Raw genomic sequence first — 56,769 nt, 5'->3', positions numbered from 1 at the left:
AGCGCGACGTCGCCGCGCTCGCCTACGTGTGCGACTACACGATCCTGGAGCCGGCACTGCGCGCGCTCGACGCGCCGTGGGCGGCACCGGGCCTGGTGACGGCGAGCCTCGACCACGCCATGTGGTTCCACCGGCCCGTCCCGATGGACGGCTGGCTGCTCTATGCCCAGGAGGCAGTCTCCGTGGCCGACGGGCGCGGCCTGGCGACCGGCAGGTTCTTCACCGAGGACGGCGTCCTGGTCGCCTCGGTCGCGCAGGAGGGCATGATCCGCGAGGGAGCGAAACGATGACGACACTGTCTCCGAGCGGGTACGTCGACGCCTTCGCGCGCGACCACCTGCCTCCGGCCGAGCAGTGGCCGACGCTTGAGTTCACCACCGAGGCCCTGCAGTATCCCGCCAGGCTCAACGCCGGCGCCGAGCTCATCGACGTACCCGTGCAGCGCCACGGACCGGACCGGCGGGCCCTGATGACGCCCGACGGCGCCGTGTGGACCTACGGGGAGCTGTTGGACCGGGCCAACCAGATCGCCCACGTCCTGGTCGAGGACCTCGGGCTGGTCAGCGGCAACCGGGTGCTGCTCCGCTCCCCCAACAACCCCTGGACCGTCGCGGCGTGGCTCGGGGTGCTCAAGGCGGGCGGGATCGTGGTGACCACGATGGCCGCGCTGCGCAGCAACGAGCTCGTCCCGATCCACGCCAGGACCCGGCCCGGGATCGCGCTGGTGGACCATCGCTTCGTCGACGACGTGCTCAAGGCGGCACGCCTGTCGGAGGAGGCGATGACCATCGTTGCCTACGGCGGCGACACGGCCGACGACCTGACCCGGCGCGCGGCCGGCAAGCCGACCGATTTCACGGCCGTCGACACCGCAGCGGACGACGTCGCCCTCTTCGGACCGACATCGGGCAGCACCGGCGTCCCGAAGATCACCATGCACTTCCACCGCGACCTGCTCGCCATCGACGACACCTTCGGACGCGGCGTCCTCGCGCTCGAGCCCACCGACGTCGTGTCCTGCAGCGCACCGCTGGCCTTCACCTTCGGCCTGGGGATGCTGGTCGTGTTCGCGCTGCGGGCGGGCGCCTGCACCCTCCTCACCGAGGCTGCGACGGCGGCCCAGCTCGCCGACCTGGTGCAGGAGCACGGCGTCACCGTGCTGGCGACCGCGCCGACGGCGTACAAGCAGATCCTGAAGGCGGGGAAGGCCGCCCAGCTCGCCTCGCTGCGCCGCGCGGTCAGTGCCGGAGAGCATCTCCCGGTGGAGACCTGGACCGAGCTCGAGCAGTCTCTCGGACTCCGCGTCATCGACGGCATCGGTGCGACCGAGATGCTGCACATCTTCATCTCCGCGGCCGGCGACCAGATCCGACCGGGGGCGACGGGTCGGCCCGTGCCCGGCTATCGCGCGACGATCCTCGACGTCCACGGCAACGAGGTCGCGCCCGGTGTGGAGGGCAGGCTGGCCGTGATCGGCCCGGTCGGCTGCCGCTACCTCGACGACGAGCGCCAGCTTGCCTACGTCGTCAACGGCTGGAACGTCACCGGTGACACCTTCGTCAAGGACGAGGACGGCTACTTCTGGTATCGCACGCGCACCGACAACATCATCGTCTCCTCCGGCTACAACATCGGCGGACCGGAGATCGAGGCCGTCCTGAACACCCACCCCGACGTGGTGGAGGCGGCCGTCGTCGGCGAGCCGGACCCTGACCGGGGAGCGATCGTCTGCGCGTTCGTCGTGCTCCGCGACGGCGTGGCCGACGACGGGGAGACGGCCACGGCGCTTCAGGACCACGTCAAGGCGCGGCTGGCGCCGTACAAGTACCCCCGCGACGTGCGGTTCGTGAGCGCGCTGCCCCGCAACACCAGCGGGAAGCTGCAGCACTTCAAGCTGCGCGAGACGTTCACGAACAGGACTGACGCATGAGGATCGCGATCGCCGGCGGCGGACCTGGCGGGCTTTACTTCGCCGTCCTGATGAAGTCCCTGGACCCGGCCCACGAGGTGACGGTGTGGGAGCGCAACGCCCCCGACGACACCTTCGGCTTCGGCGTCGTCTTCTCCGACGAGACGCTCGGGAGCATCGAGGGCGCCGACCGGATCGTCCACGAGCGGATGGAGAGCCTCTTCGCCCGCTGGACCGACATCGACGTCGACGTCGACGGGCATCGGTTCACGGTGGGCGGTCAGGGGTTCGCCGCCATGACGCGGCGCGAGCTGCTGCAGATCCTCCAGGAGCGGGCCGCCGAGCTCGGCGTCACCGTCCACTACCGGACCGAGGCACCGGACCCGGACGAGCTGGGGGCGTCGTACGACCTGGTGCTCGCCGCCGACGGCCTCAACTCCACGATCCGGAGCAGGTACGCCGAGGCCTTCGGCCCGACCCTGGACCGGCGCAGGAACAAGTACATCTGGCTCGGCACCGACCTCGTCTTCGAGGCGTTCCAGTTCATCGTCAAGAACACGACGTGGGGGACGATGCAGATCCACGGCTACCCCTACTCCGACAAGGGCTCGACCTTCATCGTCGAGATGCACGAGGACGTCTGGCGCCGTGCCGGCTTCGACAGGACCGAGCTGGAGGTGTTCCCGCCCGGCGCCTCGGACCAGTACGCCGTGGACCGCATCCGCGAGATCTTCGCCGAGGACCTCGGTGGCCACGAGGTCCTGACCAACAACTCCCGGTGGCTCAGCTTCCAGACGGTCCGCAACGAGCGCTGGCACGACGGCAACGTCGTCCTCCTCGGGGACGCCGCGCACACTGCCCACTTCTCGATCGGCTCCGGCACCAAGCTGGCCATGGAGGACGCGCTCGCGCTGGCGGCCTGCCTGCACGAGCACGACGCGGTCGAGGACGCGCTGCTGGCCTACGAGACCGAGCGCAAGCCCGTCGTCGAGTCGACCCAGCGTGCCGCCCAGGCGTCGTTGGAGTGGTTCGAGAACATCGGCATGTACGCCGACCAGGACCCGGCGCAGTTCGTGTTCAACCTGCTGACCCGGTCACGCCGGATCACCTTCGAGAACCTCAAGGACCGCGACCCCGAGTTCGCGGCCCACATGGAGGCGGAGTTCGCCCGTCACCAGGGCTCGGCCGCTGTCGCGCCCGCCATGTTCCAGCCGGTCAGCATCGGTGCGCTCGAGCTGAAGAACCGCGTGATGCTCTCGCCGATGGACATGTACGTCGCCGCCGAGGGTGTGCCCGGGAACTTCCACCTGGTCCACCTCGGCTCGAAGGCGCTCGGCGGTGCCGGCCTGGTGATGACCGAGATGACCTGTGTCTCACCCGAGGGCCGGATCACCTTGGGCTGCCCGGGGCTGTGGACCGATGTCCAGCGGGACGCGTGGCGCGAGGTCACCGACTTCGTGCACACCCAGTCCACGGCACGCATCGGCGTACAGCTGGGCCACTCCGGCCGCAAGGGCTCCACGAAGCTGATGTGGGAGGGCATGGACGAGCCACTGACGGAGGGCAACTGGGAGGTCATCGGGCCCTCGGCGTTGCCCTACGGCCCCGGGTGCCATCTCCCCCGCGAAGCCACCCGTGCGGACCTGGACAAGGTCGTCGCCGACTTCACGGCCGCCGCGCGGCGCGCTGTGGAGGCCGGGTTCGACCTCATCGAGGTGCACGCGGCCCATGGCTATTTGCTCAGCTCCTTCCTCTCCCCGATCGCCAACCACCGCACCGACGAGTACGGCGGGACCCTCGAGAACAGGCTGCGCTTCCCGCTGGAGGTGTTCGAGGCCGTCCGCTCCGTCGTACCGCCCTCGGTCCCCGTCACCGTCCGGATCTCGGCGACCGACTGGATGCCCGACGGCAACACCGAGGACGACGCCGTGGAGATCGCGCGCGCATTCATCGAGCACGGTGCCGCCGCGATCGACGTGTCGTCGGGTCAGGTCTCGAAGCAGGAGCGGCCCGCCTTCGGCCGGTCGTACCAGACGCCGTTCGCCGACCGGATCCGTCACGAGGTCGCCGAACCCGCCGGGGTCAAGGTGATCGCCGTCGGCGCCATCTCCAGCTACGACGACGTCAACTCCATCCTCCTGGCCGGCCGGGCCGACATCTGCGCGCTCGGGCGCACGCACCTGTTCGACCCGAGCTGGACGCTGCACGCCGCCGCTGAGCAGGACTACGTGGGAGACGGAGCAGCCTGGCCGGAGCCCTGGGCCGCGGGTCGCCGCAAGCCACCCGCGGCCCGCACCGACAAGGTCCCGCCGCGGCTCCAGCTGCTGCGGGACGGTGCCTCCGAGCAGATCCACCTGCGCTGGAAGCCACGGCCGTCGTGAGTCGGCACGCCACGGGTAGCCAGAACGCCTGAGGGCCGGCTGCGTGTCGGGCACAATGTCGACGATGGGGTCGTCAGGAGAGGGCAGGCGTGCGCCCGTAGCGCAGCGCTCGCGCACAGTCGTGGTGAGCTTCCTGGGCGCGATCGTGCGCCCGATGGGGGCGTGGATGCCGATCGGCGGCACGGTCGAGCTGTTGTCGCAGATCGGCCTGGATTCGGCGAGTGTGCGCACTGCTGTCTCACGACTCAAGGCGAACGGCTGGATCGAGTCCGAGGCCCGTGACGGCGTCCGTGGCTACGCGCTGACCGAGCAGGCGTCGGCCACGCTGGCGGCGGGTGATGAGGTGATCTGGCACGCGCGCCAGCCCGCCGACCTCTCCGAGGGCTGGTGTGTCGTCAACTTCAGCGTGCCCGAATCGATCCGCTCCAAGCGCTACCAGCTGCGCTCGCACCTGGCCCACCTCGGGTTCGGGAACGTCGGGACCGCGATGTGGATCGCGCCGGCTCGCATGCAGCCGGCCGCCGAGAACGCCATCGCCGAGCTGGGGCTCGGCGAGTACGCGACGATCTTCGTCGGCGACTACGCCGGCCCCCAGGACCTGACCGCGCTGCTGTACGCGAGCTGGGACCTGACCGCGATCGACCAGAGCTACCGCGACTTCGCGGCCAAGCACGAGGCGCAGGCCGCTCAGGTCGAGAAGCAGCCGCCCGAGCCGAGGGAGGCGTTCGCGATGTACATGAGCCTCGTCGATCACTGGCGCAAGCTGCCCTTCCGCGACCCGGGCCTGCCCACCGAGCTGCTCGCCAAGGACTGGAGCGGGCCCGCCGCGGCAGCCCTGTTCGGGCGACTGGTCTCGATCCTGGAGAAGCCTGCGCTGGCGCACGCGAGGACGTACTGGGAGCTCTGAGCACCTCACCCGTCCCGGAGGCAGTACGGCGGCGCCCCTCCGTCTCCGGCACAGAGTTGCACCACCCGTCGTGCGCTGTATCGGCTCAACGGCGGTCGACGTAGATGACCTCGACGGCGTTGTTCCCGTAGCCCAATCGGTTCCACGGCGGTACGTCGGGTTGGACGTTCCCGGCGGCGTCGGTCGCTCGGGCGCGCAGGGTGTGCCGTCCGACGGCGATCGAGTCCCAGGTGAAGCTCCAGTCCTGCCACTGGTATTCGCCTCGGGCGGGTTCGAGCTGCGCTGGTTGCCAGTCGCCTTCGCCGGTGAGGCTGACCTCGACGCGAGCGATGGGGCCGGTGCCGGACCACGCCTTGCCGTGGACCGTGTAGGAGTCGACGTCGAGGACCGTGCCCGGCGCGGGGTCGGTGATGCGGGCACGTACGCGCATCAACCTGACGGGTTCGTGGGCTCGGTCCGGCCACTGGTAGATGTAGTGGCCGGTCTGGAACTCGCCGCTGTAGGGCTCGGTGAGCACGTCGAGTCGCTTCAGCCACTTCACCGACGCCACGGCGTACCAGTGCGGCACGATCAGGCGGAACGGTGAGCCGTGGTCGCGCCCGAGGGGCTGCCCGTTCATCTCGTAGGCGATGAGGATTCCCGACGACGGGTCGAGGGCCTCCCCGATCGGGAGGGAGCGGGTGAACGTGAGGTTGTCCTGATCGGTCTCGGGGAGGATCGCCTGGAGGTGGTAGGCGCCGTGATCGGCGCCCTGGGCGAGGACCTCGACCCCGGTGGCCGCAGGCTCGACCTTGGCCAGCACCTCGTGCAGGAGCGCACCGGTCCACCGGGCCGTGGAGACCGCGAAGTCGCCCCACGGCTCTCCCGTCGGCAGCGGCCTCATCTCGAGGCGGCCGTTGCCGGCGCACTCCAGCGTGACCGCGTGCTCGTGGGCGGGCATGGCGCGTAGGTCGTCGAGGGTCAGCGTCATCGGCGTGCCGACCGCACCGCCGATCTCCAGGGTGCCGTCGTGGTCGGGTACCGCGAAGTTGCTGCGCACGTAGTGCAGCTCGGTGGGAGTGACCTCGCCGACAAGTGCCGCCGGCGGTGCCTCGGCGTTGTACGGCGCGGGGTTGATCATCACCAGCTCGGCGCGTGCCGCCTCGAGCTCGTCGGTATCGGTCATGCTGTTCAGCCTCCTTGGGGCCGGGTCACCGGGCGTGGTGTTCAGAAGTCGGAGTCGTCGAAGGTGGGTTCGCGGCCGTCGTTGAAGGCACCGATGCCCTCGACACGGTCGGGATGGACCGCGGAGCGCCAGTGGGCGTCCATCATGATCGCGATCGCCTGCTCTAGCGGCTCGCCCTCGCCCAGCTGAACCGCACGCTTGACGGACTGGACAGCTGTCGGGGAGTTGCTGGCGATCTTGTCGGCGATCCGCAGGGCGGCCGTCATCAGCTCCTCGGGATCGTGGAGCTCGTTGACCATGCCGAGCCGGTAGGCCTCCTGGGCGGGAAGGGGGTCGCCGGTCATGAGCATCTGCAATGCCTTTCCGCGGGGCAGCAGGCGGGGCAGCAGTGCCGGTGAGCCGCCTCCGGCCGCCAGGCCGAGCATCGCCTCAGGTTGGCCGAAGGTCGCGTTCGACGAGGCGATGATGAAGTCGGTGCTCTGGGCCAGCTCGCAGCCGCCGCCGTACGCGAGCCCGTTGACGGCGGCGAAGATCGGCTTGCGCAGCTGACGCACCGTATACAGGGTGCGGTCGAAGGCTTGGCGCTGCCGCAACCAGTCCTCCTTGGTCATGGCCTTGCGCTGGCGCAGGTCGCTCCCCACCGAGAAGGCCCGGTCGCCGGCGCCCGTCAGGACGACGACCCGGACGCCGGTCCGCACCGCGATCTCCTCGACGACATCGGTCAGCAGGGCGCCCATCTCGGTGGTGATGGCGTTGTCAGCGTGCGGCCGGTTCAGCGTGATCCGGGCGACCCGGCCCTCGGAGAGGTAGTCCAGCAGGACGGGCGGCTCGGTGTCCGCGACGTCAGGTGCCGGCGGGGCGAAGTCGAGGGCCGCCCAGCGGTCGGTGCTTGATGAGCTCATCGCGCTTCTCTCTGGTAGCGGTTGGTCAGGTGTCGAGCTCGGCGAGCCAGCGCAGCGCGCTGAGGCTCGGGGCGAAGCAGTACTCCCCGCCGCGGGTGATGACGAACGGCGGCATGTCCTGGAGCCGGCGGCGGATGGGCCGCTGCGCGATGGTGAAGCTCCCCGGGTCCTGGCGAGCTCCGACAAGCGGATCGGACTCGAGAGGCGCCCCGATGAAGATGCCGTCGTTGAGCCATTGCGTCTTGACGAACTCGAACTGTCGTTTGAGGTGAGCGCCAGCGAAGACGAAGATGATCCCGCGGTCGGCCCCGTCGTCCTCGGTGACGTCGTCGGGCAGGATCGGTCCGTAGCTAGTGCCGCGTCGGATCATCCGGTGCAGGCGGACGTCCACGCTTCCGTCCTCGTCCAGCGCGTCCCGGGGGTTGGCCCTGCGCGCGTGCGAGCCGACCGGGCACTTGAAGCCACGGGGGTCGTCGGCGAACGTGAAGTCGTTGTTGCGCCGTGGGTCTGCGCCGAGCTCGGGATCGTCGGTCTCCGGAGCCAGCGCGAGCGGCGCGCCGCTCTGCCAGCGACCGACCATCTTCGCGCCGAGGAGGTCCTCATCTGCCCGGTCAGCTGCCTTGGCGCGAAGATAGCTGCGATAGGCAGCGACCTTCGTGTGCAGCTTGCGGAACACCACGTAGGTGCCGTTGCGGCCCAGGACGTCGGGCGTCGGCATCGGCGGCAGCTCTCCGGTCTCGTCCGGGTAGCCGAGGATGATCTCGCCCGCCTTGAGCGGTTGTTGGCGAGGGTTCATCGACGGTCGGCCCGTGCCCTCCACGGACGGCTGACCGATGCCGTCCTTGAACCCGAACGATGTGCGCCCGGTGGCGAGCTGGTAGCAGTCCTGGCGCCAGATCAAGTCGATCCCGGGGAGCTGGGCGTGGGCTTGGCGGGCCTTCTCTGCGGCCTCTCGGAGCTGGGCTGCGTCGGATGAGAGGACCACCACAGCGACGTGCACGTCGCTGCTGCCCAGGGGCTCCTCCCAATGCTCGGGGCTGCTCTCGCCGGTATCGCCGAGGATCGCGGCTCGGGCAGCCATCCCCTCGCGGAACTCGGGCACGAAGCTGTCCAAGGACTCCTGCGGCACCCCGAGAGCCTTCAGCCCGTGGTAGGTGAACGCCACCGTGATCGAGGTGTTGTCCGGGGTGTCGGCAGACCCGGCGGGATTGGCGAGCCGGTGCAGTCGTCGCACGAGGTCGCGGCCATCAGCACGGTCCCGGATGCGCAACAGCAGGTAGACGCCGACGTAGGGCGAGGGTCGCTCGTAGAGGGCACCGGCCTGGATGTCGTCGAGGTCGAGGGTTATCCCGTTCGTGGTCACCGTGCTCACGCGCCCTTCCACGCTCAGTGGTGCTCGGGAGGTTCGGGCGGGTTCGGGTTCGGTAGCGCCAGGTAGGGGAACGTGGTGGTCCCGGGCCGGGTGGCGGCATCGACTCCGTCGCGGATGGTGGGGCCGTGCCCGGCGTTGACCAGCTGGGTGAAGATCGTGTCCATGACGTCGTCGTTCAAGGTCCGCCCCCCGCAGGTGGCGTGGGGCTCACCGCGTCGGGCCGCCAGCTCGATCTCCAGGTACGAGCCCTGCTCGACGTACGGCTTGGTGACGTCGACGACCAGGTAGTCGGCGAGCACCAGGTCGGTGAGCGGGTGGCCACCGTTCTCGCTGGTCGGCCAATCCTGCTTGCCGTCGAGGCCGTCCCAGAAGGCGAGGTTGGCGTCCAGCCGCGCTCGGAAGGCGCCGGCGTAGGACTCTCCTGGGCGGAAGGCGTCCTCCATGTTGTAGAGATCGCGGATCTCCAGGTCGCGGTTGACCTGGTCGAAGTCCTTGGGAGCGAGCATCATGTTCTTCACCTCGGGGCGTCCGACCCGTTCGATCCGAACGTTGAACTCGCCTCGGGTCAGGGTCTCGGCCACGACGCCGACCAAGGTCCAGTCGGCCAGGAACCGGGCGTCGATCTCCACGACGATGCCGAGCACGTTCTTGCCGTCCAGGAAGATCGAACCTTCGTCGGTGAAGGCGAGCTTCCGAGTCGCGATCGTCGCCAGCGCCGCACGGGCATCCATGATGAACGGGTCCCATCGCACGCCCGCGAAGACCCGGATGCCTGCACCTGCACCGCCCTGCTCGTCGTTGACGCGGAAGGAGACCCGCTCACCCGCCGGCGTCAGGCAGGTCCCGTGCTGCTCGTGGCCCGGCTGGCCTGTGACCGGGTCTGCTACGTGCTCCGGAGGATCGAAGACGCAGTCCAGGACCAGCTCCTCCTCACCTGGCACGAACCACCGACCGGACGCCTCTGCCGTCGACGAGCTGAGGGGCCTCAGCCGGAAGCGGTACAGCAGTCCGGCCGAGAAGAGGTCCGACGGCTTGGCCATCGGCAGGGTGTTCAGGACGAGGACCAGGCGGCCCGCCGCCTCCGGACTCGGGAACGCGTAGACGTCGGTGATGTCCGCGATCGGGTCGGACAGGGCGCGTGGCCCGGAGATGTGGTCAGACATGACGGCCTCTGGTCCGGGCCACGGCTAGTCCGCGGCCTCGTCCAGCAGGGGCTGCAGCGCTGGGTGTTCGAGGGCTTCAGCGGCCTGTGGGTGGTCGAGCACCTGCTGGAATGCGTCGGCCACACGCTGCGCCTTCCGGATCTCCTTGACCGTCCCGCCGTAGTTCCGGGCGTACGCCGCGGCCGTCTGCTCTGCGCCCAGGACGAACGCCTTCACCGCGGCGACGTCAGGCAGCCCTTCGTACCCCTCGACGTGCTGGAAGATCAGGTCGAACAGCGCGATGGTCGGACCGGAGGTGAAGAAGTCCTCCATGTAGGCGTCCCACGGGCCATCGAAGCTGGTGATGAACGCCAGCCGGGTGTCCTCGTCGAACAGCACGAACCGGGCCTCGTGGATCGTCTTGATCGCCATCCCGTAGTCACCAGGCCGGTACCCAGGCGTGTTCTGCAGATCGAGGAGCGCTGCCCGCAGCGACTGCCCCTGGTCGGGCTTGACCCGGAAGAACAGACTGAACTCGCTCGTCGGCCCGACCATCAGACCCGGCTGCGTGGCTGCTCCATCGTCTTGCGTGGTCATGGGTACCTCTGCGCTCTCTGGCACGACCGGATCACTCCGGGCGTCCCAAGTTTCGGGCCGGAACGCTCCGCCACCGCGACGCTAGGACCGCGTCCGGTCCGTCGTGCTCACCCGATACAGGTGAGCAAGTGGCCGTCGGGTCCTCGCACGCTCGACTCGCCAGGACGCCATCACCGCTGACCTGGGAGGGAGTGGGCCCCATGCGCACAGCGCCGCCAGCACCCACCGGACGGCTGCTGCACGCCCGACGCCAGCTCCGGGCAGAGCTCGCACAGGTGGTGTGCGCGCTTGTGGGCTTAGGGCTGGGAGTGCTCATGCCGCGACTGGCGAGCGGGCCGGGCATGCAGGGAAGCCGGCTGGTCGAGCCGCTGATGACCCTGGGCATCGGTGTGATCGGCGTGGTCAGCTTGATCTACTCGCTGCTCTTCGGGGTGGTGCAGTGGTCCGCCTCCAGCTTCAGCCCTCGTCTGCGGCTGTTCCGCGGCGATCCCTTGGTGTGGCGCACCTTCGCACTCGCCATCGGTGTCTTCGTCTACTGTGCGGCCGCGGCGTTGACCAGCGCCGACCAGACACACGTGTCGGTGCTCGTGCCCGGCGTGGCGATCGCCGGTGTGCTGGCGACGGTCGCGTTGATCCGCCAGCTCCAGGTCCGAGCCTTCCTCTCCCTCCAGCTCGCCTACGTGCTCGAGGCCGTCACCACCGCCGGTCGTGCGGTCATCGAGGACGTGTACCCGGTCCGCTCCGCCGGCCGGACCAACGTCGTTGGCCGACCTCTGGCACCGCCGGCACTCGTGCGCACCGTCACCTGGAGCGGCCGGTCCGAGGTCGTCCAACAGCTCGACCTGCTCGACCTCATCGACTCCGCCGCCGAAGCCGGTGCCCTCGTCGCCTTCCGCGTCGGAGTCGGCGAGACCGTGCACGAGGGAACGCCCATCGCCGACATCCACGGTGGCGACGTACCCGGAGACGTGGTCCGACGAGCAGTCGTCCTGGGGGCCGAACGATCCTTCGACCAGGACCCCATGCTCGCCATTCGACTCTTGGCCGACATCGCCCTCCGTGCCCTCTCCCCGGCGATCAACGACCCGGCCACAGCGATCGACGCCATCGAAGCCACCGATGGCCTGCTGCGTGCCCTGGCACGACGTGACATCGACGTTCGCGACGTCACCGACTCAGGTGGAGCGATCCGGATCCGGCTGAAGCTGCCCACCTGGGACGACTACCTCCGCGGCGCACTGGCGGACCTGGTGCCGCCAGCCGCACCGTTCGAGATGGTGCTCGTGCGGTTGCGCCGACTTCTCGAGAATCTCGCCGAGATGGTCCCCCCGTCGGCCCAGGACGAGCTAGCGCGGCTACAGGCGCGGGTCAACGCCAGATTGGCTCAGCCCCTCTAGGAGAAGCGAGGGGTGGTCTCGGCTGTGCCGCTACAGCGACAGCTCCGCACGGAAGTCGGTCAGCACGATGCGACCGGCCGCCTGGATCAGCGCCAGGTGCGAGAACGCCTGCGGGAAGTTGCCGAGGTGGCGTGCCCGGTCCACCTCGAACTCCTCGGCGTACAGGCCCAGGGGCGAGGTGACGCGCAGGAGGCGCTCCATGAGGTTGTTGGCCCGTTCCATCTCGCCGATGACGGCGAGCGCCGAGACCAGCCAGAAGGAGCAGATCAGGAACGTCCCCTCCTTGCCTGCCAGACCGTCGTCGGTCTCGTCGGTGCGGTAGCGCAGGACGAAGCCGTTCTCGGTGAGGTCCTGCTCGATCGCGATGACGGTGTTGCGCAGCCGCTCGTCGGTGGGCGGGAGGAACCCGAACAGTGCCGCGAGCAGGGTGGAGGCGTCGAGCGCATCGGTCGCGTAGTGCTGTCGCAGCACGCCTCGGTCACTCACGCCGTTGCTGAGGATGTCCTCGCGGATGGTGTCGGCGGTGGTGCCCCAGAGCTCGGCGAGCTTGGCGTCGTCACGGATCTTCGCCAGCTTCGCGGCACGATCGAGCGCCACCCAGCCCATCAGCTTCGACGACACGTAGTGCTGAGGCTCGCCGCGGGCCTCCCAGATGCCCTGATCGGGGTTCTGCCAGGAGTCGATCGCGCCCTGGGCCTGGGACTGCACCAACGGCCACAGCCGCCGCGGCAGCCGCCGGCTCCGCGCGGTGTGCAGCAGGATCGCGTCCAGTACGGCGCCGTACACGTCGTTCTGCCGCTGGTCGAAGGCCCCGTTGCCGATCCGGACCGGCCGAGCGCCCTCGTACCCGGACAGCTCCTCGCGGGTCGACTCGGTCAGATCGCGGCGGCCGTCGATGCCGTACATGATCTGCAGGGACCCGTCCGCGTTGGGCTCGAGGTCGGCGACGAACTGCATGAACTCGTTGGCCTCCCAGTCGAGGTTGAGATAGTGCAGCGCTTGGAGCGTGAAGGTGGTGTCGCGGATCCAGGTGTAGCGGTAGTCCCAGTTCCGCTCGCCCCCGGGCGTCTCGGGAAGCGACGTCGTCAGCGCCGCGACCGTTGCGCCCGTCGGCATGTACGTCAGCCCCTTGATGGTCAGCGCGGAGCGCTCCAGGTGCGGTCGCAGCGGGTGGTCGGGGATCCGGGCCCGGTTGAGCCAGGAGCGCCAGAACCGCTCGGTCGCCAGGATCCGTCCGACCGCGTCCTCGTCGTCGACGGGGATCTGCAGGTCCTCTGCCCATGACAGCGCGCAGTACGCCGTCTCGCCGGCGGAGAGCACGTGCCGGGCCCGAGCCGCCGATCCTTCGATGCCGACGAGCATGTCGGTCGCGAGCCGGAACGTCTGACCGGCGCCGGTCGCGTCGGCCGCGTGCTCGTCGACCTGGTTCCAGGTGGCAGGCGTCCGGCCGTAGTCGAACGCGGGGTCGCAGACGAGCTCGACCTCCACCGATCCCTCGAGGCACTGGACGGTGCGCACCAGCATGTGGTCCGCATCCTCGTCGGCAGGCGGACGGGTGTGCGGCGTCACCACGTCCGCGCCCCGCCGCGGCCCCATGGTCAGTGCGTCGTGCACCAACAGCCATCCTGCGCTCGTGTGCCACGTCGTCGTCAGGATGTTGGTACCCGGGAGATAGGTCCGTGCCGCGGGCACGTTCGCGCCGTACGGACCGAACCGGAACGAGCCCGCGCCGCGGTCGAGAAGGTTGCCGAACACACTGGGCGAGTCGAACGCCGGCAGGCACAGCCAGTCGACGGAGCCGTCCGGCGCGATGAGCGCGCCGGTGTGGCAGTTCGAGAGGAACGCGTAGTCGGCGATGGGCGGGAAGGGAGAGGTCGATGAGCTCACGTGGAGACTCCTTCGTTGCGGTGCGGATACTCGGCCTGGTTCTGGAGCCGGTCGACGGGATCCATCCCGATCACCACCTGTGTGCTGCCACTCCGAAGCGCGGCTACCACGGGCTCTGGCCGAGCCCAGCGCCTCGACTGTTCCGCGGCCGAGCGGCCGACGTCATCGCCCGTTACGGGTGAGCGGCACAGAACCGCGACGTAGAGTTGAAGAAGCCACAGTTCCTCTCGTGCACGGGAGTTCCGATGAAGCTAGGCAACGTCCCCACCCGTCTCGCCACCGGCGCCTTCATCCTGCATACGGGCTGGGAGAAGTGGCACGGTGACGAGCAGCAGGCAAACGGGGTGCACGGCATGGCATCAGGTGCGTTTCCGGTGTTCAAGACCATGAAGCCCACCGACTTCCTCAAGGTGCTCTCCCTGGGCGAGATGGCCACGGGCGCAGCACTGCTCGTGCCGATCGTGCCGCCCGCCGTTGCAGGTGCGGCCCTGACGGGCTTCTCGGGCGCGCTCATCGCCATGTACCTGCGCACCGACGGCCTGCACAAGCCGGGCAGCGTGTGGCCGACCCCTCAGGGCACTCCGGTCGCGAAGGACGTCTGGATGCTCGGCATCGGGCTGGGACTCATCGTCGAGGGGATGCGCCGCCGCACCCAGGCCTGAGACCTTCACGTACGCCGAGCCTGTCGAACCGCCTGCCCTCGCGACGAGACCTGTCAGCTCTGCCCGTCGTCTGCGCCCTCCTCCACGTGGACGTACTTCCCACCGCGAAGAGCTGAGGCGAGGGCCGCTATCAAGCACGCGGCGATGGCGAAGCCGAAGGCGACGCCCAGGCCGTCGGCGAACGGTCCGGAGATCAGCGCCGGGAAGAAGCTGCGGCCGGTGAGGTAGTGCTGGTGCGCGGCCGAGAGGTGCGAGAGCGTCGAGGACCCGAGCAGGGTCTGCACCGGGTTGTATCCCAGCAGGGAGGCGAACAGCACGCTCACCGCCGGCAGGCTGGCGATCTCGTGCGCCTGCGCGGCCGGGACGCCCTGCGCCGTCAGGCCCGCCGCCATCGTGTGCGGGAGGGAGGAGCTCAGCCCGGTGATCATCAGGGAGAAGAAGATGCCGATGGAGAGCACCATCGCCGAGTTCTGGAAGGTGGCCGTCATGCCGGCGCCGACCCCACGCTGGCGAGCGGGCAGGCTGTTCATGATGCCGGCGCGGTTCGGCGAGGCGAACAGGCCCATGCCCAGGCCGTTGAGCAGCAGGGCCGCGGCGAACTGCCAGTAGGCGAAGTTCACCGGCAGCAGCAGGAGCCACACGAAGCTCATCGCAGCCACGAGCATCCCGCCCGTGGCGAACAGTCGCGCGCCGAACCGGTCGGAGAGGTAGCCCGAGATCGGGCCCGCCACGAGGAAGCCGACCGTCAGCGGCAGCATGTAGATACCGGCCCACAACGGCGTGCGCTCGAAGCTGTAGCCGTGCTGCGGCAGCCAGATGCCCTGCAGCCAGATGATCAGCACGAACATCAGGCCGCCTCGCCCCAGGGACGCGAGCAGGCTGGCGAGGTTGCCGAAGGTGAAGGCGCGGATCTTGAAGAGCCCGACGTCGAACATCGGATCAGCGACGCGCGTCTCGACGACGCAGAACACGGCCAGCATGATCGCGCCACCGATCAGCGCCGCGAGCACCCACGGGTTCGCCCAGCCCATCGTGTCTCCGCCGTACGGCTGGATGCCGTAGGTGATGCCGACCAGTACGGCGATCAGCCCGACCGCGAAGGTGATGTTGCCCCACCAGTCCATCCGCGCGTCCTGCCGTACGCCGGTGTCGTGCAGCTTGACGTAGGCCCACACAGTCGCGAACAGACCGATCGGCACCGAGACGATGAAGACCAGGCGCCACTCGATCGGTGACAGGAGGCCGCCGACGACGAGACCAATGAACGATCCCGCGATGCCGGCGACCTGGTTGAGACCGAGCCCGAGGCCACGCTGGTTGCTCGGGAACGCATCGGTGATGATCGCCGCGGAGTTCGCCATCAGCATCGCTCCCCCGACGCCCTGGAAGATGCGCATCGCGATCAGCCACAAGATTCCCGCCGTGCCGTGCATCCAGGTGATGGCGAGCATGATCGAGAAGAACGTGAAGATGGCGAATCCGGCGTTGTACATCCTGACCCGGCCGAACATGTCCCCCAGCCGACCCAGACCCACCACCAGCACGGCCGTGACGACCATGTAGCCCATGATCAGCCAGAGCAGCAGGCTCGTGTTCCCGGGTGAGAGCGGATCGACGCCCACCCCGCGGAAGATGTCCGGCAGCGCGATCAGCAGGATCGACTGGTTGATGGTCGCCAGCAGTACGCCGAGCGTGGTGTTGGACAGGGCGACCCACTTGTAGCCCGGGCTGCGCGCGGCACGTTCCGCTCGTGCTGCTCGCTCCTGCGCACGCTCGATCCGCTGAACCGTGTCCGCCACCTGCGCCTCCTCGTCCCGCTATTCGCTTACCTATGCTAACTATCTTTATATCCTGCTCCGCGGGAACCATTCCGTGTGAGCCTTGTCGGATGAGCCTCCTACGAGATGCCTGGCGAACGATCCGGCCCGCCGCCGACGATCCCCACGGGCCGCTTCCCGGGCTGCTGGTGCTGCTGACGGTCGTCACCGGTCTGGTCGACGCGTTCAGTTACCTGGCTCTCGGCCGGGTGTTCGTGGCGAACATGACCGGCAACGTCGTCTTCCTCTCCTTCGACCTCGGCGGCGCCCCCGGCTTCGTCTGGTGGGCCTCCCTGCTCGCCATCGCCACCTTCTTGGCGGGCGCGTACGCCGGTGGCTTCATCGCGCGGTCCCTCGGCAGCCACCGCGGCCGGCACCTGCTCACGGCCGCCGTCTGGCAGGGTGCGCTGGTGGTCGTCGCCTTCGTGCTCGCGCTGCTCCTCCACGCGCCCTACCGCGATGGCGGCCTCGCCGTCCTCGTCGTGCTGCTCGGCCTCGGCATGGGCCTGCAGAACGCCACCGCCCGATCGCTCTCGGTCCCCGACCTGACCACCACGGTGCTGACCCTGACCCTGACCGGCATCACCTCCGACAGCGCCCAGAAGGGGCAGGGCAAGCTCGGCCGGAGGTTCGTCTCGATCGCGGCGATGTTCGTGGGTGGCCTGGTCGGCGCCGTGCTGGTCGTCAAGGGCCATGACGCCTGGACGCTGCTCATCGCCACCGTCGTGTTGCTGCTCGTGATCCTCGGTGCCGCGCGCACCACCGCCTCCGGCGACTCCTGGACCAAGCAGCGCTGAGCGCCCAGCCTTGCGACCGGAGGACAACCTCTCCTACGACGTCGCCGGCGCGCGGTTCGGTGTAGCTGCTACAGGCCGACGCTGCCCTGCGAGATTCCGCCGTCGACCACGACCGTCGTACTGGTCATGTAGGCGGCCCTCCCCGACGCGAGGAAGGCGACGACCTCCGCGATCTCGTCGGCGTGCGCCATCCTGCCAAGCGGAATGGCGGCATCGAGCCGCTTCAGCTTCTCCGGGTCTGCTTCCGTGGATGCGTTGATGGGCGTGCTCACGGCGCCCGGGGCGACATTGACCATCCGGATCCCGTGCTCGCCCAGCTCGACACCTGCCGTCCGGGCGAGCATCCTGATGCCGCCCTTGGAGACGCAGTAGGCGATGTTGCCCGGCATCGGCCAGTCCTCGTGGACCGAGGAGATGTTGATGATCAGGCCACCGTCGCCCTGGGCGATGAACTGCTTGGCGGCCGCCTGACTGCCGAAGAACGCGCTCTTCACGTTGATCGCCAGGACCTTCTCGAAGTCGGACTCACTCGTGTCCAACAGGCTCGTGCGTGTCTCGATCCCGGCATTGTTGACCAGCACGTCCAAGCGCCCGAACGTGTCGACCGCCTTCTGCACCATCGCATGCAGGTCGGCGGACCGTGAGACGTCCGCCTGAACGCCGACGGCATGGCCACCTGCCTGCTCGGCCCGATCCACGAGCGAGGCCGTCTCTTCCGGGTGCGCGACGTAGTCGATGACGATGTTCGCGCCCTCCGCGGCGGCAGCGAGGGCGATCGCCTCCCCGATCCCGCTGTTCCCTCCGGTGACGATGATCGTCTTGTCCTTGAGAAGCATGGGTCCCTTCCCGCGCCGACCTCGGCGAGCCGGCGCTGCACGCACGTGAACAACTCGGCTGGAGTACCCACCCGGCCGCGGCGCAAGCCCGGGGCGAGGAGGCCGTACGGCGGGGCGGGGTCTGCCCGCGCGCCGCAACGGTGCAACACGCGGCCTCGGTCGTCAGCTGTGCTGCTCGACGTACTGCTCCGGGTCCTTGTCCACCGGCTTGATCCCGGCCCAGTGGCGGGCCTCGTAGGCGATGAACTTCACCGCGATGTCGTGGCGGGTCTGCAGGTCGGCGTGCAACCGGAAGTCGGCGAGGTCCTCGCGCTCCTCCTCGCCCATGTGCTCGTCGTTGGCCTTGCGCGCGGCGCGGACGCCCGCCCACCAACCGTCGCTGCCGACCGGGTTGGCGTCGGCCGTGCGGATCCCGTCCCGGATCTCGTTGTGGTCCTTGATCGCGTCCTCGGTCTCCGGCTCGGGCCCGTCATGCGTGCCCGGAGCGCCGTGCCCCAGCCGCAGAACCTCGGGGTAGAAGTAGAGCTCCTCGGCCTCGGCATGCACCTCGAGGAATGCTGCCAACCGGCGCCACAGCGCCCCGAGGATCTCGGAACCCTCCCCCGCGATCTCATCGAGCACCGCGAACTGGCGGCGCTGCTCCTCGTGCTGGAAAAGGATCAGCTCGGTGATGTCCAACGCTTCCTCCTGGCTGGTCGGGTGCCGCGCCCTCGCGGTTCGCGTCGACGGGGCGGTGGAGACAACTTACTTCTCGGGAGCACGCCGTCGCGGCTAGGACGAATCGCGGGCCCCGAGCCGCCCGCCGCCGTACAGTGCCGCTGCCACGAGGACGGGCTGGAAGAAGAGCCGGACCAGACGCTTCTGGTCGGTGTCGAGACCGAAAGCGTCGCGATGCTCGCTGTACTGCGCGAGGTTGCCGGGAAACACGCCGACGTAGAAAGCGCCGAGGACCGTACCGATCAGACGCCGTCGGCGCGGCAGAGCGACGAAGGCGGCGCCCAAGGCCACCTCGACAACACCGGATGCCAGCACCGTCGTGTCCTCGTCCACGGGGAACCAGCTCGGCACCTGGGCACGGAACTCCTCGCGTGCCACGGTCAGGTGGCTGATGCCGGCACCGACCATGGCGGTCCCGAGGACGACCCTGACGAGATCTCTACCAACGCTCACCTCTGCCACGCTACTAGCCGAGCGGCGGCCCTCATCTCTGATCTTCCCTGCGAAACGGCCACGGGCCGGGTACGGTGCCACCGAGTGCGAATGAATCGCGCGATAAAGAGGGAAGGGAATCCCCATGAAGCAGTTCGCCTGTGGCGACGTCGTGCCCGACTGTGATGTCGCCTTCGCCGGTGCCACCGACGATGACATCCTCGCGGCAGTGGCCGTCCACGCCACCCGCGACCACGGCCTCGTCACCGTGCCGTCGGAGCTTGTCGATCAGGTGCGTGCCTCGATCCGCGAGGTGGCGTGAGCCCGGAGGCGCTCGACCGCCTTCTCGCTGGCGGGGTCGTCTCGCACTTGCAGCCGGTGGTTGACCTCGCCCGGGGCAACATCGCCGGCTATGAGGCACTCGCTCGGTTTCCGGGCGGACCCGGTCCCTTCGAGGTCTTCGCTGCGGCCCGGACCTACGGTCGCGGCGTGGAGCTCGAAGCAGCGACGCTCGGCGCCGCGCTAGCCGCTCGCCGAGAGATGCCACCCAACACCTTCCTCAGCGTCAACATCGGTCCTGACGTGATCGACGCCCCGGCGGTCCAGGCGGTGTGGGACAGCCATCGTTCCCTGGCCGGGGTCGTCATCGAGCTGACCGAACAGGTACGCATCGAGTCCTACGCCGCCCTCGACCCCGTCTTGAGCGACTTGCGCTCGCGGGGCGCGATGATCGCCGTCGACGATGCTGGCGCCGGGTACGCCGGACTGCAGCACCTGCTGGCGTTGCGGCCGCACTTCATCAAACTGGACCGTGAGCTGGTCGCCGGCCTGGATCGCGACGAAGCCAAGCGGGCGCTGGTTGAGGTCCTGGGGAGCTTCGCCGGCCGCGTCGATGCCTGGGTGATCGCTGAGGGCGTTGAGACGGCTGCCGAGCTCGACGTGCTGGTCGACCTGCGCGTCCCGCTCGCTCAGGGCTACCTCCTGGGCCGGCCTGCACCCGGCATCCAGTCGCTTGACCCGGACCTCGCCCTCAGCATCGCGGGGCGGGCTACCACGCGATCCGGAAGCACCCTGCGGACCCTGCTCGAACTAGCCCCAGCAATCGGCCGCGACACTGTGCACGGCCTGCGTGGACGACTCGGCATCGGCGAGATCGCGGTCGTCGTCGACGGCCACGGCCGGCCGGAGAGGACGGTCGACGCGGAGGGTCGGACACATGCGGTGCGAGAGTCTGGTCTCCGCATCAATCTGGACACCTCGATCGTCGATGCGGCTCAACGAGCGATCGTCCGGGCTCCGGCGACCCGGTTCCAGCCGCTCATCTGCACCGATACCGCTGGCCGCTACGTCGGCATCGTGCGAGTCGAGCGGCTCATCGACGCCCTCTCCCGCGCGCACTGACTGGCGTGGCACCGGCCTGCCACGGGGCGGCTTCCTGCGACAGGCTTTGGACCCTCTCAGCGCCGCCCAAGCAGGCTGCACGTCAGCGGTTCTGACTCCGCTCAGGGGAGGTCGAAGGCGGATTCGGCCGCGCTGAGAGCTTCGTCCACCGCTGTCCCGTCCTTGCGGAGCAAGGTGAGCTGCTTCCCGTCGTGCGAGGCAGACCGGACGGCTTGGACGACTTCGGCAGCAACGGCCGGATCGATGTCAGTCACAGCGGTGAGGTCGACGATCAGGTGACCGCCTGCCATCGGACCGAAGGCTTCGAGCGCGTCACGGAGGGCGAGCCCGTCGTCGTTGCGGCATACGCCTTCGAGCCGGATCCGGTGCGTGCTCGCCTCGTAGTGCAGCGTCGTCATCTCAGGATCACCTCCAGACCGCTCGGCGCCTAGCTCACCCCAGCGGGCGCCGGCGGGTGCCCCGACTTGGGGACCAACCCACGATAACGCGGCTCGGACGTCAGCAAAACGCATGCCGCGGCGATGCAGACCACCAACTACTGCGATCAGGTCAGGGCGGGGAGCACGTCGCGGCCGTAGAACTCGATCATCTCCAGGTAGTGGGGGCCCATGTTGGCGACGTACAGCTCGTCGTAGCCGGCCTCGGCGTACTGCTGGATCTGGCTCAGGTGCTTCCCGACGTCGGTGCCTGCAACCACCGAGTCTCTCGTCGAGTCCATGGTGACCAGCGCGGTCGCCTGCTCGAAGTGCTCGGGGGTCGGGAGGATCTGGGCGAGCTCGCCGGGGAGCCCGGCGTTCGGCCACAGGCGATGGGCGTGTTCCCACCCTTCTTCCTCGGTGGACGCGAAAGCGACCTTGGCGCCGGCCTGGGCGGGTTTACCGCCCGACGCTTCCTTGAAGCCGGCGACCAGCTCGGAGTCTGGCGCGGTGCCGATGTAGCCGTCGCCGATCCGGGCGGCGAGGTCGACCGCCTTCGGTCCGAAGCCGGAGACGAAGATCTCCGGTGGGGTGTCAGGGACGTTGTAGATCCGGGCGTGGTCGACCGAGTAGTGAGTGCCCCGCGTCGTCACAACCTCACCGGTCCATAGCTCGCGGATCAGCCCCACAGCCTCCTCCAGCATCTCCAGGCGTACGTCGAGGGAGGGCCACGCGCCTCCGAGGATGGTCTCGTTGAGAGCCTCACCCGTGCCGACACCGAGGGTGAACCGGCCACCCAGCAGCTCGGCGCAGGTGCCGGCGGCTTGGGCGATGATCGCGGGATGGATGCGCGTGGTCGGGCAGGTCACAGCCGTCGTGACCGGCAGCTCGCACACCTGGCTGATGGCGCCGATGACGCTCCACACCAGAGGACTGTTGCCCTGCTCGTTGTTCCACGGGTGGAAGTGGTCGCTGATCCACAGACCACTGAACCCGGCCTTCTCCGCCGCCGCTGCCTGAGCGACGAGTTCAGCCGGTGAGTACTCCTCGGTGGAGAGGAAGTAGCCGATACGCATGGGTTCTCCTTCGGCGACAGCTTGACGTTCTTGGGACTAGTGGCTGGACTTGCCGCCCGTGCGGTCTGTCTGCTCCTCCGTACGCAAGGGAGACGTGCGGGTGCCAGCGCTCGTTTTCGGAGGTACCCGCCTTCCAAGCGCCTCGAACTCGCAACGCGGCCGTGAGCATCCACAGGGAACGTGCATCGGTCCACGCGGAAGCGTCGTGTGCTCAGGCCACCTACGGCCTCAGAGATCACCTGGAGGCGTGCGGCCGAGGCCCAGCCCCTCGAGCCATTGCGCGACATTGCTCCGCTGCGTTCCGCGCGACAGCGCCGCGTCGAGCACGGTGCCCTTGCCGTAGTCGGGGGTGAAGTCGAGGTGGGCGCCACTTCCGAGGAGGAGCTCGGCACAGCGCCGTTGGCCGGCTCCGCAGGCATGCCAGAAGGCTTGGTCGACCAAGCGTCGGTCGGGCCCCGCAGCCAGGAGCTCAGCCAACCTGTCGGTCATGCCGAGGCCAGCCGCGTGCCACAGCTGGTCGACACGAGCACCGGCGCCGACCAGGAGGCGGGCGACGTTCCAACAGCCGTAACCGATGGCGTTGTCCAGCGGCGTGCCGATGGAACCCTCTGGCGCCTCCACGTCGGCACCCGCCTCGATGAGGACACGGGCGACATCGGCATCGTCGCTGCTGGCGGTCCAGTGCAGCGGCGTCTCGCCGGTCCCGTCGGAACCTCGGGCGTCGACCTCCGCACCCGCCTCGATCAACATCAGAGCGGTGCGAGGGCCGTTCGGAAAGAAGCCCGGCCAGTCGGTGACGACGTGCAGCGGCGTACGACCCCGCGCGACGCCGAGGCGCGCGCCGGCAACGCCCGGGTACGTCGCGAGCAGCTGCTCCAGCGACTCGAGGTCCCCTGAGCGGATCGCAAGGACCGCGTTGACCTCAGCCTCGCCGCCATCAGTCTCCACGTCCCAACGGTAGACCGGCAGGCACGGCGACCACGCTGCCCCACCCCGAACCCAAACGGCGGGCCTACGTCTCCGTAGGTCCGCCGTCCGCGATGTCCTGAGACATCACAGATTCCTAGCCCGCAAACGTTGCGAATGTCCAATGGTTGCCGTCGGGGTCAGAGATGGTGAAGTCACGCGAGGGATAGTCGGTCTGGTCGACGAGCTCGTGCACGACGCTCGCCCCCAGCTCCTTGGCGCGGGCCATCACCGCATCAGGATCGGCCGTCACCACGTGCAAGGAGCTTGTCCGGGCCGACACGGTGTTGGTCGCTCACCGGCGCTTGAGAGCATGATCCGCCCGCCTTCGGGCCAGTCCAGCTGACAGTGGTGGATCAATCCGTCGCCCCCACCAGGGATGAGAAGGTCCTCGGTGAAGCCGAGCCGAAGCAGCCACGCGCGAAGACCCGCGGCGTCTTCACTGACAACGCTCGCCCAGATGCTCTGCTGACGGACCCCGCTCGACCCGACTGTCATGATTGTCATCGTAAGCTTCTCCATCTCCACTGCATCTCTTCGCGCCGGCGCCTCGTTGACCGGCGTCAGAGCGTTGTGGCCCACCCGCACCCGGACCAGCAGCGATGAGTGGGTCAGTCCACCGCCGTGAGGGCGACAGCGATCTGCATCGAGGCGAAGTCAGGCGCGACGTGAATTGAGCCCGTTCTCATAGGCGAAGATCACGGCCTGGATGCGGTCGCGCAGGTCCAGCTTGGACAGGATGTGGCCGACGTGGGTCTTGACGGTCGCGTCGGAGAGGCTGAGGTCGTCCGCGATCTCGGCGTTCGTCAGACCACTGGCAAGACCTGCGAACACGCCGCGCTCGCGGTCGGTCAGTGATGCGAGCGGGTCGGGCTGCTCGGCATCGGTCGTGGCGTCCGCGGGGATGCGGTGGGCGAACGCGGTCAGCAGGCGGCGGGTCGTGCTGGGCGCCACGACGGCGTCGCCCCGCGCCACGACGCGGATGGCGTCCACGAGGTCGGCTGACTGTACGTCCTTGAGCAGGAACCCGCTCGCGCCGGCGCGGAGCCCGGAGAAGGCGTACTGGTCGATGTCGTAGGTGGTCAGGATGATCGTGCGGACAAGGGGCGCCTCGTCCGCGATCAGCCGGGTCGCCTCGATGCCGTCCATCCCGGGCATCCGGACGTCCATCAGCACGATGTCGGGGTGCAGGATGCTGACGAGCCGCACCGCTTCGCCCCCGTCGCCGGCCTCGCCGACGACTTCGAGGTCCGGTTCGGCGGCGAGCACGAGCCGGAAACCGTGGCGCAGCAGCGGCTGGTCGTCGACCAGCAGGACCCGGATCGTCATGGCGTGACCGGCTTGTCGAGGAGCAGCCGGGATGCGACGCGCCAACCACCTCCGAGGCGCGGCGCCGCTTCGATCGTCCCGGAGAACATCCCGACCCGTTCGCGCATGCCGTTAAGACCCTGACCAGGGTGGGCCGAGGGCGTGGGCAGAGCCGCACCGGCAGGTCCGTCGTTGACGACCTCGACGTCGATCTCGTCGGCCGCATAGTGCACAGTCACCACCGCACGCCGTGCTTCGGGTGCGTGCTTGAGCACGTTCGTCAGCGCCTCCTGGACCATCCGGTAGATGGTGAGCTGCGCCGAGGCCGGTACGTCGACCGGCCGACCTTCCATGGTCAGGTCGACGGCCAATCCGGCCGCCCGGACGCTCGCTGCCAGGTCGTCAAGCTGGGCCAGGCCCGGCGCGGGCACCCGGTCGGTCGTGGCGTCCTCGTGATCGGCGCTGAGCAGGCGGCGTACCTCGCCCAGTGACTGCCGCCCGAGGGTCGCCGCCAGCCGGACCGCCTCCTCGGCCTCGACCGGCGAGCTGCGCACCGAGGCTGCCGCCCCGTCGTTGAGCGCGATGATGACCGAGAGGCTGTGCGCGACGATGTCGTGCATCTCTCGCGAGATCCGGGAGCGTTCCGCAGCGGTGGCCAGCAGGGCCTGCTGATCCCGCGCCCGCTCGGCGGTGGCGGCCCGTTCGAGCACCGAGGCGATGTAGACGCGCCGGGTGCGCACGTAGACACCGATCACCCACGCAGCCGTCACGGTGCCCGTCATCCCGAGGGCGGTGGTGACGACCTGACCGGGCGGGGCCCAGCGGGCCACGGCCAGGACGACGCCGACCTGGCTGATCACCGCTGCGGCGACGACGGCTTCGCGACGTGCGTGCGCGCCGACCGAGTAGAGCGCAACGAGAACGGCGACATCGCCGGCAGCGAAGACGCCGGCGAGCCACTGCAGCAACGCGAGCGCTGCTACCGCGAGGAAGGTCGCCCACGGCCACCGCCGTCGCAGAAACAATGGCAGCACGAGGATGACGTCGAAGACGAGGACCCACGGGGCAGGATCGCCGTCCCGCCCGACAAAGTCGTGCACGACGGCGAAGGTGAGGGTGGCGACGACCGTGGCCGGGACCGCGAGCCTCTCGCGAGCCCACTGCCACACGCTGTCCGAACGGCGCACCATCTCGACATCCTCCCTCAGCACGATTGCCCGATGGGCATCGCGAACGCCGACCTCAGACGTCTCTGCGCTTGAGCAGGACACCGGCGAGGACGAATGCGGCAACGACCCAGGCGACCATGACGACGAGACCCGTCCAGGGCGTCAGGGTGTTCGAGGCGTGCACCGTCGAGACGAAGGAGCTTCCGGCATTGCTCGGGAAGAACTTGCTGATCGACTTCGCCCAGGTCCCCGGGACGACCTCGAAGAGCACCGGAACGACCAGGATCAGTCCGATCAGCGTGGAGATCCCGCCCGCCGTGTTCCGCACGATCCAGCCGATCGCACCGCCGAGGAGCCCGATCAGAGCCAAGTAGATCCCGGTACCGATGACGACCCGCAGGTTCCCCGCGTCTCCCAGGGATACGCCGTGGCCGAAGTGCGACCGGAACGCCATGGCACCGAGGAAGGTGACGATGCAGGTGGGCACCATGGTGACCACGGCGACCAGGCCGAAGACGAGCGCCTTCGCGCCGAGCACCGGGAGCCTGCGCGGCACGGCCGTGGCGGTCGAGCGGATCATCCCGGTTGCGTACTCACCGGTCACGAACAGGACGCCGAGGACGCCGATGAGCAGCTGGCCGAGGTAGTAGCCCTGCATCACGCCGGACGGCGCTGCGTCCTCGGGTGCCAGGTGCGAGAAGCTCTTGCCGGTGTTGTAGCCGATGAGCTGGCCGATCACGATGACCCCGACGATGGCGGCCACGAGCACCAGCCAGCTCGACCTCAAGGTGCGGAACTTGATCCACTCCGACGACACCGTCCGCACGAAGTTGACCGGCTGGGCGATCCTGAGGCCCGGACCGGTGGTCGGCTGCTGGCGGGGTTCGGCCACAGTGCTCATGCTGCGCTCTCCTCGGCGGTGTGACTGCGGTACTCGACGGCTTCGCCGGTGAGTTCCATGAAGGCTTCTTCGAGGGACGCCTGGACCGGCGACAGCTCGTGGAGGGTCAGGCCGGCCGCGGCTGCCGTCGTACCGATCTCGTCGGTGCTCAGACCCACCACGTCGAGCTCGTTACGTGCCGAGCTCGAGACCGTCGCGCCCTTGCCGAGGAGAAGCTCACGCAACTCGGTGGCCTGCGGAGAACGGACCCGGACCGACTCGGACGAGGCGCTGGAGATGAAATCGCTCACTGACATGTCGCGGATGAGGCGGCCACGTCCCACCACGATGAGATGATCCGCCGTCAGCGCCATCTCCGACATCAGGTGTGAGGAGACGAAGACGGTGCGACCCTCCTCGGCAAGGCCGCGCAGCAGGTGCCGGACCCACCGCACGCCCTCGGGGTCGAGACCGTTGACCGGCTCGTCGAGCATGATCGTCTGGGGGTCGCCCAGGAGGGCTGCAGCGATACCGAGGCGTTGTCCCATGCCCAGTGAGAACGCTCCGACCCGCTTGCGAGCCACGTCCTGAAGCCCCACGAGCTCGATCACCTCCTGAACCCGACGCCGTGAGATCCCGGCGGTCGCTGCCATGGCCAGCAGGTGGCTTTCCGCCGAGCGTCCGGTATGCACCGCCCGCGCCTCCAGCAGGACACCCACCTCGTGGAGCGGCGAGGCGTGCGCGGCGTACGACTTCCCGTTCACCGTGACGGAGCCGGAGGTCGGCGCATCAAGCCCTACGATCATCCGCATGGTCGTGGACTTCCCGGCTCCGTTGGGTCCCAGGAAGCCTGTGACGATCCCTGGCCGGACCGTGAAGGTGACCCCATCCACAGCAGTCTTCTCGCCGTACTTCTTCGTCAGCTCACGCGCTTCGATCACTATCGCTCCTCAGGTGGGTACTTCAACGGTAGGCACCAACCCACCGGCGTCGCGTCGCCCGGCCTGCTGAACTTGCGACCCACTCCCTCCACCTCACGGGGGATACCGAATCGCCCGCTGGCCCCGCCTGGGCTGCCCCTTGCCAACGAGTGGCGCGGATCCGAAGTTGTGGGACGGTTGGCCTCGCGAGGTTCTGCTCCTCGCCGCAACCGCGGTCACCGTTGAGGCACGCGTCCACCGCTCCCGTTCCTCCGGATCAACCGGGCGGAGAACCAATGCAGGGGTCGGACGATTCGCCCTGTCGCACGAATCGCCGGGCCAACCGGCCGTATGTCGCTGGACTCACCCCGACCCGCGGAGAAAGGTCAGGACCGCGGCTACTCGACGATCGCTGTCATCCCGTAGGTCAAGCTTGGCGAAGATGCTCCCCACGTGTTTTCGCACAGCCGCCTCGCTGACGAACAGGGTCGTGGCGATCGATCCGTTGGTCCGGCCTTCGGCCATCTGGGCGAGTACCTCGCGTTCGCGCGGGGTGAGGGCCGTTAGCGGGCCGTTGCCGCTGCGACGGGCGAGCAACTGGCGGACGACCTCCGGATCGACGACTGTCTCACCATCGACCACCTGGTTCAGGCTGGCGAGGAAGTCGGTGACCCGGCCGACGCGGTCCTTGAGTAGATAGCCCAGCCCGGCATCACCGGCTGATTCCAGCAGCCCGGGCAGATAGGCGTCGGCGACGTATTGGGAAAGGACCAGGATCGGCAGGGACGCAAACTCCTCGCGGATCAGGGCCGCCGCACGCAGGCCTTCATCGGAGTGCTCCGGTGGCATCCGGACGTCGGTGATCACAACATCGGGTGGATCAGCCCGCACGGCGGCGACCAGCTCGTCGGCGTTCTCCGCACTGGCGATGACCTCGTGGCCAGCTCCGACCAACAACGCAATCAGATTCTCGCGCAGGAGGGCGGAATCCTCGGCGAGCACGATCCTCAGAGTGCGACCTGCAGCACCAGGGCAGCATCCACGTGCGAGACGAGCCTTCCCAGGCCGCCTAGGTCGCGGGGCAGCGACAGGGTGGTGTGCACGTGGGTCGCGGTGCTCACGTCCACCCGGAATACCCGGTCGAGGTCGGCACCGGCCGCGATCAGACGCGGGACGATGGTGTACTCCCATGAGTCTTCGGTGGCGCAGATGATGACGGCGCCCGGGTGGCCGTATCCGGTTCCGGGGAGGCTTCCCCGGGTGATCCGGGCGGTGAGGTCATAGGCGACGGTGGACTTCCCGAGTCCCTCGCGTCCGGCGAGCAGCGCAAGGCTGCCCACCGCTAAGGCCGCCAGGAAGTCCGACATGGCATCAGCCAGCGGCGTCGGGTCGATCTCGCTCACGGCCCGCACCGTAGACGCGACCACCGACAGTCTTAGGCAGGGTGCGCGCCGGGGCGGCTACCTCTTGCGCTTGGCGAGGTTCTCGTCACGGAGGCAGTCAACACAGATCCACCCGCGCTTTCGGCGCATTCGGTCGTTGGAGTACTTCACGCGGCAGACACGGCAATGGTGGTTGTAGAACAGGCGCATGTGTCCATGGTCGCCCCGTTCAGACCTCGTGGCCGAGCAGATCCGGTCGAGCGCCTGGATCAACTGGGGTACGAATTGGGGTACGTCGCCACCTAAGACGGCTCAGGGGCCGTTTCGAATTCCTCCGAAACGGCCCCTGAACTGCTGTTTTACCTAGTCGGGCTGACAGGATTTGAACCTGCGACCCCTTGACCCCCAGTCAAGTGCGCTACCAAGCTGCGCCACAGCCCGAACACCTTCCGAAGAAGGCGTCCGAAGGCTATCGCACGCGTTGAGCCGGGTGCGAATCGGGTTCGAAGTCGTCCGCTCGAGCAGCGCGGGGGGCGACCGTCCGGACGGGATCGCGACATAGTCCTGCCGGACTAGGAGTACCCCAGTGTTTTCCTGAGGCCGAGGCGCCACAGGCCGATACTTAATTCGTGTCCACCCGTCCCGCTCTCGGCCTTGTGGTCGTCGTGGAGCGATCCGGCGAGTCCTGGCTCGAGGCCGAGGTCACCGGGTACGACGGGTTCGACGTCCTGCTGACCGTCTGCGACGAGGAGTCCACCGACCCCGCGGCTGCATCTGACGACGTACCGATCGACGCGACGATGGTGTGGACGACCGAGCGTGGCCTCTTCCGCGCACCGGTCACCGCCTCCCCCGACGGCGACCGCTGGCGAGTGGCCGTGCACGCGCAGGCGGCCCGCACCCAGCGACGGGAGTACGTGCGCCTGCCGATGGGCACCCCGATGACGCTCTCGCACGACGGCGGGCCCATCCGCGGCACCCTGATCGACCTGAGCGAGGCGGCACTGCGAGCCAGGCTCCGGCTGCGTCACCTGCCGCTGTTGCGCCCCGGCGACACGGTCCGCGCTGCCTTCACCTTGCATCACACCGGCTTCATGCTGCGGGGCACCGTGCTGCGCGAGCAGAGCAGCGGCGAGCCGGACTCGGTCGATGTGGTGATCATGCTCGACATCCCGCCCCGGACCGCCAACGACATCCGGCGCAACGTCGTCTTCGAGCAGGTCGAGCGCCAGCACGAGCGTGAGCAGAGGCGGCGAGACCCGTCATGAGCCCAGCCCGCACTGGCGAGCTGCTCCGGTCCCGGCTGGTGCGCGCTCGAGGTGTCCCGACGGTGGCGACCGACGAGGTCCTGGCTCGGACCACCGGGATCCTCTACCTCACCTGCGGCCTCCTGGTGCTCGCCGCGACCCTCCGGTCCCAGTCCTGGTCGGGTGCCAACATCGACGGGATCCGGATCATCGCGCTGGTCGCCGCGCTCCTCGGTCCGGTCGTGGTCTACGCCGGACACCGACTCCCCCGGCCGCTCTACCACGTCCTAGTCGCCATCGGTACGGCGATCGTCACGCTGCTGGTCCTCTTCGGCAACGGCGGCGAGGCATCGGTGGCGCTGGCGGTGCCCTACATCTACGTGATCATCGACGCGTCGTTCTTCTTCGGTGGACTCGGGATGGCCTTCCACGTCGCCCTGGTGATGGTGGCCTCCACCGTCGCGATGACAGCCGTCGGCCTGCCGCTGGCCGATCTGCTGATGGTGCAGGGCTTCTTCCTGGTGGTATCCGTCATCATCGCCTGGCTGGCCCGGATCGCCGACCTGGCCGAGCACGACTCGCTCACGGGGCTGGTCAACCGGCGAGGCTTCGACCGCCGCCTCGACCAGGAGCTTGCCCGACCGCGGCGCGAGCGCGGCGAGCTCGCCTTGGTGCTGCTCGACGTGGATGACTTCAAGACCCTCAACGACAACCTCGGGAAGCGGGCTGGCGACCAGGTGCTGGCCTCCTGCGCCGGCACCTGGGACCGGGTGCTGCTGGGGCACCAGACGCTGAGTCGTTACGGCGGCGACGAGTTCGCCGTGCTGCTGCCGGGGTCCTCGCTGGGCAAGGCCGCCGACATCGCCGACAGGCTGCGCGCACTCGCGCCCGACGGCGTCGGGATGTCGGCCGGTGTTGCAGCCTGGACCGCCGGGGACACCCCCTCGATCCTGTTCGGCCGGGCCGAGGTCGCGCTTTACGACGCCAAGTCCGCCGGCAGGGGCCAGACGGTGGTCTACGGTGACCCGACCCGTGGAGCCAGCGAGCTCGAGGCAGCGGTCGCCGCGGACGAGCTCTTGCTGCACTTCCAGCCGGTGATCCGGCTGAGGGACAACGCCGTGGTCAGCGCCGAGGCACTGGTCCGGTGGAACCATCCGCAACGTGGGCTGGTCCCGCCGAACGACTTCATCCCTCAGGCCGAACGCACCGGCGCCATCCACGCTCTCGGGCGCTGGACCCTCGCTCAGGCGTGCGCAGCGGCGGTGGCCTCGAGCGACCGGCGCGGCATCGGCGTCAACGTCTCGGTCCCCGAGCTGCGCGGCTCCGGCTACGTCGACCAGGTCCACCAGGTGCTCAGCATCACCGGGCTGTCCCCCGAGCGGCTCGTCCTGGAGGTCACCGAGGCGCTCTTCGACGAGGACGACCCCCAGGTCGTGCGCACCCTGCAGGGCTTGCGTGCGCTCGGCGTCCGGGTGGCGATCGACGACTTCGGCACCGGCTACTCCTCGCTGCGCTGGCTGGAGCAGTTCCCCGTCGACACGGTCAAGATCGACCGCTCCTTCGTCGCTGCCATCGACCCCGACCGCGGTCGACAGCCGGTGCTCTCGGCGATCATCGCGATCAGCCGCTCACTCGGCATGACCACCGTGGCCGAGGGCGTGGAGACCCCGGAGCAGGCGATCATCCTGCGCGAGCTGGGCTGCGACTATGCCCAGGGCTACCTCTTCGGTCGGCCCGTGCCCCTGGAGCAGCTGCCCCGCGAGAGCACCGCGCCGGTCGGCTGAGCCGACCGGCCCGAGCTGCCTAGGACCTGCCGCGCTTGCGCTTCTCGCGGACGCGCTGCTGCAGGACGATCGGCGTACCGACGAACCCGAAGTCCTCGCGCAGGCGGCGCTCGATGAAGCGCTCGTACGCCGCGTCGAGCTTGCCCGAGGTGAACAGGATGAACGTCGGCGGCGCCGTCGAGGCCTGGGTGCCGAACAGGACCTTCGGCTGCTTGCCGCCGCGGACCGGGTGCGGGTGCTCGGCCACGAGCCGGCCGAGGAACGTGTTGAGCGCACCTGTGCCCACCCGGGTCTCCCAGCCCTCCAGGGCCTTGTCGATCGCAGGCACCAGGCGGTCGGTGTGCCAGCCCGTGCGCGCGGTGAGGTTGACCCTCGGGGCCCACTTCACCTGCACCAGCTCGCGCTCGATCTCACGCTCGATGTAGTAGCGACGGTCCTCATCGACCAGGTCCCACTTGTTGAACACGATCACGAGCGCGCGACCGGCCTCCCGGACGGTCTGCAGGATCCGGATGTCCTGCTCGGCGATGGACTGCTCCGAGTCGAGCACCAGCACGGCGACCTCGGCGCGGTCGATGGCGGTGGTGGTGCGCAGGGACGCGTAGTACTCGTGGCCCGACGCCTCCTTGACCCGCTTGCGGATGCCGGCCGTGTCGATGAACTTCCAGGTGCGCCCGCCCAGCTCGATCAGCTCGTCGACGGGGTCGACGGTGGTGCCGGCGACGTTGTCGACGACGACGCGGGTCTCGCCCGCGAGCTTGTTCAGCAGCGAGGACTTGCCCACGTTGGGGCGCCCCACCAAGGCGATCCGGCGCGGGCCGCCGATCTCCTCGCCCTCCGGCATCGGCGGCAGCTCTGGCAGCGCCGCCAAGATCGCGTCCAGCAGGTCACCGGACCCGCGGCCGTGCAGTGCCGAGACGGGGAACGGCTCGCCGAGACCGAGGTTCCACAGCCCGGCAGCCTCGGCCTCGGTCCGCAGGTCGTCCACCTTGTTGGCGGCGAGTACGACGGGCTTCTTGGCCTGGCGCAGGATCCGCACCACTGCCTCGTCCTCATCGGTGATGCCGACCTTGGCGTCGACCACGAAGAGGACCGCATCGGCCAGGCTGATCGCCAGCTCGGCCTGCTCGGCGATCCGCTGAGCCATTCCGCGTGCGTCCGAGGACCAGCCGCCGGTGTCGACGAGCGTGAAGGCCCGGCCGTTCCAGTCCGCGTCGTAGGAGACCCGGTCACGGGTCACACCGGGCACGTCCTCGACGACGGCCTCACGGCGGCCGATGATCCGGTTGACCAAGGTCGACTTGCCCACGTTCGGGCGGCCGACCACCGCCAGCACGGGCGTGGGACCGACGTGCTCGTCGCCGTCGAAGGCTTCGAACTCGGCCGGCTGGGCGGCACTGTGCTCATCGGGAAGGCCAGTCATGATGCTCCTTGGTCGAGGACCGGGGTCGGTACGGCGGGGGCGCCCGGCAGCGGGCCGGGCAGCGACCGGCCAGTCACCGCGCGGGCGGTGGAGAGATGGTCCAGCAGGTGCTCCTTGAGCAACGCCGAGATCCGGTCGACGTGTTCCCGTCGGCGCGGCCAGGGCACCTGCTCGGTGGTGAAGGCGGGTCCGAAGACCAGGTCGATCGTGGAGCCGCGAGGTGGCAGCGAGCTGCGCGAACCACCGGGCTCACGGCTGCCGAACATCACCACCGGCACCACGGGCGCGCCCGTCACCATCGCGAGGTAGGCGGCACCGTGGTGGTAGACGTCGTACTCGCCCGGCCCGCGGCTGCCCTCGGGGTAGATCCCGACCGCGCGACCCTCTCGCACCACCTTCACGCAGGTCTTGATCGCGGCGGTGTCGGCGCCGTCGCGGTTGAGCGGGATCTGCCCGACCGCGAGCAGAAAGCGGCCCAGCAGGCCGCGGAACATGTCGTCCTTGGTCAGCGAGTGCACCGGCCGCGGCGCGAAGATCGCCAGCACCGGGCCGTCGATCACACCGATGTGGTTGGAGCAGAAGATCACTCCACCGGTGGCGGGCACGTGCCGGGTCTCGTGCAGCTGAACCCGGTAGCGCCGCCGGATCGCCCACCGGCCGAACCAGCGCGAGGAGTAGAAGAAGCGGCTGCGCGGCGCCCGGACGCTGCCGGTGTCGGGCAGGCTGCCGGCGAGGCCCTGGAGGGCCTGGCTCATGACGTGGCTCGCTCCGTGACGGGGCGCGCCGCACGGGCCTGCTCGACCAGCGTGACGACCTGGGCGATCACCTCATCGAGCGTGTAGGGCGTGGTGTCGAGGTGGACGGCTCCGTCGGCGGCCACCAGCGGCGCGGTCGCGCGGCCGGAGTCGATCTTGTCGCGAGCCTCGAGCGATGCCTGAACCGACGCGGCGTCGCTGCCGCCCTCCTCCTGCGCGCGGCGGGCCGCGCGGGCCGCCGGGTCGGCGGTGACGTAGAGCTTGAGGTCGGCCTGCGGCCAGACGACCGAGCCGATGTCGCGGCCCTCGACCACGATCCCGGCGCCGTCGAGCGCGCGCTCGATGACCTCGCGCTGCAGCTCCAGCAGACGGGCGCGCACTTCGGGGACGGCGCTGACCGGGGAGACGCTGGCGTTGACCACGTCCGAGCGGATCTCCACGGCCACGTCGGCACCGTCGAGCGCGATCGTCGGGCCGAGCGGGTCGGTGCCCGACTCGATCCTCGGTCGGGAGGCGTGCGCCGCCACCGCGGCGGCGTCGTGCACGTCGACGTCGTGACTGAGCATCCACCAGGTCATCGCGCGGAACATCGCGCCGGTGTCCAGGTAGCGCAGGCCGAGCCGGGCGGCGGCACCGCGCGACGTGCTGGACTTGCCCGAGCCCGAGGTGCCGTCGACGGCGATGACGATGCTGTGCGCGGGGGTGTTCTCGGGCGTGCTCACAGGGCGGCAGCCTACCGGTGGACGACCCAACCCCGAGATTCGAGCGCGGTGCGCAGCTGCTCCGCGCTGCCCTCGGCGACCACCAGTTCGACCAGGCCCACCGGCCGGCCGAGCTCGTGCTCGATCCGGACATCCTCGATGTTGACCCCGCTGGCGCCGGCATCGGAGAACAGCCGCGCCAGACCGCCCGGCTCGTCCGCGACCGCCACGAACACGGCCGTGGTCGGACCGGTCGGCGTGCCGTGCTTGCCCGGGATGGCCTGGTTACCCTGCTGACCGCGCTGCAGCAGGCCGGCCAGCGTGCCGCGGTCGCCGGCCGTCAGTGCGGCGATCAGCTCATCGAGCTGTCCACGAACCTCACCGAGCAGCTCGACGACGGCACCGGCGTTGCCGGTCACGATCTGCCCGTAGAGCTCCGGGTCTCCCCCTGCCACGCGAGTCACGTCACGCACACCCGGCCCGGACAGGGCGAGGTGCTCGGCAGGAGCGCCAGCCAGCCGCCCCGCAACCAGCACGGCCATCAGGTGCGGAACGTGCGAGATGCGCGCCACCGCCCGGTCGTGCTCGGCCGGATCCATCCGGACAGGTACGCCGCCGCACAGCAGCGCCAGCTGCTCCACCAGCGCGACCGCGTCCGGACGCGATCCCGGGTGCGGTGTCACGGCCCACGGTCGGCCGTCGAAGAGCGCGGCGGAGGCGGCCAACGGGCCGGAGCGCTCGCTGCCTGCCATCGGGTGTCCGCCGACGTAGCGGTCAGCGCCGGGCAGCACCGACACCTCGGCGAGCGGGGCGCCCTTGACGCTGCCCACGTCGGTGACCACTGCCTGCGGATCGTCGGCCAGCGCGTCCCCGATCACCCGTCCGAGGTAGGCCGGCGGCACTGCCACCACGACCACCTGCGGCCGGTCGGCCGGGACCCGGGGGCGACCCGCACCGAGGCCGCTCGCCGTACGGATGTGCTCGCCGGCGACGTCGGTGAGCAGCACCTCGAGCCCGGCCTGGCGGCAGGCCAGCGCGATGGAGGTGCCGAGCAACCCGGTCCCGATGATCTCGACCGGCCCGGTCAGCACTCCCGCGCGTGCGGCCGGATCAGGCATCGGGGACCGACTTGACCCGGCTGAGGTCGCGGCGCAGGTTGGCGGCGCCGTGCAGGTAGACGTGGGTGACGTCGGCTCTCGGCAACTCGTTCTCCACGTGGGCCATCAGACGCACCACGCGGGGCATCGAGCCGGAGATCTCCAGCTCTCGCGCGCACATCAGCGGCACCTCGGAGAAGCCCAGCTGACGGGCGGCATAGGCGGGGAACTCCGAGAGCAGGTCGTCGGTGGAGGTGAAGATGACCGAGATGAAGTCGTCGACCGTCAGGCCGTTGACCGTCATCACCTCGGTGACCAGCTCCGCCACGCGCTCGAGCATGTGCTCGCGCTCGTCCACCTCGAGCTGGGTCGCACCACGGACCGCTCGCACCGCCACGTCCACTCCTCGCTCACTCGTCGCTCACTCGTCGGCGGCTGCGGTCGCCGTTGACGCACCGCAGCGAAGACAGGCTAGTGGCCGCGTCCCGAGACACGGACACCGCGTGTCAGAGCTGAGTGCTGTCCAGCAGCTCGCCGAGCTCGTCGACGGTGAGCTCACGCAGCTCACCAGCCTTCAGCGTGCCGAGCTTCACCGGGCCGATGCGGGTGCGGGTCAGGCGGGTCACCGGGTGACCGACCTGGTCGAGCAGCCGGCGCACGATCCGGTTGCGGCCCTCGTGGATGGTCAGCTCGATGATCGACTTCTTCTGGGTCGCCTGCACGATCCTGGCACCGCTGACGGTCACCGGCCCGTCCTCCAGCGTGACGCCCTCCAGGAGCTGCTTTCGGATCCGCGGGAACAGCTCGCCGCTGACCTCGGCGACGTACGTCTTGTCGACCTCGTAGGAGGGGTGCGCCAGTCGATGCGCGAAGTCCCCGTCGTTCGTCAGGATGATCAGGCCGGACGTGTCGGTGTCGAGACGGCCGACATGGAAGAGCCGCTCCGGCCGGTCCGCGACCAGGTCCTGCAGCGTGCGCCGGCCCTCCGGATCGCTCATGGTGGAGACCACGCCGCGGGGCTTGTTGAGGACCAGGTAGACCTTCTCGCTGATCGGTGGCAGGCGCTTGCCGTCGATCCGGATCAGGTCGCGGGCAGGGTCGACCTTGGTGCCGAGCCGGGTGACCACCTCGCCGTTGATCTCGACCAGGCCGCCCAGCATCAGCTCCTCGCTGCGACGGCGGCTGGCGACACCGGCGAGCGCGAGCAGCTTCTGGATGCGGATCAGGCCCTCCTCGTCGAGAGGGAGGTCCGTGCGCTCAATCATCGTCTCGCTCCTGCATCGTTTCCTGCGTGTGTTCGTGAGTCGACGCCGGGCTGATCATCTCGGCCAGCTCGTCCTCGAGGTCGTCCATCTCGGGCAGGTACGGCGCCAGCTCGGGCAGCTCGTCCAGGCCGGTCACGCCGATCCGCTCCAGGAAGTAGCTGGTGGTGCGGTAGAGATGGGCTCCGGTGTCGGTGTCCTGACCGGCCTCCTCGACCAGTCCGCGCGCCAACAGCGTGCGCATCACCCCGTCGACGTTGACCCCGCGGATCGCACTGACCCGTGCTCGGGACACCGGCTGCTTGTAGGCCACCACGGCCAGCGTCTCCAGAGCCGCCTGGGTCAAGCGCGCCTGCTGGCCCTCGAGGACGAAGCCCTCCACCACCCCGGCGTACTCCTCCCGGGTGTAGAATCGCCAGCCGCCCGCCACGTTGCGCAGGTCGAAGCCGCGCCCCTGCTCGGTGTACTCGGCCGACAGCGCCGCCAGCGCCGCCTCCACCTCGGCCATCGGATGACCCACCGACGTCGCGAGCACCGTCGGCGCCAGCGGCTGGTCGGCCACCATCAGCACCGCCTCCAGCGCTGGGCGCAGCGGCACGCGGGGCACCGCCGCCTCCCTGTCCTCGTCAGGTACGTCGAGGGTCTCGCCCTCGGTCTGCTCACTCATCGGCTTCCTCCGCAGCTCCGCCGGCTTCCACCGGCGGCTGCCCTTCGAACTCGTCCTGGATCAGCCCGTCGATGTCGATCCCACCGGTGCCGCCGTCATGGTCCTCGCCCGTCCAGCGCACCGTCAGCTCACCGAGCGGGCTGACCTGGTCGAAGGCGACGGCGCCCTCGCGGAACAGCTCCAGCAGGCTGAGGAACCGTGCCACCGTGGTCAGCGTGTCCGGTGAGTCGCCGCACAGCGCCCGGAAGGTCAGCGTGCCGGCCCGGCGCAGCCGGTCGACCACGATCCCGGCCTGCTCGCGCACGCTCACCTTGGGGGCATGGATGTGGTGCAGGGTCAGCTCGGGCGGTCCGGGCTTGGGTGCCATCGCCTTGGCGGCGAGCGCCGCGAACTGCTCGAGCCCGATGCCGATCAGCACCTCCGGAAGCAGCGTCGCGTAGCGCTCCTCCAGGCCGACCGCGCGCGGATGCCGCAGGCTCTCGGCGGCCAGCCGTCCGGACAGCACCGTCGCCACCTGCTTGAACGCCTTGTACTGCAGCAGCCGGGCGAACAGCAGGTCGCGCGCCTCCAGCAGCGCGAGGTCCTCCTCGTCCTCGACGTCCCCCTGCGGCAGCAGCCGGGCGGCCTTGAGGTCGAGCAGGGTCGCAGCAACCAGCAGGAAGCTGGAGGTCTGCTCCAGGTCCCACTCCTTGCCGCCCGCCTTCACGTGGGCGATGAACTCGTCGGTGACCTTCGCCAACGCGATCTCGGTGATGTCGAGCTTGTGCTTGGCGATCAGGCTCAGCAGCAGGTCGAAGGGACCCTCGAAGTTGTCCAACCGGACGGCGAAGCCGTGCTCGGCCTCCACGGTCGCCGAGCCTGTCGAGGCGGCCGCGCTGCTCATCCGTCTGCGAGCCGGCGCACCAGCGCGCTCTGCTCGCCGTTGCTCTCCAGGTCGGCCAGCACGATCGCGACGGCCTCGCGCACCAGCCGGCCGCGGTCGACCGCCATGCCGTGCTTGCTGCGCAGCGTGAGCCGGGCGTGCTCGAGCTCGAGCAGCTCATCGGCGGTGACGTAGACAGTCATCTTCTCGTCGTGCCGGACCCGTCCGCTGGAACGCCTGGTGCCCTGCTTGCCGCCGGCCTTCGCGTCCGCCTCGGCCGCGGGCTCCTCCCCCGCATCCGGTACGGCGCGCACCGGCTTGGCCGACTCGCCCTCGCCGGCGGTGGGCCTGAAGAGGTCGTCGGCGGAGGGCAGACTCACACGCCGCGCTGCCACCGGGCGAGCACCTCCTTGGCAAGCTGGCGGTAGGACTCGGCACCCGGGGAGTTGGAGGCGTAGGTGGTGATCGGCTCGCCGACGACGGTGGCGTCGGAGAACTTCACGGTGCGCCGGATCACTGTGTGGAACACCGTCTCGCCCCAGCCGGACACCAGCGTCTCCATCACCTCACGGCTGTGCAGGGTGCGGCCGTCGTACATGGTGCCGAGCAGGCCGTCGATGGTCAGCTTCGGGTTGAGCCGCGAGCGCACCTTCTCGATGGTGTCCTTGAGCAGCGCGACGCCGCGCAGGGCGAAGTACTCACACTCCAACGGGATGATCACGCCGTCGCTGGCGGTCAGTGCATTGACCGTGAGCAGCCCCAGTGAGGGCTGGCAGTCGATCAGGATGACGTCGTAGCGGTCCATGACGGGCTGCAGCTTGCCGGTGAGCACCTGCTCGCGGCCCACCTCGTGGACGAGCTGGATCTCGGCGGCGGACAGGTCGATGTTGGCCGGCAGCAGGTCGACGCCGTCGACGTTGGTCTTCACCACCACGTCGTCGAAGCTCACGCCGGCATCCATCAGCAGCTGGTAGGTGCCGAGCTCGATCTCGTTGGGGTTGAGCCCGAGGCCGACCGACATGGACCCCTGCGGGTCGAAGTCGACCAGCAGCACCTTGCGGCCGAGCTCGGCCAGCGCAGCACCCAGGCTGATGGTGGTCGTCGTCTTGCCGACGCCGCCCTTCTGGTTGCACAGCGCCACCACGCGGGCCGGGCCGTGCTCACTGAGCCGCTCCGGCTCCGGGAAGACGGGCAACGGCCTTCCGGTGGGCCCCAACTGCTCGACGACGGGCGACTCGAACGGCAGGGCGTCGGACACGGGTGCTCCACTCTCACTTCACGGTGCTGGGCGATCCGCCTCGCGGATCCGGCCGGGGGAATATGTCGACACGGCGACACAACCGATGCGGGCGACTCTACAACCTCGGCACGCTGCTTCGGACCCTCATCGCCGGTGGACGAGGTCCTCGTATTCGGGGTGCTTCTCGATGTAGCTCTTGATGAACGGGCACAACGGGATCACGTCGTGCCGCCCATCGGCCCGGACGTCGTCGAGTGCGCCCTTGGCCAAGGCCCCTCCGACCCCCTGTCCACCGAACTTGTCCTCGACCTCGGTGTGCAGGAAGACCACCGTGCTCGGACCGAGCCCGTAGACGGCGATCCCAGCAAGCTCGCCGTCGAGCCAGGCCTCGTAGCGGTTCTCGGCGGGATTGTTGCGGACTTCGACATCGCTCATGTCCGAAGCCTAGGCCGTCCCGGCCTTCACCGAACTTGGCTCTTGTCAGGCAGGCCGCTCGGGACGAAGATCAGGCCCATGCGGCATCTCGGCGGTGTCGCGGACAGGAGAATCATGCGCACCACTCGGGTGGGAGTTCTGGCGATCATCGCCGTCGGTACGGTCGGCCTGGCCACCGTCGGCATGTCACCGGCTTCGGCACAGGGAGGCGGCCGGCACGATCTGCACGGCAGCCGTCCGGCCTGGCAGACGAACCCCAAGTTCCAGAAGACAGGCACGGTCGCCACCTCGAAGAAGGTGACCGCGAAGGTGTGGCTCGGAGCCAACAACAGCTCCGACCTCGCTGCGCTCGCGCAGTCGGTCAGCGATCCGACCAGCGCCAGCTACGGGAAGTACCTCACCCACGACCAGTACGTCGCTCAGTTCGCACCGACGCAGGCCCAGGTCGCCCAGGTCAAGAGCTGGCTGACCAGCGACGGCCTCAGCGTGACCTCGGTCGGATCGGACAACCACTACGTGGCCGTCAGCGGCACCGCCGCCGAGGTCTCCAAGGCGTTCGGCACCACGATGTCGACCTACAAGTTCGACGGCGGCACCGTCCAGGCACCCGACTCGACGCTGTCGGTGCCCAACTCGGTGACCACACCTGTGCTCGCGATCACCGGGCTCACCCCGGCCGGTCACACGGTCCAGCCGCAGAGCCAGCCACAGGATCTCGGTGCACCGGCGGGCTTCGTCAACGCCACCCCGTGCTCCTCCTACTACGGGCAGAAGGACGCGACCACGCTGCCGAAGTTCCAGGGCAAGACACTGCCCTACGCGGTCTGCGGCTACACGCCCAAGCAGCTGCGCGGCACCTACGGCGTCGGCAACAAGCAGGACGGCAGCGGGCAGACCGTCGCGATCGTGGACGCCTTCGACTCCTCGACGCTGGCCGCGGACGCCTCGACGTACGCCACCCGGCACGGCGACCCGGCCCTGCGTCGCGGGCAGTTCAGTGACCTGAGCTTCCCCGAGGGCGCCTCCACCGCATCGCCCGACCCGATCGGCGACTGCGGCGGCAACGGCTGGTACGGCGAGCAGGCGCTCGACGTCGAGGCCGTGCACGGCATGGCGACCGGCGCGAACATCCAGTACGTCGGCGCAGCGAGCTGCTTCGACGACGACCTGCTGGCCTCGCTGTCGAAGATCGTCTCGATCAACAAGGCATCGCTGATCTCCAACTCGTGGGGCGAGCCGACAGTGATCGCGAACGACCCGGCCGACGGCTGCACCACCGACACGCCGTGCCTCACCCTCGACCAGTCCACGATCGACGCCTACCAGTCGATCTTCCAGCAGGGCGCCGTGCAGGGCATCGGCTTCTACTTCTCCTCCGGTGACGACGGGGACGAGCTGGCCAACGCCGGCTACATCCACCCCGACTACCCGGCGGGCGACCCGTGGGTGACCGCCGTCGGTGGCACCGCCCTGGGCGTGACCAAGGCCAACACCCGTCAGTTCGAGACCGGCTGGGGCACCAACAAGTACTCCCTGACCGCAGACGGCAAGAGCTGGGACCCCACCACCAAGACCTGGCTGTACGGCGCCGGAGGCGGCTTCAGCCAGCTCTTCGACCAGCCCTTCTACCAGCGCGGCGTGGTGCGGAACAACCCGACGGGCGGCCGCGCCGTGCCGGACATCGCGATGGATGCGGATCCGACCACGGGCATGCTGATCGGTGAGACCCAGGACTTCGCACTGCCCAGCGTCTTCGGGCCCGCCGGCGTCCACTACGGCGAGTACCGCGTCGGCGGCACCAGCCTCGCCTCACCGCTCCTCGCGGGGGTCCAGGCCGTCGCCCAGCAGCGCGCCCACGGCCGGCTCGGCTTCGCCAACCCCTTGATCTACAGCCTGGCCAAGACGACCTCGTCGTTCTACGACCCGGCCTCGAAGGGGCCCGATGCGGGCAACATCCGCTCGGACTACACCAACGGTTACAACAACGCCGACGGCTTCCTCTACACCGTCCGCACGTTCGACCAGGACTCCTCGCTCAACGTGAACAGGGGCTGGGACGACGTGACAGGCGTCGGCACCGTCACCGGGACCTACCTCGACAAGGTGGCCCGTCGGTACTGATTCAGCAGCACCCCACGCGAGGGGCGTCTCCCATGGTGGAGGCGCCCCTCGTGGCGTTGATTCGGGGATTTATCCGGGTTGAGTCGGGCCTCCGTACGCGTCCAGTCCGGCCTCCGGCACACCTACAGCCGGCGCATGGCGATGGTCCGCAGCACCAGCTCGCCGACCTCGTCGGTGGCGTCCAGGTCGACCTCCGCCTCGATCACCCAGTCGTGGTGACCGGCCGGATCTGCCAGCGTCTGGGTCAGGTGGCGGATTCGGCCCTCGTCCCGCGCGGCGAGCATCTTCGGTCCCCGAGCGTCCGCGTCGAGGCCGACCGAGCCGTGCTCGGTGTAGTACTCCTCCAGCGCCTCGTCCCACACCGAGCGCTTCATCACGATCTCCGCCGGTGGGTCGGTGCGATCGGCGGCGGCCCGCTCCATCGCCATCAGTGCGTCGAGGTCGTCGCGGGCGACCGCATCGACTCGAGCCCACATCGCGTTGCGGACCATCACCTCGAAGGCGCGGCCCTGCTGCGAGAGAGCGCGCGGCGGGGGCGGCGGCGCGTGGTGCGCCACATCGGGCCGCACGTGCGCCGGGTCGTTGAGCGCTTCCCACTCGTCGAGCAGCGAGGAGTCGGTCTGGCGGACTGTCTCCCCCAGCCAGGCGATCAGGTCCTCCAGCTCCGGCGTGACGACCGCCGCAGGCAGGGTGTGCGAGAGCGTGCGATAGGCGTCGGTGAGGTAGCGCAGCACCAGTCCCTCGGAGCGGGCGAGCTGGTAGCGGCCGACGATGTCGGTGAAGCTCATCCCCTGCTCGTACATCTCTCTCACCACCGACTTCGGGTCGAGCGCGTCCTCGGGCAGCCACGGGTGCGAGGTCCGGTAGACCTCGTAGAGCGCCTCGAGACGCTCCGCCAGCGGCTTGGGCCAGGTGATGTCCTCGAGCAGCGCCATCCGCTCCTCGTACTCGACCCCGTCGGCCTTCATCTCCTCCACGGCCTTGCCGCGAGCGGCGTACTGCTGCGCGAGCAGCAGCTGCCGCGGCGGCTCCAGCACCGCCTCGATGGTGGAGAGCACCTCGAGGGTGTGCTCCACCGACTCCGGGTCGAGGGTGTCCAGCGCCGCCAACGCGAAGTGCGCCAGCGGCTGGTTGAGCGCGAAGTCGGCCGGCAGGTCCTCGGTCAGGACGTAGCGTCGACCGAGCCGGTCCGGCACGTCGAGCCGCGTCAGGATCCCCGACCGAACCAGTGACCTCGCCAGCCGCAGCGCACGTCGAGCCAACCGGAGCTGCTCACGCCGCGACTCGTGGTTATCGGCCAGCAGGCGACGCAGCACCGCGAAGGCGTCCTCCTCGCGCGCCACCACGTTGAGCAGCATCGCGTTGTCGACCTTCATCCGGCTCTGCAGCGGCTCCGGCTGGCCCTCCACCAGGCGGGTGAAGGCCGCCTCGTTCCACACGACGGTGCCCTCCGGCGGCTTCTTCAGCTGTGCCTTGGAGTTCTTCTTGCCCGCGGCCTGCCGCTCGACCGCCTTGGCCTTGGCCTTCTCGTTCTCGATGACATGCTCGGGAGCCTGTACGACGACGTACCCGGCGGTGTCGTACCCGGCACGGCCCGCCCGACCGGCGATCTGCAGGAACTCGCGCGTGCGCAGGATCCGCTGCCGGCGGCCGTCGAACTTCGCCAGCCCCGTGAACAGCACCGTCCGGATCGGGACGTTGATGCCCACGCCGAGGGTGTCGGTGCCGCAGATGACGCGGAGCAGGCCGGCCTGGGCCAGCTGTTCCACCAGCCGCCGGTAGCGCGGCAGCATGCCGGCGTGGTGCACGCCGATGCCCTTGCGCAACAGCTTGCCCAGCGTCTTGCCGAACCCCGCAGCGAACCGTACGTCGGCCAGCCGCCTCGCCAGCTCCTCCTTGTCGGGCGGCGTGATCCACCCGGCCGACTGCAGCGAGGTGGCGTGCTCGACCGCCGCCGCCTGGGTGAAGTGCACGACGTAGACCGGGGCCTGGCCGGTGGTGACCAGCTCCTCCAGAGTGTCGGCCATCGGCGTCATCGCCCAGGTGAAGCTCAGCGGCACCGGCCGCTCTGCCTGGTCGACCAGCACCGACTCACGTCCGTTGCGACGGGTGAGGTCCTCGCGCAGCTCACGGGTGTCGCCGAGCGTGGCCGACATCAGCAGGAACTGCGCCTGCGGCAGCTCCAGCAGCGGCACCTGCCAGGCCCAGCCACGGTCGGGCTCGCCGTAGTAATGGAACTCGTCCATGATCACCAGGCCGATGTCGGCGCGGGTGCCCTCACGCAGCGCGATGTTGGCCAGCACCTCGGCGGTGCACGCGATGATCGGGGCATCGGCATTGACCGAGGCGTCGCCGGTCAGCATGCCGACGTTCTCCGCGCCGAAGACCTCGCACAGGTCGAAGAACTTCTCGCTGACCAGCGCCTTGATCGGTGCGGTGTAGAAGCTGACCCGGTCGCTGGCCAGGGCGGCGGCGTGGGCGCCGATGGCGACCAGCGACTTGCCGGACCCGGTCGGCGTCGCCAGGACGACATTGGCGCCGCCCAGCAGCTCGATGATCGCCTCGTCCTGGTGCGGGTAGAGCTCCAGCCCGCGGCCGGTGGCGTACCGGCTGATGGCCTCGTATACGTCGTCGGGGCTGGCCCCGACCGGGGGGACCCACTGTTTGGTCACGTTCACCGGGCTCTCGGGTGCGCGGTCGCGAAGACCTCACGCAGGTTGTCGACGGTCACGAGGGTGTAGATCTGCGTCGTGGTCACCGACGCGTGCCCCAGCAGCTCCTGCACCACGCGTACGTCGGCGCCGCCGTCCAGGAGGTGGGTGGCGAAAGAGTGCCGCAAGGTGTGCGGCGAGACGTCCTTGGTGACACCGGCCCGCTCAGCGGCCCGTACCAGCACCGCCCACGCCGACTGTCGCGAGAGCCGGCCGCCCCGGGCGTTGAGGAAGACCGCGCCGCCCACATTCACCGAGCCGGCCGAGGTGACCAGCCCCGGCCGCGAGCGGCTGAGATAGGCCTCCACGGCGCGGCGGGCGTAGGAGCCGAGCGGCACCAAACGCTCCTTGCCCCCCTTGCCGCGCAGCAGCACCGTGCCGCCGGGCTCCCCCGGCGGCAGGTCCAGGTCGTCGATGGCGAGACCGACCGCCTCGGAGATCCGCGCGCCGGTGCCGTAGAGCACCTCGAGCAGCGCTCGGTCCCGAAGCGTCAGCGGCGTCTCGGGTGTACCTGCTGCTTCCAGGATCGCCTCGACGTCCGAGAGCGGAAGCGCCTTGGGCAGCCGCTTGGTGGGCCGCGGCGGCCGCACCGCGCCGGCCGGGTCGAGCATCACCATCCCGTCGGCGAGCGCGAACCGGTGGAAGCCCCGGACCGCCACCACCGTCCGCGCGGCCGAGGTGGCCGAGAGCGGTTGGTGGTCGGGGTCACCCTCGCGCAGCCGCACCAGGAAGTCGGTCACGGTGCTCTCCGAGACGCCTGCCAGATCGTCGATGCCGGCGCCGCTCAGGAACTCCAGATAACGGCGCAGGTCACGACGGTAGGAGGCGAGGGTGTTGTCGGCCAGACCGCGCTCGACGGAGAGGTGGTCGAGATAGGTGCGGACGGCGGTGCTGGGGGCGATGCTGGTCTCGGTCAGGACAGCACGCTCTCCAAGGAGACCGCATCGATGCCCACGGCTTCGCCGACGGGTGTGTTCGTGAGCAGGCCGGCGTGGGTGTTGAGTCCCAGCGCCAGGCTCCGGTCGGTCTTGCACGCCTCGCGCCAGCCCTTGTCCGCCAGCGCGACCGTGTAGGGCAGGGTCGAGTTGGTCAGGGCGTAGGTCGAGGTGTTCGGTACGGCGCCGGGCATGTTGGCCACACAGTAGAACGTCGACTGGTGGACCTGGAACGTCGGGTCGGCATGCGTCGTGGGCCGCGAGTCCTCGAAACACCCACCCTGGTCGATCGCGATGTCGACCAGCACCGAGCCGGGCTTCATCTGCGCGACCAGCTCGTTGGTGACCAGCTTCGGTGCCGCAGCGCCGGGGATCAGCACCGCCCCGATGACCAGGTCCGCCTGCTTGACCTGCTCCTCGACCGCGAGCTTGGAGGAGGCCAGCCCGTGCACCCGGTTGTCATAGCGCCAGAACGACATCCGCAGCTTGTCCAGGTCGGTGTCGAGCAGCGTCACGTCCGCGCCCATCCCGAGTGCGATGTTCGCGGCGTTCTGCCCCGAGACGCCGGCCCCGAGGATGACGACCTTCGCGTTGGCCACACCCCCGACCCCGCCCATCAGAACACCGCGGCCACCCTGCGCCTTCAACAGGTTGTAGGCACCGACCTGCGGCGCCAGGCAACCGGCGACCTCCGACATCGGGTAGAGCAGCGGCAGCGCGCCCGACGGCAGCTGCACCGTCTCGTAGGCGATACCGGTGACCTTGCGCGCCAACAGCTCCTCGGTCAGCGGCTTGTCCGCGGCCAGGTGCAGGTAGGTGAACAGCGTCAGCCCCTCCCGGAGACGGTGGTACTCCTCCGCGACCGGCTCCTTGACCTTCAGCACCAGGTCGGCGCTGCCCCAGACCTCGTCCGGGTCGGTGAGCAGCCGGGCACCCGCCGCGACGTACTCCTCGTCGGGGATGGAGGAGCCGAGGCCCGCACCTTGCTCGATGACCACCTCGTGCCCGTGGGCGACGAGCTCGTGGACACCGACCGGGGTGATCGCAACCCGGTACTCGTGGTTCTTTACTTCTTTCGGTACGCCGATCCTGGTCATGATCCAGTCATACCCTGCGCCGCAGCGTTACGCGAGGCCCCGCGCCCGCACCATCAGCACGGCGATGATCAGCGGGGCGTCGGTGACATCACCGGCGAGCACGGCGCCTAGCAGATCCTCGAACGGCACCCACAACAGCTCCATGTCGGCCTCCTCGTGCTGGAGCACGAAGTCGCCGCGGTCCACCGCCGTCAGGTCGGTGGCCAGGAAGTAGTGGATGCGCTCGGCGATGATCCCCGGCGAGGAGTACGCCGCGGCCAACGGACGCCAGGTGGCCGCCGCGAAGGACGCCTCCTCGCGCAGCTCCCGCTGTGCGACCTCGAGCGGCTCCTCGCCGTCGGCGTCCAACAGCCCTGCCGGCAGCTCCACGAACCGCATGCCGGCAGGGTGCCGGTACTGCTTGAGGCAGAGCACCCGCCCGTCGTCGTCGAGCGCGATGATCACCGCCGCACCCGGGTGCTCGAGCACCAGCCGGGTGAAGATCTCCTCGCTGCCCGGGCGGCGGATGGTGTCACGGCGCAGGGCCATCACCCAGTCGTCGCGATGGAGGTCCGTGCTGGACATCACGGGCCATCGCTCGGCGCGGTCGCGCACCTCCGACATCCGCCGCTACTCCGCGTCGACCACGGCGACGGTGTCGGCCTCCGCCGGAGCCTCCGGCTCGGGCTCGCGGTGCAGCTTCGACTCGTCGATCGGGAAGCGCTGCTCCTTCTGCCGGGCGATCGCCGCGGCGACCAGGCCCTTGAACAGCGGGTGCGGCCGGGTCGGGCGCGAGCGCAACTCGGGGTGGGCCTGGGTGGCGATGTAGTAGGGGTGCGTCTCCCGCGGCAGCTCGACGAACTCGACCAGCTCGTTGTCAGGAGACGTGCCCGAGAACACCAGACCGGCTTCCTCGAGGCGCTCCCGGTAGGTGTTGTTGACCTCGTAGCGGTGACGGTGGCGCTCCTGGATGAGCGGCTCGCCGTACACCTCCTCGGCGATGGAGCCCTTCTTGAGCGCCGCCGGATAGAGACCCAGCCGCATGGTGCCGCCGAGGTCGCCGGCGCCCTCGACGAACGCGACCTGCTCGGCCATGGTGGCGATCACTGGCTCCGGGGTGTCGGCGTCGAACTCGGTCGAGCCGGCCTTCTCCAGGCCGAGCACCTCACGCGCGTACTCGATCACCATGCACTGCAGGCCCAGGCACAGACCCAGCGTCGGGATTCCGTGGATGCGGGTGTAGGTCAACGCGCCGAGCTTGCCCTCCAGACCGCGGATGCCGAAGCCGCCCGGCACGCAGACGCCGTCGAGGTCGGCCAGGTGCTTGGCCGCACCGGCCGGCGTCTCGCAGAGGTCGGAGGGGATCCAGCGCAGCTCCACCTTGGCCTCGTTGGCGAAGCCTCCGGCACGCAGTGCCTCGGCGACCGAGAGGTAGGCGTCGGGGAGGTCGATGTACTTGCCGACCAGGCCGATGGTGACGGTCTCCTTGGGGTGGTGCACCCGGCGGAGCAGGTCGTCCCAGATGCTCCAGTCGACATCGCGGAACGGCAGGTCGAGCTTGCGCACGACGTAGGCGTCCAGGCCCTCGCGGTGCAACACCTTGGGGATGTCATAGATCGAGGGAGCGTCGGCGGCGGTGACGACCGCCTGCTCGTCGACGTCGCACATCAGCGCGATCTTCGACTTGATGCCCTGCGGGAGCTCGCGGTCGGCGCGGCACACGATGGCGTCGGGCTGAATGCCGATCTGGCGCAGCGCCATCACCGAGTGCTGGGTCGGCTTGGTCTTGAGCTCCTTGGAGGGCCCGATGTAAGGCACCAGCGAGACGTGCACGAAGAACACGTTGTCGCGGCCGATCCGCTGTCGTACCTGGCGCGCGGCCTCGAGGAACGGCTGCGACTCGATGTCGCCGACGGTGCCACCGATCTCGGTGATGCAGACGTCGACCTCGGGACCGTGCATCGCCAGGATCCGGTCGACGATCTCGTTGGTGATGTGCGGGATGACCTGCACGGTCTCGCCCAGGTAGTCGCCGCGGCGCTCCTTGGCGATCACGTTGGAGTAGACCTGACCGGTGGTCACGTTCGCGTGCCCGGAGAGGTCGGTGTCGAGGAAGCGTTCGTAGTGGCCGATGTCCAGGTCGGTCTCGGCGCCGTCGTTGGTGACGAACACCTCGCCGTGCTGGAACGGGTTCATCGTTCCGGGATCGACGTTGAGATAGGGATCAAGCTTCTGCATCGTGACGCGGAGACCGCGCGAGCGCAGAAGGCGGCCGAGGCTGGAAGCCGTCAGGCCTTTCCCGAGAGAGGAGGCGACGCCCCCGGTGACGAAAACGTGCTTGGTGGCGGTGCCCGACTTCATGGACCTTAATCCTAACTGAGTGGAGCCACTCCATCGATTCCTGACGCGCCGTAGGCTCCGCCCCCGCCTGCAATCTGATGCACGAGGGCGAGGATCGTGGCGACCTGACCGCTGTTGCGCTCGTCCCCGTCGACGGTCGCGACGGCCTTGGCCTGGGCACCGAGGTTCACCGCGCGCAGTCGCTTGAGGTCGCCGCGCAGCCCCGAACCGGTGCTGCCGCTGACGACCACGCCGTGGGCGCGCGTCGCCGCACCTTGCACGAGACCGGCCAGGATGGTCGGGTCGACGTGGTCACCGAGCACCAGCAGGACCAGCGGAGCGGTGCTCTGCACGCTCGCCCGGGTGCCCGCCTGGGCTCCGGTCTGGGTGCCGTTGAGCGCCATCAGCTTGGACTCCGCCAGGGTGGCCAGGGCGGTCGCCTGGTCGGCCGACGGCGCCCCCGCCGTCGTCGTGGTGGCGATCGAGGAGCCGACGAGCTGACCGAATCGGACGTACGTCGGTTGCACGGCATCCACCAACCCGTGCGTCTGACCGGCGAGCTGGCTGCCCAGCGTGTCGACCATGGCCTTGCTGTCCGGGTCGATCGCGGAGCGGGTCACCTGCGTGGTGCTGGCGACGACTCCCCCTGCCGCCGTGACCTGGCCCGCCAGCGCCTCGATCACCGCGGCCGGTGCGCCCGGCATGGCGACGATGGCGACCTGCTGGTGAGCGAGCTTGCCGGCGTACAACGTCGGGGCGGTGGCGGCGGCAAGCTTGTCCCCCGCCTTCGCCTGGGCCACCAGCACAGCGTCGGCGCGCCGCGCGCCGGCCGAGGCCGTCGTCGAGGCGTCACCACGGTCGCTGAGCGGGCCACCGCCGAGGGCGATGCCGACGCCGAGGGCCGCGCAGATCCCGATCAGGGGCACGAGGGCGCGGCGGATCATCGGTTGACCCCGATCTGGTCGAGGAGGTCGTGCAACCAGTCGTGCCCGACATCGGTCGTGGCGATCGCCGCAGCCACCACCAGCACGCAGATCAGCAGCGCCAGCAGGACGTGGCGCACTCGGACACGTCCGGAGTACAGCGTCGGCACCGCTGAGGCGTCGACGACCTTCGGCCCGGCGGAGAGCCGGGCGAGGTAGGAGCCGGCCGCGCCATCGCGATCACGGTCGAGTACGTCGGTCAGGCTCGCACCCAGACCAGCGGCCACCAGCACCCGCGGTGCGGCGGACTGCGCCACCAGCAGGGCGATGTCGCGCGAGCCGAGGCTGGTCACGATCCGGTGCGGCGCCGTACCCAACCGGGCGAGGCTGTCGTCGTGGACCGCGGAGGCGCCGCACAGCACGACGTCCTTGGCCGCACGCAGCACCTTCGCGTCCGGCAGGTCCTCGCCGGGGCCGACGATGACGACGTCGGCACGCAGGCCCGCCTGACGCACCGCCTTGAGCGCCGGCGCGGTCGCGACGACCGTGGGCCGCTGCTCACGCAGGAACGCCCGCATCCGGCGTAGCTGCTCGGGTGTCTCCGCCGCGTCGGCCACCACCAGCACGATGCGGCCTTCGAGCTGCGCTGACAGAGCGGGTAGTCCGATGCCGTGGAGCAGGACGCCCTGCTCGCGCCGGATCAGCTCGGTGCTGATGTGAGTGATCGTCTGCAGCTGGGTGGCCATCCCGGCGCGGGCCTCGGTCATCTGCGCCTGCGCCAGCTCCAGATCGACGACCCGGCCGGACGTGAGCCGCTGCTCGCCGTCGTAGACGGTGCCATCGTGGACCCTGGCGGTGCGACCGTCGGCGAGGGTGGCGAACCCACCGTCGCCGATCCCGTCGATCACCAGGACCCCAGCTTCGATCAGCAGCTGCGGACCGAGGTTGGGGAAGCGGCCCGATGTCATCGGCTGGGCATTGAGCACCGCTGAGACGCCGGCGTCCAACATCCGCTGGGCGGTGGGGCGATCGAGGTCGACATGGTCGATGACGGCGATGTCCCCCGCGCGCAGACGCGTCAGGAGGGAGCGGGTCGGGCGGCCGGCGCGCAGGGTTCCTACGATGCCGGCGGGGGCGACGGGGGCGGTCCGGGTGGGAAACTTCATGGCCCGGCAATCCTCACATCCGACCAGCGCTGGGCGGCGGACGCGGGCGGTCGGGTGTGTCGGAACGAGCGTCCCGCCGCGTCAGCCCTCGCCGCGTGCCGAACGCGCCACCGCGAGCAGCTCGCGGGCGTGGGCCAGTGCCGTGTCGGACTCGGCCATGCCGGCCAGCATCCGGGAGAGCTCGCGCTCACGACCGGCATCGTCGAGAACGCTCAGCCCCGACGTAGTGACGCTGCCGTCGCTGGACTTCTGCACCGCGACGTGGGTGTCGGCATAGGCCGCAACCTGCGGCAGGTGGGTCACCACCAGCACCTGGGAGTCGCGGGCGAGCTGGGCGAGGCGGCGGCCGATCTCGACAGCGGCGGCGCCACCGACCCCGGCGTCCACCTCGTCGAAGACGAAGGTCGGCACCGGGCTGGTCCCGGCCAGAGCGACCTCCACCGCGAGCATCACGCGGGAGAGCTCACCACCGGAGGCACCCTTGCCGAGCGGTCGCGGCTCCGAGCCGGTGTTGGCGGCGAGCAACAGCTCGACCTCGTCCACGCCGGACGCGCCGTATCGAAGACGTCGTCCGTCGACGTCCAGCGGCTCACGACCGTCCGCCTCACCGCCCTCGTGCTGCCGTACGTCGATGGTGAGCCGAGCATGCGGCATCGAGAGCAGGCCGAGCTCTGCGGTGACCTCCTCGGCCAGCGTCGCGGCGGCCGCGCTGCGTGCCCGGCTCAGCGCATCGGCGGACTCCGCGAGCTCGGCGCGCAGCTGCTCGCGCTGCTGGGCCAGCTCCGCGATCCGCTCGTCGGTTCCGTCGAGCTCGAGCAGTCGCCTCGCCGACTGCTCGGACCAGGTGAGCACCTCGTCGATGGTGTCGCCATACTTGCGTGTCAATCCGATCAGCGCCGCACGCCGCTCGGAGACGGCCGCCAGCCGGGCCGGGTCGGTGTCGATCCCGCTGGCGTAGGAGGCCACGTCAGCAGCCAGGTCGGAGAGCAGGTAGGTCAGCTCCGCCAGCCGGTCGGCGAGTGCTGCAGCCTCACTGTCGTGCTCGCGGACGCTGTCGAGCAGCCGTCGAGCAGCGGACGCGGCGCCGAGGGCGTCGGGGCTGCCCTCCTCACTGGAGAGTGCCTCGCGAGCCTGCTCGGCGGCGGTCCGCAGCGTGTCGGCGAAGCCGAGTCTGCTCTCCTCGGCCGCCAACGCGATGTCCTCCCCTACGGCTGGAGAGACTGCCTCGATCTCGTTGAGCCCGAACCGGAGTAGGTCGGCCTCGCGAACCCGCTCCCGCGCGCTGGTGCGAACGGCCTCCAGCTCCGCCTCCACAGCCCCCAGCTGCCGGTAACGGTCGGTGTAACCGCTTAGCAGCTCGTCGACCGCCGCGCCGCCAAAGCGATCCAACGCCTCGCGTTGGGCTCGTGGCTGGAGCAGTCGGTGCTGGTCCGATTGGCCGTGCACCGCGACCAGCGGGGCGGACAGCTCACCGAGGGTGGAGATCGGCACCGCCGCACCACCGGCGAAGGCACGCGAGCGGCCCTCCGCCGCGACGGTGCGCGCCAGAAGGACCCGGCCATCCTCGGCCTCACCTCCGGCCTCGTCTGTGGCAGCCACGAAGTCGGGCAGTGCCCGGGCGTCGACCACGCCCTCCACCCGAGCGATCTTGGCGCCCTTGCGTACGGCGCCCGCGTCGGCGCGGCCGCCCAGCAGCAGGCCGAGCGCGGTCACGATCATGGTCTTGCCTGCGCCCGTCTCACCGGTGATGACGGTCAGGCCGGGCCCGAGCTCGATGGTCGAGGAGTCGATCACACCGAGCGAGCTGATCCGAAGCTCCTCAAGCATCAGAGACTTCCCTTCCGACGCCGCTCGCTGGCACCGCGCCAGCCCTCGACGGACAGGCCGAACTTCGCCACGAGACGGTCCGTGAACGGCGCCTCGTGCAGTCGCACCAGCCGCACCGGCGCATCGCCACGCGTGACCTCGATCCGTGCCCCGACGGGCAGATCGACAGCCCTTCGACCGTCGCACCAGAGCACTCCGGTGCCGGCGGCGCCCGCCATCATCTCGATCGCGAGCACGGAGGTCGGCGCGACCACCAGCGGACGGGCGAACAGCGCGTGCGCACTGATCGGCACCATCAGCAGGGCCTCGACGGCCGGCCAGACGACCGGGCCGCCTGCACTGAAGTTGTAGGCGGTCGAGCCGGTGGGCGTCGCACAGACGACACCATCACAGCCCCACCGGGACAGCGGGCGGCCGTCGATCTCGACAACCACCTCGAGCATCCTCTCCCGGGCGGCCTTCTCCACGCTGGCCTCGTTGAGCGCGAAGGTCCGGAAGATCTCGTCTCGGCCGTGGAAGACGCGCACGTCCAAAGTGACGCGCTCCTCGGCGTGGTAGCGCTTCGCCACGATCGCATCGATCGTTGACTCGACGTCCTCCACCTCGGCCTCGGCCAGGAAGCCGACGTGTCCGAGGTTGACGCCCAGCACCGGCGTACGGCTGGCGTGGGTCACCTCCACCGCACGCAGGATGGTGCCGTCGCCGCCGATGACCAGAGCGAGCTCGCAGTCAGCTCCGGCAGCGTCGCTGCCCTCGACCACCTCGAGGCCGTCCTGCGCTCCCACCACGAGTCCGAGCTCGGCGACCTCCTCGGCGAGCATCCGCACCACGATGCCGTGCGAGATCAGGGCCTTGAAGCAGGCCAGCGCGACCTGCCGCGCCTCATCGCGACCCGTGTGGGTCAACATCAGGACGCGGCGCGGCTGCTCGGACTCCGTCGTGGCTGGGCTCACGGATCCACCTTCTCATCCGGTACCGACAGTCCGACGTTGGCGCGGACGGCCAACTCGATCTCCTCGGGGCTGATCGTCGCGTCGCCGCGTCGCAACCACAGGAAGTACTCCACGTTCCCCGAGGGTCCCGGCAGGGGGCTGGTGGTGACCGCCCGCGCGCCCCAGCCACGCCGCGCCGCAGCCGCGGCGACGGCGTTGACCGCCTCCGCTCGCAACCCTGGGTCGCGGACGACCCCGCCACGGCCGACCCGGTCCTTGCCGACCTCGAACTGAGGCTTGACCATCAGGGCCAGGTCGCCGTCCGCGGCCGTCACGCCGAGGAGCGCGTCGAGCACGAGCACCAGGGAGATGAAAGACAGATCTCCGACCACGACATCGACCGGTCCGCTGATCAGCTCCGTCGTCAGCTCGCGGACGTTCGTCCGGTCGTGCACCACGACCCTCGGATCCTGCTGCAGGCGCCAGACCAGCTGGCCGTAGCCGACATCGACAGCGACCACCTCGCGCGCACCCCGGCGCAGCAGGACGTCGGTGAATCCGCCGGTGGACGCACCCGCATCGAGACAGCGACGGCCGGCGACGCTGAGCCCGAGGCCTTCGAACGCCTCCAGCGCGCCAGCGAGCTTGTGGCCACCGCGGGAGGCGTACTCGGGATCGTCCGGATCCTCCCGGACCACGATCGCCACATCGGTCGTCACGCCGGTGGCAGGCTTGGTCGCGCGAGCACCGCTCACCGTCACCCTGCCTGCCGCGATCAGGTCGCTGGCGTGCTCACGGGAGCGGGCGAGCTTGCGGCGGACCAGCTCCGCGTCCAGTCGTAGGCGTCGAGGCACGCCCGCTCAGGCCCCGGGATCCGCGTCAAGCGCGCGACGCAGTGCGTCGTGCCCGCTGCCGAACACGGCCGCGTGCTGCTCGACGGGCGCATCGGAGAGGTCATCGACCGCGGCGAGAACCTCGTCGACCGCCGTCACACCGGTGCGCACGGGCCCGGACCCGCCAGCGGGATCGAACTCTGCCTCGCTCATGCGGGCAGGTTACCGCTTTCGGAAGGCTGCGAGGATGTCGGAGCCACCACCCCGGTAGCGTCGACCGGGTCGCCGACCGAGTCCAGATGCCGCCACCCTGCTACGGCGACCACCCTCCACCACTCGCTGGCACTGCCGTCGCCTGCTACGGCCAGGACGCCGTCGTTGACCGTCGCCGCCCAGCCGCCGGCCCGCACCTCCCCGGCAACGACCTCGGGCGCGCGATGTGTCTCGCGCAGCCCTCCGAGGTCGGCAGCGACGTACGAGGGCCGAGTCTGCGGCGTCGCGGCGAGAAGCTCCGCGAGCCCGGTGACTCCGGTCATCACCAACAAGGTGTCGACACCAACCGCCCTACCGCCCTCGATATCCGTGTCCAGCCGGTCCCCCACCATGAGCGGACGCTCGCCACCAACACGCTGAATCGTCTCCTCGAGCAGCGGGGGTGCAGGCTTCCCGGCCACCACGGGCGCCACCCCGGAGAACCGAGCGATCGTCTCGACCAGGACGCCATGCCCGGGCGCCTCTCCGTACGGCGTAGGGATGCTCCCATCGGTATTGGTCGCCACCCACGGCAGGCCACCGCGAATCCGGGTCGCGAGGCGCATGATGTCGCGCCACCGCACGTCTGGCCCGTAGCCGGTGACAGCGGCGTCAGCCTCGGCATCGACGGCCACGACCTCCAAACCGGCATCGCCAAGCGCTTCAACGAGACCCTCCGCGCCAAGCGTGGCGATCCGAGCACCGGCACCGAAGCGCTTAAGCAACACGCTGGCCGCCGCCTGCGCGGAGGTCACCACGTCGTGTGCCTCCACAGCGATCTTCAACTCCCGCAGGTGCTCCGCCACCTGCTGTGGTGGCCGAGCGGCATTGTTCGTCACGAAAGCCACCCGCATGCCAGCGTCCCGAGCGCGGGCGATGCTGCCTGCGGCCCCCGGGACCGCAGAGCCGCCGATATAGACGACACCGTCGAGATCGAGCATCGCGAGATCGTAGGCATCGCTCAACGGACTCGTGCACGTCTTCAGTCCCATGGGACCGCCTCTCAAAGAAGACAACCGCCGTCATGCTGCCATGCGTCGGATCCGACGGGCGGACCCGACCTCCACTTCCACCCGCGAGCCGGTCGACCCCACGGCCGTGCGGAAGAATCGCTTCCGCAGAGCCCCACGCACCTCCACCACGTCACCCTCAGCCCACGCCAGGACCTGGCGCCGCAGTCGTGGCTTCCAGGCGATGCAACTCAACACGTCGACCCGCTGGCGTGAGCGCAGCTCACTGTCCAGACGATCGACGATCACCATGAACGTGCACATCACCGCTTCGCTGGGCAGCGTGCGCTCCTCTGCCGGCGCGGACAATCGCCCGACCAACCGAACCTCGTTCGTCGAGAGCACGCCCAACCCCGCGGCCGCATTGCTCTCCTTGCTCCGACTGCTTCGATTCAGGCCCATCGGACATCACCTCCACCGACAGCGTGCCGAACCGACCGCGACTCCGCGACGCTTGATCGCTGGCCTGTGGATAGCAAGGCCGAGGCCTTGCTATGTGGAGCAAAGCGGACAGAAAATGCCCGTGAAATGCAGCGTAGGGCCGTTCCCCCGAAAACCGGGGGAACGGCCCTACGCTAATAATTGTCCGGCGGCGTCCTACTCTCCCACAACCTCCCGGTTGCAGTACCATCGGCGCTGAAGGGCTTAACTTCCGGGTTCGGGATGGGACCGGGTGTTTCCCCTTCGCTATGACCGCCGTAACCCTATCGACCCCCACACAATGGGGGAAAA

Annotated in this window: 57 protein-coding genes, 1 tRNA gene and 1 rRNA gene (1 of these 59 only partly in view); 13 read left to right on the top strand and 46 right to left on the bottom strand. The window is 69.5% G+C overall.

What is annotated here, in order from left to right:
• From H036_RS0118390 to H036_RS0118375, 4 genes are all read left to right on the top strand, one after another.
• A protein-coding gene (locus H036_RS0118390; RefSeq protein WP_017936276.1) for an acyl-CoA thioesterase crosses the window boundary here: on the top strand, window positions 1-290 show its final stretch. 613 nt of this gene lie to the left of the window's left edge; the window shows 290 of its 903 coding nt (coding positions 614-903); the start codon falls outside the window, past its left edge; the stop codon is at window positions 288-290.
• Window positions 287-1,930, top strand: a complete 1,644-nt coding sequence (locus H036_RS0118385) for an AMP-binding protein (protein WP_017936275.1) — start codon at window positions 287-289, stop codon at window positions 1,928-1,930. Before H036_RS0118390 ends, H036_RS0118385 begins: the two co-directional genes overlap by 4 nt.
• Entirely contained in the window at window positions 1,927-4,290 is a 2,364-nt protein-coding gene (locus tag H036_RS0118380; protein ID WP_017936274.1) for a bifunctional salicylyl-CoA 5-hydroxylase/oxidoreductase, read from the top strand. The genes H036_RS0118385 and H036_RS0118380 overlap by 4 nt, the downstream gene beginning before the upstream one ends.
• 64 nt (window positions 4,291-4,354) lie before the next feature.
• Window positions 4,355-5,197: a PaaX family transcriptional regulator C-terminal domain-containing protein gene (locus H036_RS0118375; protein WP_081615622.1), complete on the top strand. Its 843-nt coding sequence runs from the start codon at window positions 4,355-4,357 to the stop codon at window positions 5,195-5,197.
• Window positions 5,198-5,282: 85 nt separating this feature from the next.
• On the opposite strand, the gene H036_RS23660 is transcribed toward H036_RS0118375, so the two are convergent.
• From H036_RS23660 to H036_RS23655, 5 genes are read right to left on the bottom strand one after another with little or no spacing between them, the layout of a single operon-like run.
• A complete protein-coding gene (locus tag H036_RS23660) occupies window positions 5,283-6,362 on the bottom strand; it encodes a sulfite oxidase (protein WP_017936272.1) in 1,080 nt (359 codons plus the stop codon).
• Between the two features lie 41 nt (window positions 6,363-6,403).
• On the bottom strand, window positions 6,404-7,264 hold the full coding sequence (locus tag H036_RS0118365; RefSeq protein ID WP_017936271.1) for an enoyl-CoA hydratase/isomerase family protein: 861 nt from the start codon (window positions 7,262-7,264) through the stop codon (window positions 6,404-6,406).
• Between the two features lie 25 nt (window positions 7,265-7,289).
• Window positions 7,290-8,636: a Dyp-type peroxidase gene (locus H036_RS0118360; RefSeq protein WP_017936270.1), complete on the bottom strand. Its 1,347-nt coding sequence runs from the start codon at window positions 8,634-8,636 to the stop codon at window positions 7,290-7,292.
• Window positions 8,637-8,650: 14 nt separating this feature from the next.
• Entirely contained in the window at window positions 8,651-9,799 is a 1,149-nt protein-coding gene (locus H036_RS0118355) for a DUF4331 family protein (RefSeq protein WP_017936269.1), read from the bottom strand.
• Window positions 9,800-9,823: 24 nt separating this feature from the next.
• Window positions 9,824-10,375 carry a hypothetical protein gene (locus H036_RS23655; RefSeq protein WP_157417617.1) on the bottom strand — a complete coding sequence of 184 codons (552 nt, stop codon included), beginning with the start codon at window positions 10,373-10,375 and terminating at the stop codon, window positions 9,824-9,826.
• A gap of 200 nt (window positions 10,376-10,575) precedes the next feature.
• On the opposite strand from H036_RS23655, the gene H036_RS23650 reads away from it, so the two are divergent.
• Complete coding sequence (locus H036_RS23650; RefSeq protein WP_081615621.1) at window positions 10,576-11,772, top strand: DUF2254 family protein; 1,197 nt, start codon at window positions 10,576-10,578, stop codon at window positions 11,770-11,772.
• A 30-nt stretch (window positions 11,773-11,802) separates the two neighbouring features.
• Here H036_RS23650 and H036_RS0118340 read toward each other — a convergent pair whose 3' ends face one another.
• Window positions 11,803-13,659 carry a glycoside hydrolase family 15 protein gene (locus tag H036_RS0118340; RefSeq protein WP_017936266.1) on the bottom strand — a complete coding sequence of 619 codons (1,857 nt, stop codon included), beginning with the start codon at window positions 13,657-13,659 and terminating at the stop codon, window positions 11,803-11,805.
• Here H036_RS0118340 and H036_RS25560 point away from each other — a divergent pair.
• The gene (locus H036_RS25560; protein ID WP_157417614.1) at window positions 13,650-13,841 is read left to right on the top strand and encodes a hypothetical protein; all 192 of its coding nucleotides are present in this window, start codon (window positions 13,650-13,652) and stop codon (window positions 13,839-13,841) included. The two genes, H036_RS0118340 and H036_RS25560, sit on opposite strands and share 10 nt — an antisense overlap.
• Window positions 13,842-13,904: 63 nt before the next feature.
• Window positions 13,905-14,321, top strand: a complete 417-nt coding sequence (locus tag H036_RS0118335) for a hypothetical protein (RefSeq protein WP_017936265.1) — start codon at window positions 13,905-13,907, stop codon at window positions 14,319-14,321.
• Between the two features lie 53 nt (window positions 14,322-14,374).
• On the opposite strand, the gene H036_RS0118330 is transcribed toward H036_RS0118335, so the two are convergent.
• The gene (locus H036_RS0118330) at window positions 14,375-16,120 is read right to left on the bottom strand and encodes an MFS transporter (RefSeq protein ID WP_017936264.1); all 1,746 of its coding nucleotides are present in this window, start codon (window positions 16,118-16,120) and stop codon (window positions 14,375-14,377) included.
• Window positions 16,121-16,209: 89 nt separating this feature from the next.
• Between H036_RS0118330 and H036_RS0118325 the strand changes: the two genes are divergently transcribed.
• A complete protein-coding gene (locus tag H036_RS0118325; protein ID WP_026146161.1) occupies window positions 16,210-16,935 on the top strand; it encodes a YoaK family protein in 726 nt (241 codons plus the stop codon).
• A 68-nt stretch (window positions 16,936-17,003) separates the two neighbouring features.
• On the opposite strand, the gene H036_RS0118320 is transcribed toward H036_RS0118325, so the two are convergent.
• From H036_RS0118320 to H036_RS0118310, 3 genes are all read right to left on the bottom strand, one after another.
• Window positions 17,004-17,771 (bottom strand): glucose 1-dehydrogenase, encoded by a 768-nt coding sequence (locus tag H036_RS0118320; protein ID WP_017936262.1) that lies wholly within the window; start codon window positions 17,769-17,771, stop codon window positions 17,004-17,006.
• 162 nt (window positions 17,772-17,933) lie between these two features.
• A complete protein-coding gene (locus H036_RS0118315; RefSeq protein WP_017936261.1) occupies window positions 17,934-18,449 on the bottom strand; it encodes a hemerythrin domain-containing protein in 516 nt (171 codons plus the stop codon).
• Window positions 18,450-18,542: 93 nt separating this feature from the next.
• Complete coding sequence (locus tag H036_RS0118310; RefSeq protein ID WP_232421908.1) at window positions 18,543-18,941, bottom strand: hypothetical protein; 399 nt, start codon at window positions 18,939-18,941, stop codon at window positions 18,543-18,545.
• Window positions 18,942-19,065: 124 nt separating this feature from the next.
• Between H036_RS0118310 and H036_RS25050 the strand changes: the two genes are divergently transcribed.
• A complete protein-coding gene (locus tag H036_RS25050; RefSeq protein ID WP_017936259.1) occupies window positions 19,066-19,242 on the top strand; it encodes a DUF1059 domain-containing protein in 177 nt (58 codons plus the stop codon).
• Window positions 19,239-20,321, top strand: coding sequence for an EAL domain-containing protein (locus H036_RS23645; protein ID WP_017936258.1), 1,083 nt, complete (start codon window positions 19,239-19,241; stop codon window positions 20,319-20,321). Before H036_RS25050 ends, H036_RS23645 begins: the two co-directional genes overlap by 4 nt.
• Before the next feature lie 101 nt (window positions 20,322-20,422).
• On the opposite strand, the gene H036_RS0118290 is transcribed toward H036_RS23645, so the two are convergent.
• From H036_RS0118290 to H036_RS0118240, 11 genes are all read right to left on the bottom strand, one after another.
• Window positions 20,423-20,719, bottom strand: a complete 297-nt coding sequence (locus H036_RS0118290) for a hypothetical protein (protein WP_017936257.1) — start codon at window positions 20,717-20,719, stop codon at window positions 20,423-20,425.
• A gap of 146 nt (window positions 20,720-20,865) precedes the next feature.
• On the bottom strand, window positions 20,866-21,813 hold the full coding sequence (locus H036_RS0118285) for a TIGR03557 family F420-dependent LLM class oxidoreductase (protein ID WP_017936256.1): 948 nt from the start codon (window positions 21,811-21,813) through the stop codon (window positions 20,866-20,868).
• Between the two features lie 228 nt (window positions 21,814-22,041).
• A complete protein-coding gene (locus H036_RS0118280; protein WP_017936255.1) occupies window positions 22,042-22,761 on the bottom strand; it encodes an ankyrin repeat domain-containing protein in 720 nt (239 codons plus the stop codon).
• A gap of 115 nt (window positions 22,762-22,876) precedes the next feature.
• Entirely contained in the window at window positions 22,877-23,032 is a 156-nt protein-coding gene (locus H036_RS25555) for a VOC family protein (protein WP_198290017.1), read from the bottom strand.
• Window positions 23,033-23,436: 404 nt separating this feature from the next.
• Window positions 23,437-24,108, bottom strand: a complete 672-nt coding sequence (locus tag H036_RS0118270) for a response regulator (protein WP_017936253.1) — start codon at window positions 24,106-24,108, stop codon at window positions 23,437-23,439.
• Window positions 24,105-25,277: a sensor histidine kinase gene (locus H036_RS23635; protein ID WP_017936252.1), complete on the bottom strand. Its 1,173-nt coding sequence runs from the start codon at window positions 25,275-25,277 to the stop codon at window positions 24,105-24,107. The genes H036_RS0118270 and H036_RS23635 overlap by 4 nt, the downstream gene beginning before the upstream one ends.
• A 52-nt stretch (window positions 25,278-25,329) precedes the next feature.
• Entirely contained in the window at window positions 25,330-26,157 is an 828-nt protein-coding gene (locus H036_RS0118260; RefSeq protein ID WP_017936251.1) for an ABC transporter permease, read from the bottom strand.
• Window positions 26,154-27,077 carry an ABC transporter ATP-binding protein gene (locus tag H036_RS0118255; protein WP_017936250.1) on the bottom strand — a complete coding sequence of 308 codons (924 nt, stop codon included), beginning with the start codon at window positions 27,075-27,077 and terminating at the stop codon, window positions 26,154-26,156. The genes H036_RS0118260 and H036_RS0118255 overlap by 4 nt, the downstream gene beginning before the upstream one ends.
• A gap of 342 nt (window positions 27,078-27,419) precedes the next feature.
• Window positions 27,420-28,067, bottom strand: a complete 648-nt coding sequence (locus H036_RS0118250; protein WP_198290022.1) for a response regulator transcription factor — start codon at window positions 28,065-28,067, stop codon at window positions 27,420-27,422.
• Window positions 28,064-28,459 carry an AAA family ATPase gene (locus H036_RS0118245; RefSeq protein ID WP_017936248.1) on the bottom strand — a complete coding sequence of 132 codons (396 nt, stop codon included), beginning with the start codon at window positions 28,457-28,459 and terminating at the stop codon, window positions 28,064-28,066. The genes H036_RS0118250 and H036_RS0118245 overlap by 4 nt, the downstream gene beginning before the upstream one ends.
• Window positions 28,460-28,805: 346 nt before the next feature.
• Window positions 28,806-28,879, bottom strand: a tRNA-Pro gene (locus H036_RS0118240).
• Window positions 28,880-29,067: 188 nt separating this feature from the next.
• On the opposite strand from H036_RS0118240, the gene H036_RS0118235 reads away from it, so the two are divergent.
• Complete coding sequence (locus H036_RS0118235; RefSeq protein WP_017936247.1) at window positions 29,068-29,706, top strand: PilZ domain-containing protein; 639 nt, start codon at window positions 29,068-29,070, stop codon at window positions 29,704-29,706.
• Complete coding sequence (locus H036_RS23630) at window positions 29,703-31,469, top strand: putative bifunctional diguanylate cyclase/phosphodiesterase (RefSeq protein WP_017936246.1); 1,767 nt, start codon at window positions 29,703-29,705, stop codon at window positions 31,467-31,469. Before H036_RS0118235 ends, H036_RS23630 begins: the two co-directional genes overlap by 4 nt.
• A 19-nt stretch (window positions 31,470-31,488) precedes the next feature.
• On the opposite strand, the gene der is transcribed toward H036_RS23630, so the two are convergent.
• From der to H036_RS0118175, 11 genes are all read right to left on the bottom strand, one after another.
• Window positions 31,489-32,892: a ribosome biogenesis GTPase Der gene (der, locus tag H036_RS0118225; RefSeq protein WP_017936245.1), complete on the bottom strand. Its 1,404-nt coding sequence runs from the start codon at window positions 32,890-32,892 to the stop codon at window positions 31,489-31,491.
• Window positions 32,889-33,647 (bottom strand): lysophospholipid acyltransferase family protein, encoded by a 759-nt coding sequence (locus H036_RS0118220; protein WP_017936244.1) that lies wholly within the window; start codon window positions 33,645-33,647, stop codon window positions 32,889-32,891. Before H036_RS0118220 ends, der begins: the two co-directional genes overlap by 4 nt.
• Window positions 33,644-34,369 (bottom strand): (d)CMP kinase, encoded by a 726-nt coding sequence (gene cmk, locus H036_RS0118215; RefSeq protein ID WP_017936243.1) that lies wholly within the window; start codon window positions 34,367-34,369, stop codon window positions 33,644-33,646. Before cmk ends, H036_RS0118220 begins: the two co-directional genes overlap by 4 nt.
• 11 nt (window positions 34,370-34,380) lie before the next feature.
• Entirely contained in the window at window positions 34,381-35,466 is a 1,086-nt protein-coding gene (locus tag H036_RS0118210; RefSeq protein WP_026146157.1) for a prephenate dehydrogenase, read from the bottom strand.
• Window positions 35,459-35,842 carry a chorismate mutase gene (aroH, locus tag H036_RS0118205; protein ID WP_026146156.1) on the bottom strand — a complete coding sequence of 128 codons (384 nt, stop codon included), beginning with the start codon at window positions 35,840-35,842 and terminating at the stop codon, window positions 35,459-35,461. The genes H036_RS0118210 and aroH overlap by 8 nt, the downstream gene beginning before the upstream one ends.
• Before the next feature lie 109 nt (window positions 35,843-35,951).
• Entirely contained in the window at window positions 35,952-36,710 is a 759-nt protein-coding gene (locus H036_RS0118200) for a pseudouridine synthase (protein ID WP_017936240.1), read from the bottom strand.
• Entirely contained in the window at window positions 36,703-37,374 is a 672-nt protein-coding gene (gene scpB, locus H036_RS23625; protein WP_017936239.1) for an SMC-Scp complex subunit ScpB, read from the bottom strand. The genes H036_RS0118200 and scpB overlap by 8 nt, the downstream gene beginning before the upstream one ends.
• On the bottom strand, window positions 37,367-38,257 hold the full coding sequence (locus tag H036_RS23620; protein ID WP_017936238.1) for a segregation and condensation protein A: 891 nt from the start codon (window positions 38,255-38,257) through the stop codon (window positions 37,367-37,369). Before H036_RS23620 ends, scpB begins: the two co-directional genes overlap by 8 nt.
• Entirely contained in the window at window positions 38,254-38,631 is a 378-nt protein-coding gene (locus H036_RS0118185) for a hypothetical protein (protein ID WP_017936237.1), read from the bottom strand. The genes H036_RS23620 and H036_RS0118185 overlap by 4 nt, the downstream gene beginning before the upstream one ends.
• Window positions 38,613-39,494 (bottom strand): ParA family protein, encoded by an 882-nt coding sequence (locus H036_RS23615; protein WP_017936236.1) that lies wholly within the window; start codon window positions 39,492-39,494, stop codon window positions 38,613-38,615. Before H036_RS23615 ends, H036_RS0118185 begins: the two co-directional genes overlap by 19 nt.
• Before the next feature lie 126 nt (window positions 39,495-39,620).
• Entirely contained in the window at window positions 39,621-39,911 is a 291-nt protein-coding gene (locus tag H036_RS0118175; protein ID WP_017936235.1) for a GNAT family N-acetyltransferase, read from the bottom strand.
• Window positions 39,912-40,025: 114 nt separating this feature from the next.
• Here H036_RS0118175 and H036_RS0118170 point away from each other — a divergent pair, with 114 nt between their 5' ends.
• Window positions 40,026-42,032 carry a S53 family peptidase gene (locus tag H036_RS0118170; protein WP_017936234.1) on the top strand — a complete coding sequence of 669 codons (2,007 nt, stop codon included), beginning with the start codon at window positions 40,026-40,028 and terminating at the stop codon, window positions 42,030-42,032.
• Window positions 42,033-42,154: 122 nt separating this feature from the next.
• Here the strand turns inward: H036_RS0118170 and H036_RS0118165 are convergent, their stop codons facing one another.
• The 14 genes from H036_RS0118165 to rrf all read right to left on the bottom strand — a co-directional run bounded on the left by H036_RS0118165 (window position 42,155) and on the right by rrf (window position 56,738).
• Complete coding sequence (locus H036_RS0118165) at window positions 42,155-44,710, bottom strand: DEAD/DEAH box helicase (RefSeq protein ID WP_017936233.1); 2,556 nt, start codon at window positions 44,708-44,710, stop codon at window positions 42,155-42,157.
• Window positions 44,707-45,660, bottom strand: a complete 954-nt coding sequence (gene xerD / locus H036_RS0118160; RefSeq protein ID WP_026146154.1) for a site-specific tyrosine recombinase XerD — start codon at window positions 45,658-45,660, stop codon at window positions 44,707-44,709. The genes H036_RS0118165 and xerD overlap by 4 nt, the downstream gene beginning before the upstream one ends.
• A complete protein-coding gene (gene ald / locus H036_RS0118155) occupies window positions 45,657-46,775 on the bottom strand; it encodes an alanine dehydrogenase (protein WP_017936231.1) in 1,119 nt (372 codons plus the stop codon). The genes xerD and ald overlap by 4 nt, the downstream gene beginning before the upstream one ends.
• A gap of 27 nt (window positions 46,776-46,802) precedes the next feature.
• A complete protein-coding gene (locus H036_RS0118150; protein ID WP_017936230.1) occupies window positions 46,803-47,378 on the bottom strand; it encodes an NUDIX domain-containing protein in 576 nt (191 codons plus the stop codon).
• Window positions 47,379-47,384: 6 nt separating this feature from the next.
• On the bottom strand, window positions 47,385-49,115 hold the full coding sequence (locus H036_RS23610) for a CTP synthase (RefSeq protein WP_017936229.1): 1,731 nt from the start codon (window positions 49,113-49,115) through the stop codon (window positions 47,385-47,387).
• A gap of 11 nt (window positions 49,116-49,126) precedes the next feature.
• Window positions 49,127-50,038 (bottom strand): copper transporter, encoded by a 912-nt coding sequence (locus tag H036_RS0118140; protein ID WP_017936228.1) that lies wholly within the window; start codon window positions 50,036-50,038, stop codon window positions 49,127-49,129.
• Entirely contained in the window at window positions 50,035-51,183 is a 1,149-nt protein-coding gene (gene steA / locus H036_RS23605; RefSeq protein WP_017936227.1) for a putative cytokinetic ring protein SteA, read from the bottom strand. Before steA ends, H036_RS0118140 begins: the two co-directional genes overlap by 4 nt.
• 81 nt (window positions 51,184-51,264) lie before the next feature.
• Window positions 51,265-53,010 carry a DNA repair protein RecN gene (gene recN / locus H036_RS0118130; protein WP_017936226.1) on the bottom strand — a complete coding sequence of 582 codons (1,746 nt, stop codon included), beginning with the start codon at window positions 53,008-53,010 and terminating at the stop codon, window positions 51,265-51,267.
• Window positions 53,010-53,963 carry an NAD kinase gene (locus tag H036_RS0118125; protein WP_017936225.1) on the bottom strand — a complete coding sequence of 318 codons (954 nt, stop codon included), beginning with the start codon at window positions 53,961-53,963 and terminating at the stop codon, window positions 53,010-53,012. The genes recN and H036_RS0118125 overlap by 1 nt, the downstream gene beginning before the upstream one ends.
• Window positions 53,960-54,796, bottom strand: a complete 837-nt coding sequence (locus H036_RS23600; RefSeq protein WP_017936224.1) for a TlyA family RNA methyltransferase — start codon at window positions 54,794-54,796, stop codon at window positions 53,960-53,962. Before H036_RS23600 ends, H036_RS0118125 begins: the two co-directional genes overlap by 4 nt.
• Before the next feature lie 6 nt (window positions 54,797-54,802).
• The gene (locus H036_RS23595; RefSeq protein WP_036489179.1) at window positions 54,803-54,988 is read right to left on the bottom strand and encodes a hypothetical protein; all 186 of its coding nucleotides are present in this window, start codon (window positions 54,986-54,988) and stop codon (window positions 54,803-54,805) included.
• Window positions 54,985-55,968 (bottom strand): HAD-IIA family hydrolase, encoded by a 984-nt coding sequence (locus H036_RS23590; RefSeq protein WP_017936222.1) that lies wholly within the window; start codon window positions 55,966-55,968, stop codon window positions 54,985-54,987. Before H036_RS23590 ends, H036_RS23595 begins: the two co-directional genes overlap by 4 nt.
• Window positions 55,969-56,049: 81 nt before the next feature.
• Window positions 56,050-56,439 (bottom strand): single-stranded DNA-binding protein, encoded by a 390-nt coding sequence (locus tag H036_RS0118105; RefSeq protein ID WP_081615619.1) that lies wholly within the window; start codon window positions 56,437-56,439, stop codon window positions 56,050-56,052.
• Between the two features lie 182 nt (window positions 56,440-56,621).
• A 5S ribosomal RNA gene (gene rrf, locus H036_RS0118100) occupies window positions 56,622-56,738 on the bottom strand.
• Window positions 56,739-56,769: the final 31 nt, after the last annotated feature.

The sequence above is a fragment of the Nocardioides sp. Iso805N genome (assembly GCF_000364605.1).
Taxonomy (GTDB): Bacteria; Actinomycetota; Actinomycetes; order Propionibacteriales; family Nocardioidaceae; genus Nocardioides.
Note: the sequence above shows the minus strand (reverse complement) of the source record. Positions and strands in the feature narration are given on the sequence as shown.

Coding starts and splice junctions, on each gene's coding strand:
- recN (WP_017936226.1), bottom strand. CDS start 53,010: ATGCTTGAGGAGCTTCGGATCAGCTCGCTCGGTGTGATCGACTCCTCG.
- H036_RS0118220 (WP_017936244.1), bottom strand. CDS start 33,647: ATGAGCCAGGCCCTCCAGGGCCTCGCCGGCAGCCTGCCCGACACCGGC.
- H036_RS0118325 (WP_026146161.1), top strand. CDS start 16,210: ATGAGCCTCCTACGAGATGCCTGGCGAACGATCCGGCCCGCCGCCGAC.
- H036_RS25560 (WP_157417614.1), top strand. CDS start 13,650: ATGAGCTCACGTGGAGACTCCTTCGTTGCGGTGCGGATACTCGGCCTG.
- H036_RS23620 (WP_017936238.1), bottom strand. CDS start 38,257: ATGAGCAGCGCGGCCGCCTCGACAGGCTCGGCGACCGTGGAGGCCGAG.
- H036_RS0118270 (WP_017936253.1), bottom strand. CDS start 24,108: ATGACGATCCGGGTCCTGCTGGTCGACGACCAGCCGCTGCTGCGCCAC.
- H036_RS0118200 (WP_017936240.1), bottom strand. CDS start 36,710: ATGATTGAGCGCACGGACCTCCCTCTCGACGAGGAGGGCCTGATCCGC.
- ald (WP_017936231.1), bottom strand. CDS start 46,775: ATGACCAGGATCGGCGTACCGAAAGAAGTAAAGAACCACGAGTACCGG.
- H036_RS0118170 (WP_017936234.1), top strand. CDS start 40,026: ATGCGCACCACTCGGGTGGGAGTTCTGGCGATCATCGCCGTCGGTACG.
- H036_RS0118285 (WP_017936256.1), bottom strand. CDS start 21,813: ATGCGTATCGGCTACTTCCTCTCCACCGAGGAGTACTCACCGGCTGAA.
- H036_RS0118150 (WP_017936230.1), bottom strand. CDS start 47,378: ATGTCGGAGGTGCGCGACCGCGCCGAGCGATGGCCCGTGATGTCCAGC.
- H036_RS0118210 (WP_026146157.1), bottom strand. CDS start 35,466: ATGCCTGATCCGGCCGCACGCGCGGGAGTGCTGACCGGGCCGGTCGAG.
- H036_RS0118290 (WP_017936257.1), bottom strand. CDS start 20,719: ATGACGACGCTGCACTACGAGGCGAGCACGCACCGGATCCGGCTCGAA.
- H036_RS23595 (WP_036489179.1), bottom strand. CDS start 54,988: ATGAGCGAGGCAGAGTTCGATCCCGCTGGCGGGTCCGGGCCCGTGCGC.
- H036_RS0118140 (WP_017936228.1), bottom strand. CDS start 50,038: ATGATCCGCCGCGCCCTCGTGCCCCTGATCGGGATCTGCGCGGCCCTC.
- H036_RS23650 (WP_081615621.1), top strand. CDS start 10,576: ATGCGCACAGCGCCGCCAGCACCCACCGGACGGCTGCTGCACGCCCGA.
- der (WP_017936245.1), bottom strand. CDS start 32,892: ATGACTGGCCTTCCCGATGAGCACAGTGCCGCCCAGCCGGCCGAGTTC.
- H036_RS0118365 (WP_017936271.1), bottom strand. CDS start 7,264: ATGAGCTCATCAAGCACCGACCGCTGGGCGGCCCTCGACTTCGCCCCG.
- H036_RS23635 (WP_017936252.1), bottom strand. CDS start 25,277: ATGGTGCGCCGTTCGGACAGCGTGTGGCAGTGGGCTCGCGAGAGGCTC.
- H036_RS0118335 (WP_017936265.1), top strand. CDS start 13,905: ATGAAGCTAGGCAACGTCCCCACCCGTCTCGCCACCGGCGCCTTCATC.
- H036_RS23630 (WP_017936246.1), top strand. CDS start 29,703: ATGAGCCCAGCCCGCACTGGCGAGCTGCTCCGGTCCCGGCTGGTGCGC.
- H036_RS23655 (WP_157417617.1), bottom strand. CDS start 10,375: ATGACCACGCAAGACGATGGAGCAGCCACGCAGCCGGGTCTGATGGTC.
- H036_RS0118175 (WP_017936235.1), bottom strand. CDS start 39,911: ATGAGCGATGTCGAAGTCCGCAACAATCCCGCCGAGAACCGCTACGAG.
- H036_RS0118320 (WP_017936262.1), bottom strand. CDS start 17,771: ATGCTTCTCAAGGACAAGACGATCATCGTCACCGGAGGGAACAGCGGG.
- steA (WP_017936227.1), bottom strand. CDS start 51,183: ATGAAGTTTCCCACCCGGACCGCCCCCGTCGCCCCCGCCGGCATCGTA.
- H036_RS25050 (WP_017936259.1), top strand. CDS start 19,066: ATGAAGCAGTTCGCCTGTGGCGACGTCGTGCCCGACTGTGATGTCGCC.
- H036_RS0118105 (WP_081615619.1), bottom strand. CDS start 56,439: ATGGGCCTGAATCGAAGCAGTCGGAGCAAGGAGAGCAATGCGGCCGCG.
- H036_RS0118385 (WP_017936275.1), top strand. CDS start 287: ATGACGACACTGTCTCCGAGCGGGTACGTCGACGCCTTCGCGCGCGAC.
- H036_RS0118355 (WP_017936269.1), bottom strand. CDS start 9,799: ATGTCTGACCACATCTCCGGGCCACGCGCCCTGTCCGACCCGATCGCG.
- H036_RS0118375 (WP_081615622.1), top strand. CDS start 4,355: ATGGGGTCGTCAGGAGAGGGCAGGCGTGCGCCCGTAGCGCAGCGCTCG.
- H036_RS23660 (WP_017936272.1), bottom strand. CDS start 6,362: ATGACCGATACCGACGAGCTCGAGGCGGCACGCGCCGAGCTGGTGATG.
- H036_RS0118260 (WP_017936251.1), bottom strand. CDS start 26,157: ATGAGCACTGTGGCCGAACCCCGCCAGCAGCCGACCACCGGTCCGGGC.
- scpB (WP_017936239.1), bottom strand. CDS start 37,374: ATGAGTGAGCAGACCGAGGGCGAGACCCTCGACGTACCTGACGAGGAC.
- H036_RS23590 (WP_017936222.1), bottom strand. CDS start 55,968: ATGCTCGATCTCGACGGTGTCGTCTATATCGGCGGCTCTGCGGTCCCG.
- H036_RS23610 (WP_017936229.1), bottom strand. CDS start 49,115: ATGAAGTCGGGCACCGCCACCAAGCACGTTTTCGTCACCGGGGGCGTC.
- H036_RS0118380 (WP_017936274.1), top strand. CDS start 1,927: ATGAGGATCGCGATCGCCGGCGGCGGACCTGGCGGGCTTTACTTCGCC.